The organism is Ruegeria sp. CRTD044 (assembly GCF_059613485.1).
Genome location: NZ_JBXWSP010000016.1, coordinates 54,531 through 112,044, shown reverse-complemented (window position 1 = coordinate 112,044; position 57,514 = coordinate 54,531). Strand labels below are relative to the sequence as shown.

48 protein-coding genes (1 of these 48 running past the window's edge) are annotated in these 57,514 nt (G+C 62.2%); 26 read left to right on the top strand and 22 right to left on the bottom strand.

The features are described 5' to 3' along the window. Positions 1-210: 210 nt before the first annotated feature. From ftsZ to AC2FNL_RS12845, 6 genes are all read left to right on the top strand, one after another. Positions 211-1,842, top strand: a complete 1,632-nt coding sequence (gene ftsZ, locus AC2FNL_RS12870) for a cell division protein FtsZ (RefSeq protein WP_496833887.1) — start codon at positions 211-213, stop codon at positions 1,840-1,842. A gap of 213 nt (positions 1,843-2,055) precedes the next feature. Further along, the gene (gene lpxC, locus AC2FNL_RS12865) at positions 2,056-2,976 is read left to right on the top strand and encodes a UDP-3-O-acyl-N-acetylglucosamine deacetylase (protein WP_093964852.1); all 921 of its coding nucleotides are present in this window, start codon (positions 2,056-2,058) and stop codon (positions 2,974-2,976) included. 125 nt (positions 2,977-3,101) lie between these two features. After that, on the top strand, positions 3,102-3,965 hold the full coding sequence (locus AC2FNL_RS12860) for an outer membrane protein assembly factor BamD (protein ID WP_496833886.1): 864 nt from the start codon (positions 3,102-3,104) through the stop codon (positions 3,963-3,965). Between the two features lie 36 nt (positions 3,966-4,001). Continuing rightward, positions 4,002-5,651 carry a DNA repair protein RecN gene (recN, locus tag AC2FNL_RS12855; protein WP_496833885.1) on the top strand — a complete coding sequence of 550 codons (1,650 nt, stop codon included), beginning with the start codon at positions 4,002-4,004 and terminating at the stop codon, positions 5,649-5,651. Between the two features lie 101 nt (positions 5,652-5,752). Continuing rightward, a complete protein-coding gene (locus AC2FNL_RS12850) occupies positions 5,753-7,438 on the top strand; it encodes a chloride channel protein (RefSeq protein WP_093964854.1) in 1,686 nt (561 codons plus the stop codon). A gap of 145 nt (positions 7,439-7,583) precedes the next feature. Further along, positions 7,584-8,228, top strand: coding sequence for an outer membrane protein (locus tag AC2FNL_RS12845; protein WP_496833884.1), 645 nt, complete (start codon positions 7,584-7,586; stop codon positions 8,226-8,228). A 33-nt stretch (positions 8,229-8,261) separates the two neighbouring features. On the opposite strand, the gene AC2FNL_RS12840 is transcribed toward AC2FNL_RS12845, so the two are convergent. The 4 genes from AC2FNL_RS12840 to cobS form a co-directional block, all read right to left on the bottom strand. After that, positions 8,262-8,606 carry a DUF427 domain-containing protein gene (locus tag AC2FNL_RS12840; RefSeq protein WP_170340310.1) on the bottom strand — a complete coding sequence of 115 codons (345 nt, stop codon included), beginning with the start codon at positions 8,604-8,606 and terminating at the stop codon, positions 8,262-8,264. A gap of 78 nt (positions 8,607-8,684) precedes the next feature. Continuing rightward, positions 8,685-10,475 (bottom strand): aminopeptidase P family protein, encoded by a 1,791-nt coding sequence (locus AC2FNL_RS12835; protein WP_496833883.1) that lies wholly within the window; start codon positions 10,473-10,475, stop codon positions 8,685-8,687. A gap of 84 nt (positions 10,476-10,559) precedes the next feature. Beyond that, a complete protein-coding gene (gene cobT / locus AC2FNL_RS12830; protein ID WP_496833882.1) occupies positions 10,560-12,437 on the bottom strand; it encodes a cobaltochelatase subunit CobT in 1,878 nt (625 codons plus the stop codon). Positions 12,438-12,562: 125 nt separating this feature from the next. Next, a complete protein-coding gene (gene cobS / locus AC2FNL_RS12825; protein WP_093964859.1) occupies positions 12,563-13,549 on the bottom strand; it encodes a cobaltochelatase subunit CobS in 987 nt (328 codons plus the stop codon). A 605-nt stretch (positions 13,550-14,154) separates the two neighbouring features. Between cobS and AC2FNL_RS12820 the strand changes: the two genes are divergently transcribed. Beyond that, positions 14,155-15,057, top strand: coding sequence for a Hint domain-containing protein (locus AC2FNL_RS12820; RefSeq protein WP_496833881.1), 903 nt, complete (start codon positions 14,155-14,157; stop codon positions 15,055-15,057). A gap of 5 nt (positions 15,058-15,062) precedes the next feature. Here the strand turns inward: AC2FNL_RS12820 and AC2FNL_RS12815 are convergent, their stop codons facing one another. Next, the gene (locus AC2FNL_RS12815) at positions 15,063-15,683 is read right to left on the bottom strand and encodes a J domain-containing protein (RefSeq protein WP_093964862.1); all 621 of its coding nucleotides are present in this window, start codon (positions 15,681-15,683) and stop codon (positions 15,063-15,065) included. A 107-nt stretch (positions 15,684-15,790) separates the two neighbouring features. Here AC2FNL_RS12815 and AC2FNL_RS12810 point away from each other — a divergent pair, with 107 nt between their 5' ends. Both AC2FNL_RS12810 and AC2FNL_RS12805 read left to right on the top strand, forming a co-directional pair. Continuing rightward, a complete protein-coding gene (locus tag AC2FNL_RS12810) occupies positions 15,791-16,045 on the top strand; it encodes a BolA family protein (protein WP_093964863.1) in 255 nt (84 codons plus the stop codon). 81 nt (positions 16,046-16,126) lie between these two features. After that, positions 16,127-16,516 carry a DUF805 domain-containing protein gene (locus AC2FNL_RS12805; RefSeq protein WP_475143242.1) on the top strand — a complete coding sequence of 130 codons (390 nt, stop codon included), beginning with the start codon at positions 16,127-16,129 and terminating at the stop codon, positions 16,514-16,516. 12 nt (positions 16,517-16,528) lie between these two features. On the opposite strand, the gene AC2FNL_RS12800 is transcribed toward AC2FNL_RS12805, so the two are convergent. From AC2FNL_RS12800 to pepN, 6 genes are all read right to left on the bottom strand, one after another. After that, positions 16,529-16,996, bottom strand: coding sequence for a DUF4177 domain-containing protein (locus AC2FNL_RS12800; protein ID WP_496833880.1), 468 nt, complete (start codon positions 16,994-16,996; stop codon positions 16,529-16,531). 83 nt (positions 16,997-17,079) lie between these two features. Next, complete coding sequence (gene pepT, locus AC2FNL_RS12795; protein ID WP_496833879.1) at positions 17,080-18,336, bottom strand: peptidase T; 1,257 nt, start codon at positions 18,334-18,336, stop codon at positions 17,080-17,082. Between the two features lie 148 nt (positions 18,337-18,484). Further along, entirely contained in the window at positions 18,485-19,996 is a 1,512-nt protein-coding gene (gene gatB, locus AC2FNL_RS12790; protein ID WP_093964867.1) for an Asp-tRNA(Asn)/Glu-tRNA(Gln) amidotransferase subunit GatB, read from the bottom strand. A gap of 90 nt (positions 19,997-20,086) precedes the next feature. After that, the gene (locus AC2FNL_RS12785; protein WP_496833878.1) at positions 20,087-21,280 is read right to left on the bottom strand and encodes a hypothetical protein; all 1,194 of its coding nucleotides are present in this window, start codon (positions 21,278-21,280) and stop codon (positions 20,087-20,089) included. 196 nt (positions 21,281-21,476) lie between these two features. Next, complete coding sequence (locus AC2FNL_RS12780; RefSeq protein WP_093964868.1) at positions 21,477-21,920, bottom strand: hypothetical protein; 444 nt, start codon at positions 21,918-21,920, stop codon at positions 21,477-21,479. Continuing rightward, positions 21,917-24,469, bottom strand: coding sequence for an aminopeptidase N (gene pepN, locus AC2FNL_RS12775; RefSeq protein WP_496833877.1), 2,553 nt, complete (start codon positions 24,467-24,469; stop codon positions 21,917-21,919). The genes AC2FNL_RS12780 and pepN overlap by 4 nt, the downstream gene beginning before the upstream one ends. Positions 24,470-24,684: 215 nt before the next feature. On the opposite strand from pepN, the gene AC2FNL_RS12770 reads away from it, so the two are divergent. The 3 genes from AC2FNL_RS12770 (at position 24,685) to AC2FNL_RS12760 (ending at position 28,250) form a co-directional block, all read left to right on the top strand. Next, positions 24,685-26,820, top strand: a complete 2,136-nt coding sequence (locus tag AC2FNL_RS12770) for a malate synthase G (RefSeq protein ID WP_496833876.1) — start codon at positions 24,685-24,687, stop codon at positions 26,818-26,820. Between the two features lie 36 nt (positions 26,821-26,856). Further along, on the top strand, positions 26,857-27,282 hold the full coding sequence (locus AC2FNL_RS12765; protein WP_496736514.1) for a GlcG/HbpS family heme-binding protein: 426 nt from the start codon (positions 26,857-26,859) through the stop codon (positions 27,280-27,282). Positions 27,283-27,470: 188 nt separating this feature from the next. After that, positions 27,471-28,250: a gamma-glutamyl-gamma-aminobutyrate hydrolase family protein gene (locus AC2FNL_RS12760; RefSeq protein WP_496833875.1), complete on the top strand. Its 780-nt coding sequence runs from the start codon at positions 27,471-27,473 to the stop codon at positions 28,248-28,250. Between the two features lie 63 nt (positions 28,251-28,313). Here the strand turns inward: AC2FNL_RS12760 and AC2FNL_RS12755 are convergent, their stop codons facing one another. Continuing rightward, a complete protein-coding gene (locus AC2FNL_RS12755) occupies positions 28,314-30,554 on the bottom strand; it encodes a xanthine dehydrogenase family protein molybdopterin-binding subunit (protein WP_496833874.1) in 2,241 nt (746 codons plus the stop codon). A 3-nt stretch (positions 30,555-30,557) separates the two neighbouring features. Beyond that, the gene (locus AC2FNL_RS12750) at positions 30,558-31,022 is read right to left on the bottom strand and encodes a (2Fe-2S)-binding protein (RefSeq protein WP_093965067.1); all 465 of its coding nucleotides are present in this window, start codon (positions 31,020-31,022) and stop codon (positions 30,558-30,560) included. 99 nt (positions 31,023-31,121) lie between these two features. Here AC2FNL_RS12750 and AC2FNL_RS12745 point away from each other — a divergent pair, with 99 nt between their 5' ends. Beyond that, positions 31,122-31,700 carry a TetR/AcrR family transcriptional regulator gene (locus AC2FNL_RS12745; protein ID WP_496833873.1) on the top strand — a complete coding sequence of 193 codons (579 nt, stop codon included), beginning with the start codon at positions 31,122-31,124 and terminating at the stop codon, positions 31,698-31,700. Here the strand turns inward: AC2FNL_RS12745 and kynU are convergent. Then, positions 31,693-32,886, bottom strand: coding sequence for a kynureninase (gene kynU / locus AC2FNL_RS12740; protein WP_496833872.1), 1,194 nt, complete (start codon positions 32,884-32,886; stop codon positions 31,693-31,695). The genes AC2FNL_RS12745 and kynU overlap by 8 nt on opposite strands. Before the next feature lie 198 nt (positions 32,887-33,084). Between kynU and AC2FNL_RS12735 the strand changes: the two genes are divergently transcribed. From AC2FNL_RS12735 to AC2FNL_RS12710, 6 genes are all read left to right on the top strand, one after another. Beyond that, positions 33,085-33,534 carry a methyltransferase family protein gene (locus AC2FNL_RS12735; protein WP_093964875.1) on the top strand — a complete coding sequence of 150 codons (450 nt, stop codon included), beginning with the start codon at positions 33,085-33,087 and terminating at the stop codon, positions 33,532-33,534. 130 nt (positions 33,535-33,664) lie between these two features. Continuing rightward, positions 33,665-35,236: a Re/Si-specific NAD(P)(+) transhydrogenase subunit alpha gene (locus AC2FNL_RS12730; RefSeq protein ID WP_170340345.1), complete on the top strand. Its 1,572-nt coding sequence runs from the start codon at positions 33,665-33,667 to the stop codon at positions 35,234-35,236. 13 nt (positions 35,237-35,249) lie between these two features. Further along, entirely contained in the window at positions 35,250-36,704 is a 1,455-nt protein-coding gene (locus tag AC2FNL_RS12725) for an NAD(P)(+) transhydrogenase (Re/Si-specific) subunit beta (RefSeq protein WP_496833871.1), read from the top strand. A gap of 98 nt (positions 36,705-36,802) precedes the next feature. After that, complete coding sequence (locus AC2FNL_RS12720; protein ID WP_149776878.1) at positions 36,803-37,159, top strand: VOC family protein; 357 nt, start codon at positions 36,803-36,805, stop codon at positions 37,157-37,159. Positions 37,160-37,265: 106 nt separating this feature from the next. Further along, complete coding sequence (locus AC2FNL_RS12715) at positions 37,266-38,543, top strand: DUF3422 family protein (RefSeq protein ID WP_170527968.1); 1,278 nt, start codon at positions 37,266-37,268, stop codon at positions 38,541-38,543. Between the two features lie 69 nt (positions 38,544-38,612). Further along, on the top strand, positions 38,613-39,749 hold the full coding sequence (locus tag AC2FNL_RS12710; RefSeq protein ID WP_496833870.1) for an MFS transporter: 1,137 nt from the start codon (positions 38,613-38,615) through the stop codon (positions 39,747-39,749). A gap of 7 nt (positions 39,750-39,756) precedes the next feature. On the opposite strand, the gene AC2FNL_RS12705 is transcribed toward AC2FNL_RS12710, so the two are convergent. The 3 genes from AC2FNL_RS12705 to AC2FNL_RS12695 all read right to left on the bottom strand — a co-directional run bounded on the left by AC2FNL_RS12705 (position 39,757) and on the right by AC2FNL_RS12695 (position 43,538). Next, positions 39,757-40,737: an ABC transporter permease gene (locus AC2FNL_RS12705; RefSeq protein ID WP_496833869.1), complete on the bottom strand. Its 981-nt coding sequence runs from the start codon at positions 40,735-40,737 to the stop codon at positions 39,757-39,759. After that, positions 40,730-41,737 (bottom strand): ABC transporter permease, encoded by a 1,008-nt coding sequence (locus AC2FNL_RS12700; protein ID WP_170340351.1) that lies wholly within the window; start codon positions 41,735-41,737, stop codon positions 40,730-40,732. Before AC2FNL_RS12700 ends, AC2FNL_RS12705 begins: the two co-directional genes overlap by 8 nt. Positions 41,738-41,831: 94 nt before the next feature. After that, on the bottom strand, positions 41,832-43,538 hold the full coding sequence (locus AC2FNL_RS12695) for a peptide ABC transporter substrate-binding protein (RefSeq protein ID WP_093965071.1): 1,707 nt from the start codon (positions 43,536-43,538) through the stop codon (positions 41,832-41,834). 282 nt (positions 43,539-43,820) lie between these two features. Here AC2FNL_RS12695 and AC2FNL_RS12690 point away from each other — a divergent pair, with 282 nt between their 5' ends. The 5 genes from AC2FNL_RS12690 to AC2FNL_RS12670 are packed head-to-tail and all read left to right on the top strand — an operon-like array spanning position 43,821 to position 50,403. Next, a complete protein-coding gene (locus AC2FNL_RS12690; protein ID WP_170598430.1) occupies positions 43,821-45,641 on the top strand; it encodes an ABC transporter ATP-binding protein in 1,821 nt (606 codons plus the stop codon). 5 nt (positions 45,642-45,646) lie between these two features. Then, positions 45,647-46,813 carry an acetylornithine deacetylase gene (argE, locus tag AC2FNL_RS12685; RefSeq protein WP_496833868.1) on the top strand — a complete coding sequence of 389 codons (1,167 nt, stop codon included), beginning with the start codon at positions 45,647-45,649 and terminating at the stop codon, positions 46,811-46,813. A gap of 55 nt (positions 46,814-46,868) precedes the next feature. Further along, positions 46,869-48,035: a M20 aminoacylase family protein gene (locus AC2FNL_RS12680; protein WP_093964885.1), complete on the top strand. Its 1,167-nt coding sequence runs from the start codon at positions 46,869-46,871 to the stop codon at positions 48,033-48,035. 16 nt (positions 48,036-48,051) lie between these two features. Beyond that, positions 48,052-49,215: a M20 aminoacylase family protein gene (locus tag AC2FNL_RS12675; protein WP_170581416.1), complete on the top strand. Its 1,164-nt coding sequence runs from the start codon at positions 48,052-48,054 to the stop codon at positions 49,213-49,215. A 24-nt stretch (positions 49,216-49,239) separates the two neighbouring features. Then, complete coding sequence (locus AC2FNL_RS12670; protein WP_496833867.1) at positions 49,240-50,403, top strand: M20 aminoacylase family protein; 1,164 nt, start codon at positions 49,240-49,242, stop codon at positions 50,401-50,403. Positions 50,404-50,442: 39 nt separating this feature from the next. On the opposite strand, the gene AC2FNL_RS12665 is transcribed toward AC2FNL_RS12670, so the two are convergent. Together AC2FNL_RS12665 and moaA are read right to left on the bottom strand one after the other, a co-directional pair. Next, positions 50,443-51,753, bottom strand: a complete 1,311-nt coding sequence (locus AC2FNL_RS12665; RefSeq protein WP_496833866.1) for a 3-deoxy-D-manno-octulosonic acid transferase — start codon at positions 51,751-51,753, stop codon at positions 50,443-50,445. 1 nt (position 51,754) lies between these two features. Beyond that, complete coding sequence (moaA, locus tag AC2FNL_RS12660; RefSeq protein ID WP_496833865.1) at positions 51,755-52,762, bottom strand: GTP 3',8-cyclase MoaA; 1,008 nt, start codon at positions 52,760-52,762, stop codon at positions 51,755-51,757. Between the two features lie 91 nt (positions 52,763-52,853). On the opposite strand from moaA, the gene AC2FNL_RS12655 reads away from it, so the two are divergent. Further along, a complete protein-coding gene (locus tag AC2FNL_RS12655) occupies positions 52,854-53,258 on the top strand; it encodes a hypothetical protein (protein ID WP_496833864.1) in 405 nt (134 codons plus the stop codon). On the opposite strand, the gene AC2FNL_RS12650 is transcribed toward AC2FNL_RS12655, so the two are convergent. From AC2FNL_RS12650 to glmU, 3 genes are read right to left on the bottom strand one after another with little or no spacing between them, the layout of a single operon-like run. Next, positions 53,246-53,932, bottom strand: a complete 687-nt coding sequence (locus tag AC2FNL_RS12650; RefSeq protein ID WP_496833863.1) for a DNA alkylation repair protein — start codon at positions 53,930-53,932, stop codon at positions 53,246-53,248. The two genes, AC2FNL_RS12655 and AC2FNL_RS12650, sit on opposite strands and share 13 nt — an antisense overlap. Positions 53,933-53,938: 6 nt before the next feature. After that, complete coding sequence (glmS, locus tag AC2FNL_RS12645) at positions 53,939-55,762, bottom strand: glutamine--fructose-6-phosphate transaminase (isomerizing) (RefSeq protein ID WP_496833862.1); 1,824 nt, start codon at positions 55,760-55,762, stop codon at positions 53,939-53,941. A gap of 4 nt (positions 55,763-55,766) precedes the next feature. Next, on the bottom strand, positions 55,767-57,119 hold the full coding sequence (gene glmU / locus AC2FNL_RS12640; RefSeq protein ID WP_496833861.1) for a bifunctional UDP-N-acetylglucosamine diphosphorylase/glucosamine-1-phosphate N-acetyltransferase GlmU: 1,353 nt from the start codon (positions 57,117-57,119) through the stop codon (positions 55,767-55,769). A 133-nt stretch (positions 57,120-57,252) separates the two neighbouring features. On the opposite strand from glmU, the gene AC2FNL_RS12635 reads away from it, so the two are divergent. Then, a protein-coding gene (locus AC2FNL_RS12635; protein WP_093965072.1) for an HAD-IA family hydrolase crosses the window boundary here: on the top strand, positions 57,253-57,514 show its start. Its footprint extends 410 nt past the window's final position; only the first 262 of its 672 coding nucleotides appear in the window; it begins with the start codon at positions 57,253-57,255; the stop codon falls past the right edge of the window.

The following is a 57,514-nucleotide window of genomic DNA, read 5'->3' as shown; positions in this document are numbered from 1 at the left end:
GGGTTTTCGCGTGTGTGGTGGTCTGTCCGCCCTGAACCGCTAGATTTGCGCAGTCGGGCGAAATGCCGCGAAAAACCGCCTTATTTCTTCCATATTTTGTGGATTCACGCGATTTTTGGCGTGACGTTTGACGTTTGGAAAGGTAGAATCACAAGCGGATAGGCAAGAAAAACACCGCTTTGCGGGATCATAAATACAGGCGGACAGAGCATGACATTGAATCTTTCGATGCCCGGGCACGACGAACTCAAGCCTCGGATTACGGTATTTGGCGTAGGCGGTGCAGGTGGAAACGCCGTCAACAACATGATTGAAAAACAACTCGACGGCGTTGACTTCGTGGTGGCCAACACGGATGCGCAGGCACTGCAGCAAAGCCGCTCTTCGGCGCGGGTGCAACTGGGCATCAAGGTGACCGAGGGTCTGGGTGCGGGCGCCCGCGCATCGGTCGGTGCCGCCGCCGCCGAAGAGAGCATCGAACAGATCGTCGATCACCTGGCAGGCGCGCATATGTGCTTCATCACCGCCGGCATGGGCGGGGGCACCGGTACCGGCGCCGCTCCGATCATCGCGCAGGCTGCGCGTGAGCTGGGTGTGCTGACCGTGGGCGTGGTGACCAAGCCGTTCCAGTTCGAGGGCGCCAAGCGCATGCGCCAGGCCGAAGATGGCGTCGAGGCGCTGCAGAAGGTCGTCGACACGCTGATCATCATCCCCAACCAGAACCTGTTCCGTCTGGCCAACGAAAAGACCACGTTCACCGAGGCCTTCTCGATGGCCGATGATGTGCTGTACCAGGGCGTCAAGGGCGTGACTGATCTGATGGTGCGTCCGGGCCTGATCAACCTCGACTTCGCCGACGTCCGCGCGGTGATGGACGAGATGGGCAAGGCCATGATGGGCACGGGCGAGGCCGAGGGCGAAGATCGCGCCATCCAGGCTGCGGAAAAGGCTATCGCCAACCCGCTTCTGGACGAAATCAGCCTCAAGGGTGCCAAGGGCGTGTTGATCAACATCACCGGCAGCCATGACCTGACTCTGTTCGAACTGGACGAAGCCGCCAACCGCATCCGCGAGGAAGTGGACCCCGAGGCCAACATCATTGTCGGCTCCACTCTGGACCCCGAGATGGAAGGCAAGATGCGCGTATCGGTCGTGGCAACCGGCATCGACGCCAGCGAAAGCGGCTCAGAGGCACCGGCTCCGCGTCGGTCCATGTCGGCACCTCTGACCCGTACCGTATCGGCGGAAGAAGAGGCAGCACAGCCGGCTCCGGTCGCGGCGGAAGTCGCTGAACCGGCGCCGCAGCCCGAAGCTCCGCGCGAACCGTCTCTGTTTGAAGCGGCCGAAGAGCCTTCGCACACGACTTTGCAATTCGGTCAGGGCGCCGATGAGGCTGTCGAGGACGATGACGACGGGTTGCCTCCTCCGGCCTATCAGCCACGCAGTGCCGAGTTCGATCCGCAGCCCGAGCCGGTCGAACGCCCGGCGGAAAGCTATCAGCCGCATCAGGTGCCGCATACCCCTGGAACGCCTTCGCCGGCCGCGCTGGAACGGCTGCAGGCAGCTGTTCAGAACGTACCGACTTCGGCCCAGCGTCTGACCGCGTCGCGACCGCAGGAACCGGCGCCGCAGCGCCAGCCCGCCGCCGAGGATCGGCCGCGTTTCGGGTTCAACCGTTTGATCGACCGGATGACTGGGCACGCGCCGGATACCCCCGCTCAACCGGCCCGGCAACAGCCTGCGATGCGCCAGACTGACGCCACGGCACCCTCGCATGAAGAGGTCGATCCCGAGCAGGAGCGGATCGAAATTCCGGCTTTCCTGCGCCGTCAGGCCAACTGATCGCGGTAACAATATCCACTCACGGGGCTGCCGAAAGGCGGCCCTTTTTCCTTTAGATGCAAATGTTTAAGTGTCGGTAAGCAGGGTTTTGCCGATCTGTTGCAGAACTGTTTCATTCAGTTGCAAAGAGTGAGTTGAGCCTTGACCCGCGCTTCCTTAACTGAGGGTGCAACACAGCCGGAAAAGGCTGGACACCGCTCACTGAGGTTCAATTTGCAACAGACGCTCAAATCTTCGATCACGTTCAAAGGCGTGGGTCTGCACAGCGGCAAGCCCGCGACGATGGTTCTTAAACCGGCGGCTGCCGGTCACGGGATCTGGTTCAAGCGGACCGATATCGAACTGGGCAATGCGTTGATCCCGGCCATCTACGATGTGGTCGAAAGAACCCAACTGTGTACGCGCCTGGTCAATGACGCTGGTGTTTCGGTGTCGACCGTCGAGCATATCATGGCCGCGCTGGCAGGGTGCGGGATCCACAACGCATTGATCGAGATTGATGGACCCGAAGTTCCGATCATGGACGGTTCGTCGATCGACTTCGTGCGCGGTATCATCGCCAAGGGTGTTCGCCGTCAGGCCAGCCCGGTTCTGGCGTATGAGGTCCTCAAGCCGGTCGTGGCCGAGCGGGAAGGTGCCCGTGCGTCGATCCGGCCGGCAGACGGTTTGATCATCGAGTTCCACATTGATTTCGAAGACACTGCGATCGGCAGCCAGTCGAAGATCCTGGATATGCGCAACGGGTCGTTTGCTCGGGAACTGTCCGACTGCCGGACCTTCTGCCGCCGAACCGATGTTGAGGCGATGCGCGAAAACGGTCTGGCCTTGGGCGGCACACTGGAGAATGCGGTTGTTGTTCAAGGGGCCGAAGTGCTGACACCGGGTGGGTTCCGTCACCAGGATGAAGCCGTGCGCCACAAAATGCTGGACGCGTTGGGAGACCTGTATCTGGCCGGCGGCCCGATCTTTGGTCACTTCGTCGGTGAGAAATCCGGCCATGCCATGACCAACACATTGCTGCGCAAGCTGTTCGAAACGCCTGGCGCCGTGCGCCCGGTGCTGTGTACGCCTGAGCAAGCCGCACAACTGCCCGGGCAGGGGTTGGTCTGGGACGAAATCCCCGAAGTTGCCTGATCCGGCACGGCCCGGCGACAAATCGGTCGCGGGGCCGATAAGGCGTTTTGCACCGGAATTTTATGTGCTAGACCAAAGCTCAATCCGGGGTTACCCAAAGAGACAAGACGACTAGGATGGGCGGTATGGTTGGCACCAAAGCGGCAGTCAGGCTTGCGGGCGCGATTCTTCTGGCAGCTACTTTGACGGCCTGCGGCGACGCGGGCGGCCTGTTTGGCAACAAGGGCGCGGACAAATCCCAGAACCTTGAAGGCTTTACGCCCGAGCAGATCTATACCCGTGGCGAATACGAGCTTGCTCAGAATCGTCCCGCAGATGCGGCTTGGTACTTTTCCGAAGTCGAACGGCTTTATCCCTATTCCGACTGGGCCAAGCGGTCACTGATCATGCAGGCTTTCGCGTTCCACTCGGACAAGGAGTATGAGGAAAGCCGCGCAGCCGCGCAGCGGTATATAGACTTCTACCCAACCGACGAAGACGCAGCTTATGCGCAATACCTTCTGGCGCTCAGCTATTATGACCAGATCGATGAGGTCGGCCGCGACCAGGGCCTGACCTTCCAGGCGTTGCAGGCGCTGCGCACGGTGATCGAGGTCTATCCCGACAGCGAATACGCCACCTCGGCGGTGCTGAAATTCGATCTGGCCTTCGACCATCTGGCAGGCAAGGAAATGGAGATTGGGCGCTACTATCTGCGTCAGGATCACTATACCGCGGCCATCAACCGTTTCCGTGTCGTGGTCGAGGATTTCCAGACCACCAGCCACACAGCCGAGGCGCTGTACCGCTTGGTCGAGGCTTATCTGGCCTTGGGTCTGGTCGACGAGGCTCAATCGGCCGGCGCGATCCTGGGTTACAACTACCAGTCGTCTGAATGGTATGATGCGGCCTACAAGCTGCTGACCTCGCGCGGGCTTGAACTCAAGAGCCGCGGCAACAACTGGCTCAGCACGATCTACCGCCAGACCATCAAGGGCCAGTGGTTGTAATCGCCATGGTCACAGGCTTGGGACGCTGACGACCCGATGCTGCGCGCCCTTGATATCCGCGATATGCTGATCATCGACCGGCTGGAATTGACCTTTCAGTCGGGCCTGAACGCGCTGACCGGCGAAACGGGCGCGGGCAAGTCGATCCTGCTCGACTCGCTGGGCTTCGTGCTAGGCTGGCGCGGACGGGCCGAACTGGTCCGGCAGGGGGCTACGCAGGGCGAGGTCGTGGCCGAGTTCGAACTGCCCGAGGGCCATCCCGCCCATGCGATCCTGGCCGAGGCTGGTTTACCCGGCGGGTCGGAACTGATCCTGCGCCGCGTCAACACTGCCGAGGGGCGCAAAACCGCTTGGGTCAACGACCGCCGATGCTCGGGCGAGGTGCTGCGCGCGTTGTCGGAAACCTTGGTCGAACTGCACGGCCAGCATGATGACCGCGGCCTGCTGAACCCGCGCGGCCATCGCGCCATGCTGGACGTCTATGCTGGGACCGAGCCGCAACTGGCCGCCGTACGCGCTGCCTGGGCCGAGATGGCACGCGCCCGCAAGGCCCTGGCCGAGACCGAGGCCGCTGTGGCCGCCGTGCGCAGCGAAGAGGAATTTCTGCGGCACTCCGTGGGTGAACTCGACACGCTCGATCCGCAACCCGGAGAGGATGCCGAGCTCGACTCCCGCCGCCGGATGATGCAGGGGGCCGAGCGCATCCGCGACGACGTGGCCCGCGCCTTTGCCCTGCTGGGCGGTGACGGGGCCGAAGGGGCGATGGCGGATGCCGTGCGCTGGTTGGAAGGTGTCGCCGACCGGGCCGAGGGCCAGCTGGACGAGCCGATCGCCGCCTTGGGGCGCGCCCTGATCGAACTGGGCGAGGCGCAGGACGGCGTGACCGCCTGCCTTGAGGCGCTGGACTTCAACCCTGTCGAGTTGGAGCAGACCGAGGAACGTCTGTTTGCCATCCGCGCACTGGCCCGCAAACATGACGTGGCGCCCGATGACCTGAGCGGTTTCGCCGACACGCTGCGCGCCCGTCTGGGCCAGCTTGAGGCCGGAGACGCTGACCTGGCCGACCGCCGTGCCGCGGTTCAGGCCGCGCAGGCCACCTATGATGCTGCCGCCGAGGCGCTCAGCGCCCTGCGGCGAGAGGCTGCCGATCAGCTGGACGGGGCGGTAATGGCCGAGCTTGCGCCGCTGAAGATGGAGCGTGCGGTGTTCCAAACCCAGATCACGCCCGCCGAGCCCGGACCCGAGGGGCAGGACGCTGTGGCCTTTACCGTGGCCACCAACCCGGGCGCCCCGTCGGGGCCGCTGAACAAGATCGCCTCGGGCGGAGAGCTCAGCCGCTTTCTGCTGGCGCTCAAGGTGTGCCTGTCGGGCGATGACAGCACCCGGACCATGATTTTTGACGAGATCGACCGCGGGGTGGGCGGCGCCACGGCCGATGCCGTGGGCCGCAGGCTTGCGGCGCTAGCGCAGGGCGGGCAGGTGCTGGTGGTAACCCATTCGCCGCAGGTCGCGGCCCGCGCGGCGCATCACTGGCGGGTTCAGAAGCACGTGACCGACGGGCAGACCCTGTCCACTGTCCTGCCGCTGTCCGAACCGGACCGGATCGACGAGATCGCGCGCATGGTTTCGGGCGACGTCATCACGGATGAAGCCCGCGCGGCCGCCCGTTCGTTGTTGCAAGCCTGATGCAGCCGGGCGGCGACACTTGCCTTCAATATCTTGTCAGCCGACTTTTCTAAGCGCCCGGCGTGGCTTAGTAAGGGATACCTGTTTATCCACAAAGCCCTATGACACAATCAACCCGAACCGTCCTGCGCACTCAGCTCAACCAGGCCCTGGCCGCGCTCAAGGACGCGTGGCGGGTGCTGCGGCACCGCGGGCCAAGCCAGATCCAGTTCTGGTTTATTGCGCTGGTGATCGGGATCACGGCAGGTTTCATGGCCTTGGGATTTCGCAAGGGGATCGCGGCTCTGCAAGCGCTGGTCTATCAGACCGATGACATCCTGTTTCTGCACAGCTTTGCGGAGAAACTGCACTGGACCTGGATTTTGGCGATCCCCACGGTTGGAGGGCTGGTCGTCGGTATCATCCTGCACCGTTTTACCGATGACGGGAGAGTTCGGTCTGTCGCCGATGTGATCGAAGGATCCGCGATCAGCGATGGCCGGGTCGAAACCAAGGCCGGGGTCGCGTCGTTTTTCGCCTCGCTGATCACACTCAGCACGGGCGGGTCGACGGGCCGGGAAGGACCTGTCGTGCACATGGCCGGCGTGATTTCGACCTGGGTGTGCCAGCGCATCAATGCGGATGGAATAACCGGCCGCGACCTGCTGGGTTGCGCGGTGGCTGCCGCTGTATCGGCCAGTTTCAACGCCCCGATCGCCGGAGCGCTGTTCGCGTTGGAAGTCGTGTTGCGTCATTTTGCAGTCCACGCATTCGCACCGATCGTGATCGCGTCGGTGGCTGGCACCGTCATCAACCGGCTGGCATATGGCGATGTGACAGAGTTTGTCCTGGATACGCCCGGATCCCTGCAATTCTACGTCGAACTTCCGGCCTTTTTGATCCTTGGGCTGATCTGTGGGCTGGTCTCGCTGTTGCTGATGCGGTCGATCTTTTTTGCCGAAGATTTCGGCAATCACGTGCAGGCGCGCCTGTCGCTGCCGCGCTGGCTGCGACCCGCCGTGTCCGGCGCGATGCTGGGCGTGCTGGCGGTGTGGTTCCCGCATATCATCGGCGTCGGATACGAGACGACCATCCGTGCCCTGACCGGAGATCTGGTGCTGACCACGGCCATCCTGTTTGCCGTGATGAAAACCGTGGCAGTGGCCATAACCATGGGTGGCCGTATGGGCGGCGGGGTGTTTTCTCCGTCGTTGATGATCGGCGCGCTGACCGGCCTTGCCTTTGGCCTGATCGCCACAGGCCTTCTGCCAAGCGTTTCGGGCACGCATACGCTTTATGCCTTTGCCGGCATGGGTGCTGTCGCGGCGGCGGTTCTGGGCGCTCCGATTTCGACCACGTTGATTGTGTTCGAATTGACCGGAGACTGGCAGATCGGGCTTGCCGTGATGGTCTCGGTGTCCATGTCCACGGCGTTGGCCTCGCGCCTTGTGGACCGGTCCTTCTTCCTGACCCAGCTGGAGCGCCGCGGGGTGCATTTGGCCGCCGGGCCACAGGCTTATTTGCTGGCGATGCTGCGCGCCGGGGCCGTGATGCGACCGCTGGGAGATCCGAATACGGCAAGCAGGGAAGAGGTGCAGGAGATGATCGAGCAGGGCCTCTGCGTCCGGGCCAGCGCAACCCTCGAGGCGGCAATGCCGTATTTCGATCGAGACGGAATCACCTGGCTCCCGGTGGTTGTTCGGGATGATGACGGGGTCGAGAACCCGGTCGGAGCCTTGTACCACGTGGACGCATTGAAGGCGTACAACCGTGCACTGGCCGCAACAGCTGCCGAGGAACACTCATGACGCAGCAGTGGCTGGCGAGCCGCTGCGGGTTATCCAACAACTTGTCCGCTGTATCCATCAATGCGGCGACGCCTGGTTTGAATGACGAAATTCTCCGGAAAGCCGCTTTGATTGTCGCTTGAACGTTCGTTTCTAGCGATTTCCTATGCGGACTGTCGTGGTTGCGGTTTCGATGATTGGTGCTGTCCCCGCGCGGGCGCAGGAGGCTCCGTATGTGACCGGCTTTCTCGGTACCACCGATATGGGCGACTATGATTTTGATTTTTTCCAGACAATTCCTTCGGTCGTGGTTGGCCAAGGCACCATCACAACCGACAACGGCGTAACCTACGGTCTGGCCGTCGGACTACGTGTCGCGTCAAATTTCCGGGCCGAGTTCGAACTTTCATATGCTTCGAATGATACCAAGGAAATCGGTCGCCCGTTTACTCAGTATGACGGAAGCTTTGATGCGACGTTCGGGATGGCAAACCTTTGGTATGACGTCCCGGTACAGGGCAGGTTCAAGCCCTATGTTGGTGGCGGGCTCGGGTTTGCGCGCGTGTCCCACGACGGTCAGTCCGGTGCTGGCGTCACATTGGTCGATGACAGTGACACCGCCATTGCGGGGCAATTGGGGTTTGGCGGACGCTTTCAGGTAGGGGAACGCGGGAACATTGACATCGGGTACCGCTACAAGACGACCGGCGATCTTGATTTCACCACGACCCAAGTGTTCATCCCGACAGATCTCACGAATGGCCGCTACTCTTCGCACTCGCTCATTCTCGGATACAGCTACAGTTTCTGACAGACGTAGTTGAGGGCCAGGTTTGTCCGGACCTCAAATCTGTTCGACCTTCACCGACTCCAGCGGGTAGAACGCAAGGTAGCCCTTGATTTCGGCAACGGCGGGAATTGGATCTTCATAGCTCCACACCGCATTCTGCGTCACACTCGACTTGTTGACGATCGAGTAATGCGTGGCATCGCCTTTGTGCGGGCAATGGGTCAACTTGTCGGTCTTGTCCAGAAAGGCCATCGCGATGTCTGCGCGCGGAAAGTAGATGACGGGGGCCAGATCGCCTTCCAACAATTCCAGGGCGTTGGACGTTTCGCCCAGAATCGCGCCACCGGACCTGACGCACCACTTGCCAGGTGCTTTGCGGATCTTGATGTAATCTGTCATGTTTGCTCCTTCCCTCGTCGTCGCGGCCTCGTTGTGTTCAGGCCTTCGCCTATGCCCACACTATGTGACAAACGGGTGTCACAAGGGCGCGGTTGCGGCATCCAACCACAGTTGCGCGGCATGTGACAGTCTTGGCCGGACTTTTTCCGCCACGTCCCGGTGATACGCGTTCAGCCAATCACGCTCGGCACTGGTCAGCATGTCGACGACGATCAGGCGTCGATCGATGGGGACATATGTCAGTGTCCGCCAGCACAGCATCGCGCGCTCGGGATCTGCGCCGGGCAGGGCGGGGGCCTCCTCAACAACCAGCAGGTTTTCAATCCGAATGCCGAAGGCACCTTCGCGGTAGTAACCCGGTTCATTCGACAGGATCATCCCGGGCTCGAGCGGAACGTGGCTGACCCGCGCCAGGCGCTGTGGCCCTTCGTGAACGCTCAGGTATGCGCCGACACCATGGCCGACGCCGTGATTGAAATCCTGGCCCGCGGCCCACAAAGGTGCCCGGGCGATGCACTCGATGTCTCGACCGGCCAGGCCAACGGGCCAGCGCAGTTGCGACATCGCGATCATTCCCTTCAGAACCCGGGTAAAGCAGGTCTTTTCCTCGTCTCCCACCGTGCCGATGGGGATCGTCCGGGTGATGTCCGTGGTGCCATCCAGATACTGTCCGCCGCTGTCCAGAACCAGAATATGACCGTCCTCAAGCCGGCTGTCAGTTTCCTCGGTCACTCTGTAGTGCATAATGGCGCCGTTTGGCCCGGTGCCGGCAATGGTGTCGAACGAGATATCCTGCAACGCATTGTCGCGCCGCCGGTTCTCCTCTAGCCGTGTGACCACTTGCGTTTCGGTCAGGCTGCCGGGTGGTTGGGCATCCAGCCAGCACAGTGTTTCGATCACTGCGGCGGCGTCACGAAGATGCGCGGCGGCGCTGCCGGCAATTTCGGCTTCGTTCTTGCAGGCCTTGGGCCGGGCGCAGGGGTCGCCGCCGTCCACAGCCCGGTCGCCAAGCACATCGGCAACGGCCTGCGGCAGAGTTCCCATGTCCACTTGCACCGCGCCCTCAAGCGCCGCAATAGCGTTCAGGAACGCGTCGGGCTCGTGGATCGAAACCCGCGGCCCCAGATGCTCGTCCATCCCATTCAGCTTTTTTGCGGCCATGAACAGGTCCACGTGCCCGTCGGCCTGCAAAATCGCAAACCCATGCGCAACCGGGTTGTACGGAATGTCTGACCCGCGGATGTTGAGCAGCCACATGATCGAATCCGGTAGCGTGATGACGGCAGCCGACCGTCCGTTTCGAGCAAGCGCCGAAGCCAGCCGCGAGACCTTGCTTTCGGCGCTTTCGCCTGCAAATTCCAGCGGGTGCACCTTGACCGGGTTCATTGGCGGTGGTGGCTGGTCGGACCAGATGCGGTCCACAAGATTGTCCGACGGAACCAACTCGATCCCGCAATTCTGCAGCTCGGCCCGGGTTGCTGTGATCTGTCCGGCGGAATGCAGCCAGGGATCGAACGCCACCTTCCCTCCATCGGGCAACTGCTGCTTCAACCACGCCGAAAGGCTTACGTCGGGCCACGGTACCGGCGTGAAATCGGACGCCACCTGCGCCTTGACCTGAGTGCGATACCGTCCGTCCACAAATACGCCGGCCACGTTTCGCAGCGCAACGCAGAACCCGGCAGAACCAGTGAACCCGGTCAGCCATGCCAGCCGCCCGTCGCGGGCGGCTACATATTCGCCCTGATGCGCGTCGGCACGCGGGACGATGAAGCCATCCAGTCGTTCGTGCTCCAATTCTGTGCGCAACGCCGCCAATCGTGGCGGCCCCTGTTCGGGCCGCGCCGTGACTTCGAAAGACTGGAACATCTGCTTCTCCTTCGGCTCACTACAGGTCTTGATCGCCTGCCTTCACCTTTCTTTGAAATACTCCCGCTGGAGGCAAGACCGGCCTCAGCCGGCCTTTTTCATGCCCATCACGCGGGCCCGCGCGCGCGGGTCGCTGTCGAACAGCGCGGCCAATTGCTCGGTCATCGCTCCTGCCAGCTGTTCGACATCGGTGATCGTAACCGCACGATCATAATAACGGGTGACATCGTGGCCGATGCCGATGGCCAGCAACTCGACCATCTTGCGCTTTTCGACCATGGCGATGACATCACGCAAATGCTTCTCAAGGTAGTTGGCCGGGTTCACGCTGAGTGTTGAATCATCGACCGGAGCCCCATCCGAGATCACCATCAGGATCTTGCGCTGTTCGCGGCGCGCCAGCATCCGGCGGTGGGCCCATTCCAGCGCCTCGCCGTCAATGTTTTCCTTCAGAAGGCCTTCTTTCATCATCAGGCCAAGATTGGGCCGTGCGCGGCGCCAAGGCGCGTCGGCGCCCTTGTAGACGATGTGGCGCAGGTCGTTCAGGCGGCCGGGTTGCTGCGGCCTGCCGTCGTTCAGCCACGCCTCACGCGCTTGTCCACCCTTCCATGCCCGCGTCGTGAAGCCCAGGATCTCGACCTTCACGTTGCACCGTTCCAGCGTGCGGGCCAGAACATCGGCACAGATTGCTGCGATGGAAATCGGCCGTCCACGCATCGAGCCCGAATTGTCCAGCAACAGTGTCACCACGGTGTCGCGGAACTCGGTATCCTTCTCGACCTTGAAGCTGAGCGGCGTCGTGGGGTTGGCCACCACCCGCGCCAGCCGGCCGGCATCCAGAATGCCCTCTTCGCGGTCAAACTCCCAGCTGCGGTTCTGCTGTGCCTGAAGGCGGCGCTGCAGCTTGTTGGCCAAGCGGCTGACGGCGCCCTTCAGCGGCTCGAGCTGCTGATCAAGATAGGCGCGCAGCCGTTCCAGTTCGGCGGGCTCGGCAAGGTCCTCGGCCGCAATCTCTTCGTCATGCGTGCTCAGGTAGACCATGTAGTCCGGATCGGCCTCGGATGCGGGCGGAGGGGCAGGCGGCTCCAAAGGCGCTTCGCCCTCGGGCATCTCGGCTTCTTCACCCATCTCGTCCTCGGCCATCTCGTCCATCGAGACCTGTGCCTGAGACTGATCCTGTTGCTCTTCCTGAGTTTGCTCGGGCGTCGCGTCGGCGTCCTGTTCGTCTTGGTCGTCCTGGCCAGTGCTGTCCGGATCGGGCTGTTCTTCGGCGTCTTCCTCGGCCTGATCTTCCTGATCTTCGTCCAGTTCGTCCGGGTCGTCACCCAACTGGTCGCCATAGCCCAGATCCTTGATCATCTGGCGCGCGAATTTGGCGAATTCGGCCTGATCCGAGAGCACCTCGTCGAGATTCTCCAACACACCGCCGGCCTGTTCCTCGATGAACCCGCGCCACAGGTTCATGACGTTCTCGGCTGCAGCGGGCAATTCACGCCCCGTGGCCAGATGACGGATCAGATAACCCGCCGCCACCGCAAGCGGTGCCTCGGAGGGTTGCTTGCACTGGTCATAGCCGCGCCGCAACGCCTCGTGGCCGATCTTGACGTCAATGTTCGAAGCCGTGCCGGGCATGTCCCGGGCGCCCATCGCTTCGCACCGGGCGGTTTCCATCGCTTCATAGAGGTCGCGCGCCATATCTCCGGGAGGCGCATAGCGCGCATGCGTCGCATCGTCATGGTAGCGCCGGTTCAGCGCGAGGGCATCTGCGGTGCCCCGCGCCAAAAGAACCTCTTCGCGTGTCATTCGACGTGACACCTGCGGCAGGCGCATCGAGTCTCCGGACAGGCCCGACGGGTCGACGGAATAGCTTACCGACAACTCGGGATCATCGGCCATGACCTTGGTCGCCTCGGCCAGAGCCTTCTTGAACGGATCAGCAGGGTTGTCGTTCTTCTGCGCCATATCTATCAGCCCTCACTCACGCCCTTAGGCCCGACGCCCGGTCGAAGTGACCGGACCCCGTCTTCATCTGGCCCCCGATGTCCCCGCCGGGGGCGTTGCGCCCGAACCGGGCGCAGCCGATGCCATCAACCCAGGCTCACGCTGGCCGCGCTTTCCGGCAGTTCTTCATCAAAACAACGCTGATAGAACTCGGCAACGGTCTGCCGTTCCAGCTCGTCGCATTTGTTCAGGAAAGACAGGCGGAAGGCGTAGCCCACGTCGCGGAAGATTTCGGCGTTCTGTGCCCAGTTGATAACCGTACGCGGGCTCATCACGGTCGACAGATCGCCGTTCATGAACGCCGTGCGGGTCAGGTCGGCAACGGTGACCATCTGGCTGACGGTCTTGCGGCCTTTTTCGGTGTTGTAATGCGGCGCCTTGGACAGAACGATCATGACCTCGGCGTCGTGGCTGAGATAGTTCAGCGTCGCCACCAGCGACCAGCGGTCCATCTGGGCCTGGTTGATCTGCTGAACGCCATGATACAGGCCGGTGGTGTCACCCAGGCCCACGGTGTTGGCAGTGGCGAACAGGCGGAAATAGGGGTTGGGCGTAATGATCTCGTTTTGGTCCAGCAAGGTCAGCTTGCCGTCATGCTCCAGAACCCGCTGGATCACGAACATCACGTCGGCGCGGCCTGCATCGTATTCGTCGAACACGATGGCCACAGGGTTGCGCAGCGCCCAGGGCAGGATGCCTTCGTGGAATTCAGTCACCTGTTTGCCATCACGCAGCTTGATCGCATCCTTGCCGATCAGGTCGATCCGGCTGATGTGGCTGTCCAGATTGACGCGCACGGCAGGCCAGTTCAGTCGCGCAGCGACCTGCTCGATATGGGTCGATTTGCCGGTGCCGTGATAGCCCTGGATCATCACCCGGCGGTTGTGGGTGAACCCGGCCAGAATTGCCAGCGTGGTTTCGGGATCAAACTTGTAGGTAGGGTCGATTGCCGGCACGCGGTCGCTGCTTTCGGCGAACCCTTTGACGGACATATTGCTGTCGATCCCGAACACGTCACGGACCGAGATCTCTTCGGTGGGTTTTGCGTTGATATCGGTCGATCCGTCAGCCATTCGCCTTGTCCTTATCCTTTGGCCCGTTTTGCCGGGTTTGAACCCGTGTGTGGTGCAACATATTGCAGATAAGGGCAAGGGAAAGCGGCCCCCTTGGAAAGGTGAGCAGGTTTTTCTTTCAAACTGGCCCTATTGACGCGCGGGCGATCCTTGGTCGCGACGCGTACCAGGTGCAGGTCAAGCCGCGTTTGTCAACAAAGGCACTGCGGCCTGTTCGGACGCACATGCCGATCCATGTGTCGGAAATGCTGTATGCAGGTAAGTACTCAATAACCCAAGTGTTGAAAATGACCTTATCAGACATATGAAAAATGGTCTCATGGGGCTTTTTGCAAGTTGCTCAAGTACACAGCAGATTTCTTTGCTAGTCGCGAGCCAGAACTGTCAGGTGGCAATACCAGACGTCGAGATGGCAGTTTCTGGATTCAGCGTCATCCTAAGGACGTGTAGAAACTAGGCAGGGCAACACTTTCGGCGAACGGGAAAGTGACCTCGGGCAAATGCCACAAGAAATCGTCACAACTTGTGGCTCGTCACGTGCAGATATTGAAATGTGTTGTGGAGGTGGTATACTATTTCGGACTTAGTTTAAGTAAAAGGTTGCCATGGCTTTAGTAATTTCCGGTCCAACGACGATTTTCTTTCCTCCGAACACGGACACATTTTCTGTGGACTACAACTCCAGCAAGCCAGCGTCTTGGTTTGTATCTGTAACAGATGACGGACTTCTTTCCCCTTCAGATTACTCGGTTACGATTTCCAGTGCTGGTTTACTAACAGTGGACCTGCAGCCGGGGGTTATTGTTCCCCCAAATACAACTCTGAGTTTGATCGTCAGAGCCTCCAGCGGGTCTGGAAATGGCAACAATGCCTCGATTGGGGTAACCGTTAGGTTGCCCGCTGGAACGGTGCCGTGTTTCGTGAAAGGGACATTGATTGAAACTGAAAGTGGCTGTCGCGCTGTTGAGGAACTCGCTGTTGGTGACAAAGTGCGTGCTTCCAGTGGTGAACTGCTACGCATCGAGTGGATCGGAGAGAAGACCCTGCAGGCAGAAGCTTTGAAGCGAAACCCCCAGTTACGTCCGGTTTGCATTCAGAAAGGTGCATTCGGAAAAGGACTGCCTGACCGAGATTTGTACGTTTCTCCACAACATAGGATTGTCGTGGAGGGTTGGCGCGCAGAGTTGCTGTTTGGAGAGCCAAAAGTTTTCGCCGCGGCAGTTCATCTTGTTAACGATCATACAATTCGCCAAGTAAATACTTATGATCCCGTTACATACTACCATATTGCTTGCTATCGCCACGCGATACTGTTGTCGAATGGTTTGCCAACTGAAAGTTTGTTTTTAGGTGAAATGGCGGTGATGTCCTTCGATCGGGAAGATGCCGAGGAACTCCGTGTGCTATTTCCCGAACTGCGAAACGCGGCATCCGCTTTTGAGCAAACGCGCGTACGTTGCCTAAAACGCCCCGAAGCTGCTGCGTTACGCGATACGTTCGCGCACTAAAACCGCTATTTGAAGTTCCTGCTGTCCTTGATCTGATCCCAGGCCCAGACGACTTCCTGCAGCTGTTCTTCCTGGCTGCGGTCGCCGCCGTTCATGTCCGGGTGCAGCACCTTGATCAGCTTTTTGTAGGCTTTGCGAACCTCGGCCTTGGTCCAAGTGTCCTTGGCTTCGAGGATTTCGATCGCACGACGCTCAGTAGGCGGCAGGCGACGGCCTGTTGCGGCCCGACCAGGGTTCTTGGTCGCGTTTTCGCCCAGAACCTGATGCGGATCTTCAATGCCAAGCCGGGCCCAGGCCCGCGCCTCGGGGTCGCCCATGGGCTTGGTTTCGCGTTCCCACACTTTGTCTTTCGACCGTTGGGCGTTCAACTCGGCCTCGGTGGTGCCGTCGAAGAAATTCCACTTCTGATTATATTCGCGCACGTGCTGCTGGCAGAACCAGAAAAAGTCGTCTAGCACATCCGGTGCCTTGGGCGCGCGGAACTTGCCGGCTTCCTGGCATCCTTCGTGGTCACAGACCCGGGTCGAGGTCTCGGACGCGCCCGACATGCCCCGACGCCCGCGCGGGTTTTTCTTCTTGGCGCTGGACACCGACATGTCGAATCCGAAGGGATCTGATTTCACCATATGCTCATCCTCATGAACGCGTCTTTTCGACTCGGAGGCAGCAGTTTAATCTAAGTGATCGAAAGTAGAAGAGGGGCGCGGCAAAATAATTGCCGCTGAGCGCAAAAATGACCGTGACCGACGAAATCCGCCAGCGACTTCAGGCCGAGTTCAACCCGCGTGAGCTGGAAGTTGTGGATGACAGTGAACGCCATCGCGGCCACGCAGGGTTTCAGGAAGGCGGCGAAAGCCACTTCAACGTCCGAATCCGCGCAGCCGCCTTCCAGGGGCAGTCCCGCGTTGCGCGTCACCGGGCCGTTCACAAGGCCCTGGGCGACATCGTTCCGCGCATCCACGCCCTGGCTTTGGACATCGGTGACTGAAGCCTTTCGCCTGACTTTTCGATTATTGTCGGTTTTTTCCAACAATCTGCTATGTTTCCCGTGATTTGCGCGGAGGAAACTATGGAACAGATGAGCCACGCCGTTCGTACGGTGCTGTCAAAATACGCAACCTTTCAGGGGCGCGCGCCGCGGTCCGAGTTCTGGTGGTGGGTGCTGGCGATCTTTCTGGTGCTGATTGTCACACGTCTGATCGACGGGGCGTTGGTGGCCCCTCTGCTGGGGTTCAGCGCATTCGCGCCCGAAGCCGGTCAGCCGTTGTCATTTCTTGTGGCGCTTGGCGTGATCGTGCCGAACATCGCGGTGGGCGTGCGGCGTCTGCATGACACCGGGCGCTCCGGTTGGTGGATCCTGATCGGTTTGATTCCGCTGATCGGTACGCTGATCCTTCTGTATTTCTACATTCAACCCAGCGAGCAGGCCGAAAACGCCTATGGTGCCGCGCCGGCCTGACGAGGCCTTCGCTTAGCTGTCGGGCTTTTCTTTCTCTTCCTCGGCATCCGCTTTGGGGGCATCTTCTGACTTGGCCGGCTTCAGCGTCAACGGCGGGTCGTCATGATCCTGCGCGATGCGGGCCGGAGCCTCGACTTGACCGGCCGCAGCCGCATCGTCCGGGCCAGGAACCGGCCGTGCCAGAGGAGTGTCATCCTCTTCTGGCGGGGTCAGGAGTGCGGCGATGTCGTCGTTGGCGACTTCGGTTTCGACCGCACGGCGAAACACCAGAACATTGCGCCAGTTTTCTGCGGTTCCGGTCAGGCCGACCCGCTCCTCGCTGGGCAGCAGCTCGGCGCGCTGGTACTCCCAGCCTTTCGCACCCAACTCGTTCAACAAATGCTCGATAGTGACGGCAAACCGGCCCTCGGGCGTTTTGACCCCTTTGGCTTTGGTGCCTTTCTTGGGGGCCGGGACGACCTTGTATTCGTAACGCTGCATCAATGGTTCCTGAACTGGTGTTGGCGGGCAATGTATCGTTCCGTCAGGGACGGGGAACAGAAAACTTCGCGCCCCGGCGAATTTCAGCCTCGACTGTGGCTTTCCCCCTGCGTCGCCTTCGAGGCGATCTTCAGGCACAGCTCGGTTGCCACCGCCATGTCCTGGACCGAGATCCACTCCAGTGGCCCGTGGATGCATTGCATGCCGGTAAAGATGTTGGGGCAGGGGGTGCCGAACTCGGTTAGGCGCGACCCGTCGGTGCCGCCGCGGATCGGAACCGAGACCGGATCGATCCCCATTTCGCGGCAGGCCTCGCGCGCCAAGTCCACCGGTGTCATGTCCTTTTCCAGCCAGTAGCGCATGTTGCGGTATTGGTGGCTGATCTCGACGCTGATCTTGGCGCGCGGTTCGCTGGCCTGTACTGCATCACAGACCTTGCGCACCAGCTCGCCCTTGGCTTCCAGCCCGTCCATCTCGAAATCGCGCAGGATCAGCTTGATCTCCATCTCGGACGAGCCGCCCTTCAGATCGGTCACATGGATGAACCCTTCGCGCCCGTCGGTGACTTCGGGGGTCATGGTGGCCTGAGGCAGCGTCTGCACGATCTTGGCCGCCAGGTGGGTCGCGTTCACCATCTTGTCTTTGGCCAGACCCGGGTGAATGGAAACGCCCTCGATCCTGATCACTGCCCGGTCGGCCGAGAAGCTTTCATATTCGATCTCGCCCAGTTGCTGACCATCCAGCGTATAGGCGAAGTCGGCGCCCAGATCCTTGGGAAGCGCTTCGGTCACACCCCGACCGATTTCCTCGTCGGGGGTAAAGGCGATGCGGATCGGTCCGTGCGCGATCGTCCGATCGGCCAGCAGGTGCCGGGCCATCGTCATGATAATCGACACGCCCGCCTTGTCGTCGCCGCCCAGCAGCGTGGAGCCCGAGGCGGTGATCAGGTCGTCGCCGACCTTACTGGCCAGATAAGGGTGATCGGCCGGGGACAGCACCAGTGACGGATCGTCGGGAAAGGTGATGTCGCCGCCATTGTAGCCTTTGATGACCCGCGGTTTGACCCCGGTCGCGTTGAACTGCGGCGCGGTGTCCACATGGGCCAGAAAGCCGATGGTCGGCCCTGGCGCGGTGCCCGGAATGGTGGCCAGAACGACGCCATAGTCCGTCATGGTCACATCCTGCGCGCCCATCTCTGCCAGCTCCTGCTGCAGCAGGTTCAGCATGTCGTATTGGATTTCCGTGCTGGGGGTGGTGGGCGAGTTTTCGTCGCTCTGGCTGTCGATGGCCGCATATCGAACCAGCCGGTCCACCAGCTCCTGGTCAAATCTGTTCTGCATGGCACCTCACCTCTCTGGCCAAGACAAAGGCCGCAACCGGTCGCCCGAGTCAAGCGCTGCCTCGGGCCCTGAAAGCGTCAACAACTCCGGGCAAAATCTGTACAAACCGGACAAACCCAGTTGCCCGGCCTGTACAAACCGAAAGACCTTATTGGCCCAGCTTCTGCGCAACCAACTGGTTGACCGCCTTGGGGTTGGCCTTGCCGCCGGTGGCCTTCATCACCTGTCCGACGAACCAGCCGGCCAGTTTCGGGTTCACCTTGGCCTTCTCGACCTGGGCCGGGTTGGCAGCGATGATCTCGTCCAAAGCAGCCTCGATGGCACCGGTGTCGGTCACCTGCTTCATGCCGCGCTCTTCGACGATCTGCGCCGGGTCGCCGCCTTCGGTATAGACGATCTCGAACAGGTCCTTGGCGATCTTGCCCGAGATGGCGTCCGAGGCGATCAGGTCGATGATCCCGCCCAGCTGCGCGGGTGAAACCGGCGAGTCGGTGATGTCGCGGTCGTCTTTCTTCAGGCGGCCGAACAGCTCGTTGATGACCCAGTTCGCGGCCAGCTTGCCGTTGCGGCCCTTGGCGACCTCTTCGAAGTACACGGCCGATTCAACCTCGGCGGTCAGCACCGATGCGTCATAGTCGGTCAGGCCGAAATCATTGATGAAACGGGCTTTTTTCTCGTCCGGCAGCTCGGGCAGCTTGGCGGCGATGTCATCGACCCAGGCCTGCTCGATTTCCAGCGGCAGCAGGTCGGGGTCGGGAAAATAGCGATAGTCATGCGCCTCTTCCTTGGACCGCATCGAGCGCGTCTCGCCCTTGTCGGGGTCATACAGACGGGTTTCCTGCTCGACCTTGCCGCCGGCCTCGACGATGGCAATCTGGCGGCGCGCCTCGACCTCGATGGCCTGCTGGATGAACCGCATCGAGTTCATGTTCTTGATCTCGCAACGCGTGCCCAGGTGCGAAAAGTCCTGCGTTTCCATGTATTTCTCATAGTCGCCCGGACGGCAGATCGACACGTTCACGTCGGCCCGCAGGTTGCCGTTCTGCATGTTGCCGTCGCAGGTGCCCAGATAACGCATGATCTGGCGCAGCTTGGCGATATAGGCGGCGGCCTCTTCCGGGCCGCGGATGTCGGGGCGGCTTACGATCTCCATCAGGCAGACCCCGGTGCGGTTTAGGTCGACGAAGGACATGTTCGGATCCATGTCATGGATCGATTTGCCCGCGTCCTGCTCCATGTGGATGCGCTCGATGCGCACCATGCGCGCGGTGCCGTCGCCCAGTTCCACCAGAACTTCGCCTTCGCCCACGATCGGGTGATACAGCTGGCTGATCTGATAGCCCTGCGGCAGGTCGGGATAGAAATAGTTCTTGCGGTCAAAGGCCGATTTCAGGTTGATGTCGGCTTTCAGACCCAGACCGGTGCGCACGGCCTGTTCCACACAGAATTCGTTGATCACCGGCAGCATGCCCGGCATGGCCGCATCCACAAAGGCCACATTCGAGTTCGGTTCGGCTCCGAATTTGGTCGATGCGCCAGAAAACAGCTTGGCATTGGACGAGACCTGCGCGTGCACCTCCATCCCGATCACCAGTTCCCAGTCGTGCTTGGCACCGGCGATGGTCTTTGGTTTGGGCAGTTCATAGGTCAAGTCGAGCATGGCGCGCCTCATTTCCGCAGAAGTTCAGGCATGGGTATTATGCCTGGCAAGGCCAAGGGGCAAGGGGCAAAGGGCGCCGAGACGCAATTCTCAGTGGCTGGTCAGTTGCAGACCTGAAGGCGTGAAGGTCACGTCGGTCCCGTTGCGCAATTCCTCGCGGAACAGATCACCGATGGCGCGCAAGGCGTCACGCTGTCCACGTGCCGCGAACCGCTCGGGTGAGTTGACGCGGACCGAGTTGTTGAACCCGTTGGCCGCGTGGGCCCAGATCAGCGGGTGCAGTTCGGTCAAATGATCGCGGATCAGCCATTGAGCGGCCTCCCGGATCTGGGAGCGGACCAGATCGGCCTTGTCGTCCAGACCGAACCCGTTCTGCACCGTGATCGCGCAATACGAGGCCAGCAGGTTGATCGTTTGCTGGTCCGGCATCCGTTGCACGATGTCGCGTAGACCTTCCAGAAAATACTCGACGTCCAGCCGCGCGCAGGCTTGTTCATCCAATGCAATTGCGTCGAACTGAACCCATGTGTATCCGCCCGCGCCCCACGTGTCGCGCGTGTTCGCGGCATTGCGCAGGGCTTGTACCTCAAGCTCTTCATAGCTGCCGAACCATCGCGGCAGCAAGTGGCTGCCCATCGCGCGCATGTGTCGATGGTTTCGCGGATCCAGCGAAATAAGGCGTTCGTACTGATCCGCCACCCGGGCCCGCTTGGTGCGCTGACCAGCCAGCAGGGCACAGTCGGCCGCGGCGACCACAGGGCTGTCCGGCAGCGCCTTTCGGCACTGGGGCAGGATGGCTGCAGCCCGGTCAAAATGTGCAGCACAGCGTGAACGATGCAGCGGCGGCAGCGCCGCGTCCAGAGCCGTGCCACGCCACGCCCATGCCAGATCGATGTGGGCCAGAGCGACGATGAGAGCAATCATCGGATCATCGGGATGATCCTGTTTCACACCCTCAAGCTCGGAAATACCGCCTAGCAGGTCGTACTCGGCGATCGCACCGCCGTCGGACAGCGCGTGTTCGGCGGCCAAGACAACATCCGATCGCGCGCCAAACGCCAGAAGATCGGCGATGGGCAGCCCGTCCGGGGCTGTTGTCCGGGCTTGGTCCGCGGCCAGGATCTCGGCTGACAGTTCGGCCCAACGATCCTGCCGAGCAAGATGGCGCCCGCGTTCGATCATGTCCCGCCCGATCAGGTCAGCCGCACCCAGTTCCGCAACGGGAATATTGAGACGCCCGACATCTTCCAGACAGCGGGAACCCGCGTCCGAAACCGGAGCCACGTGACTTGATATGGGATTGATACGGGCAAGACCTGCCCAGAACGACCGGAACATCGAAAACACTCGAAACTGTACAAACTTGTTAACTAACGATGAATTCTGAACCGGAATTGTGACCAGTTCAAGGATTCTAACATTAAACTTTCTGCTTCAATGGATCAGACAGGATCAATCGACGCGGATTCCGTGAATCGTTTCAGAATACCGTGAAATGGTGTCGGTCAACCCGAAACCCAGCCTGTTGCAGCGCCTGTTCCAGCTGCTTGTGCGGCGGCAGGGCTTCGTCGGGCAGGCGCAGGCGTTTGCCGTTGGTCAGGATGATCGACACGCGCACCGAGAAGTCCCAGCGCGTGTCGAAGCGGAAGAAGTCGATCTCGGTCACGTCGATCTCGCCCTGCCGAGCGCCCGAATGCCAGCGCAGTTTTGCCGAGTCCAGGTTCAGCCCGGCATCGGTGTCGCGCAGCACGTCCCACAACGCGGGCAGGGTGCCCAGAGCCAGCAACCCGATCAACCACCATGCCGCGTCGAATACCAGCACCAGCGCCAGCAGCCCCGCATAGACAGCGGCCAGAATGGCGATGCTGCGGGGCGACCGGTTGTGGCGGGTAAAGCGGAACCCGGAGCCCTCGGGCGCCGTCATGCCCCGAGGATGCGCGAGATCATCTCGGTCGTGTCGCGCGACAGGTTCGGGGTTTCGGCGATGCGGCTCAGCTGCGTGCGGATCAGGTCCTGACGGTCGGCGTCATAGCGTTTCCAGGTCTGAAAGGCGGTGCACATGCGCGCGGTGGTCTGCGGGTTGACCGGGTCCAGCCGGATCAGCCAGTCGGCCAGCAAGGCGTAGGACGCGCCGCCGGCATGGTGGAACCCGGCGTGGTTCATCGCCAGCCCACCTATCAGTGCACGGAACCGGTTGGGGTTCTTCCAGTTGAAATCGGGATGCTCGGACAAGGTGCGGGCGATCCGCGGTGCATCATCCGGTGCGGCAAGCGAGGCCTGAAGCCCAAACCATTTGTCCAGAACCAGCCGGTCGTCGTGCCACTGGTCGTAGAATGCCGCCAGTTCCGACTGACCTTTGCCGGCACGCAGCAGGCAGGACAGGGCGCTGAGCTGCAGGGTCATGTTGTCGGCCTTGGCATAGACCTCGGCCGCCATGGCCCCGCCGTCCAGCCGGGTGGTCAGCGCCAGCGCGGCGCTGCCCAGGGCGCGCTTGCCCGCCTGTTCGGCATCGGGCGAATAGGGGCTGTCCACCAGCGCCTCGGAGTGCAGGCGGGGCAGCAGGTCCTGCATGTGCTGGGCGGTGGCCTGGCGCAGGGTCTCGACCGCGCGCCAGATCGCCATAGGGTCGGGCGTTTCGCCCTGTTCGTGCAGCGCGGCGGCCAGTTCCGATTGGGTCGGCAGGCCCAGCATCAGCGCGCGATAGGCCGGGTCCAGATCGGCGTCGCGCAGAACGGCCAGCAAGCCATCCAGATATTCGGCATCGGGTGCCGCGTCCTGGGTGATCATGCGCAGCAGGGTATCCTGCGCTAGCGTCCGTCCGGCCTCCCACCGGTTGAACGGATCGGTGTCATGGGCCAGCAAAAACGCGCGTTCGGCGTTCGGGCGGTCGTGTTCAAGGATCACCGGCGCCGAGAACCCTCGCAGGATCGAGGCGACGGGCCGCGCGGCCAGCCCCTCGAACGTGAAGCTCTGGCGCGCTTCGGTCAGTTCCAGCACCTCGGTCCCGCGCACCTCGTCGCCATTGGGGCCCAGCAGGCCCACGGCCACGGGGATCACCTGTGGCAGCTTCTCGGGCTGGCCGGGTGTGGGTGGGGTGCTTTGGGACAGGGTCAGGGTAAAGGTGCCGTCGGCCCAATCCTCCTCGACCTTTACCCGGGGCGTGCCAGACTGGCTGTACCAACGCTTGAACTGGGCCAGGTCGCGGCCAGTCGTGTCCTCGAATACTTTCAGCCAGTCCTCAATCGTGCAGGCTTGCCCGTCATGGCGTTCGAAATACAAGTCCAGCGCCTTGGAATAGGCGTCGTCCCCCACCAGCGTTTTCAGCATGCCGATCACCTCGGCGCCTTTTTCATAGACGGTCGCGGTGTAGAAGTTGTTGATCTCTTGAAAGCTTTCGGGGCGCACGGGGTGTGACAGCGGGCCGTTGTCCTCGGGGAACTGGCGCGCGCGTAGGTCGATCACGTCATGGATGCGCTTGACCGGGGCCGAGCGCATGTCCGAGGTGAACTGCGCGTCGCGGAACACGGTCAGCCCCTCTTTCAGGCACAGTTGGAACCAGTCGCGGCAGGTGATGCGGTTGCCGGTCCAGTTGTGGAAATATTCATGCGCGATGATCGCCTCGATCCGTTCGAAATTGGCATCGGTCGAGGTTTCAGGGCTGGCCAGCACCGCCGACGAGTTGAAGATGTTCAGCCCCTTGTTCTCCATCGCGCCCATGTTGAAATCATCGACGGCGACGATGTTGAACACGTCCAGATCGTATTCGCGGCCATAGACATCCTCGTCCCATTTCATCGACCGCTTCAGGGCCTCCATGCCAAAGGCGCATTTGCCCTCGTCTCCGGGCCGGACCCACAGGTTCAGATCGACGTGCCGGCCCGAGCGGGTGGTGAAGCTGTCGGAATGGGCAACCAGCTCTCCGGCGACCAGCGCGAACAGATAGGCGGGCTTGGGCCAGGGGTCGGTCCATTCGGCCCAGCCTTCGCCCTTGCCCGTCGGGTTGCCGTTCGACAGCAGCACCGGCAGGTCGCCGTTGACGCGCACGGTGAAGGTGGACATCACGTCGGGCCGGTCGGGATAGAAGGTGATCTTGCGGAACCCCTCGGCCTCGCACTGGGTGCAATACATGCCGTTCGACATGTACAGCCCTTCCAGCGCGGTGTTGTTGCCGGGGTCGATCTCGACCTCGGCCTCCCAGACGAAGGGGGCATCGGGGACTCTGGCGGTCAGGGTCTTTTCGGTGACCTCGGGGGTGATCGGGGTGCCGTCGATGCTGGCGCGGATCAGCTTCAGCTCTTCGCCATGCAGGAAGAACGTGCGGTCGGTGGCCTGCGGGTTGGGGCGGAACGCGATGCGCGATGTCACGCGCGTTGCGTTCGGGGCCAGATCGAAGGTCAGGTGAACGCTGTCGACCAGAAAACCGAAGGGCGAATAGTCGGACAGGTAGATCGTGGTGGGGGCGGCGTCGCGCATCTGGGGCCTCGTGTCGGTATGTTCCCGCGCGACGTTAGGAGGATCGCCGTGTCGCTGCAAGCAGGCGGGTCGGGGCGGCATTACCTTGCACGGTTTGAAGCTGTTTCAGGCGGAATTGAAAGGCGGATTGATGCAGCGGCAAGTTGCCTATCGGAAACAATGCCCCTAATTGATGACTGCATACAACGGCACACGAAGGGCAGGAGATTCGAGTCATGAGCGGCAGAGCTATCCGGAGCGGATTGGACGTAGATCAGGTTCTGATCGATTTCATCGAGGAACGCGCGCTTCCCGGAACGGGCGTTGAGCCCGACGCATTCTGGGCCGGTCTTTCGCGGATGGTGTCCGAGTTTGGCCCGAAAAACCGCGACCTGCTGCAACAACGCTCGGATATCCAGGGCAGTGTCGACGCGTGGCACCTTGCGCGTAAGGGGCAGCCCATCGACATGGCCGAGTATCAGGCGTTCCTGCGCGAGATCGGCTATCTGCTGGATGAAGGCCCCGATTTCCAAATCGACACGGCGAATGTCGACCCCGAGATCGCCGCGACGCCCGGCCCGCAACTGGTGGTGCCGATCACCAATGCGCGTTTTGCCCTGAACGCGGCCAATGCCCGCTGGGGCAGCCTGTATGACGCGCTCTATGGCACCGACGCGATGGGCGACCTGCCGCAGGGGGGCGGCTATGACGCGGCCCGCGGCGCGCGGGTGATCGCGTGGGCTAAGGCGTTTCTGGACGAGGCCGTGCCGCTGGCCCAAGGCAGCTGGGCCGATGTGTCCGGTCTGAAGGTCGAAGGCGGCGCATTGGTCCCGGCGCTGGCCGATCCCGGGAAATTCGTGGGCTTCGGCGGTGCGGCCGAGGGTCCGGACTTCGTGCTGCTGAAGAACAACGGCCTGCACATCCAGATCATGATCGACCCGTCCAGCACCATCGGCGCCTCGGACCCGGCAGGCATTTCCGACGTGCGCCTGGAATCGGCCCTGTCCACCATCATGGACTGCGAAGATTCGGTGGCCTGTGTCGATGCCGAGGACAAGGTCGTGGCCTATGGCAATTGGCTGGGCCTGATGAAGGGCGACCTGACCGAGGAGGTTACCAAGGGCGGCCGGACATTTACCCGCAAACTGTCCGAGGACATCGCCTTTATCCGGCCCGACGGATCGGCCGGCAGCCTCAAGGGCCGGTCGCTGATGCTGGTGCGCAATGTGGGGCACCTGATGACCAACCCCGCCGTGTTGGACGCCGAAGGCAACGAGATCGGCGAGGGGCTGATGGATGCACTCTGCACCACGCTGATCGCCATGCATGACTTGCAGCGTGATGGCGGCAACTCGGTCCACGGTTCGGTCTACGTGGTCAAGCCCAAGATGCACGGCCCAGAAGAGGTCGCATTCTCGGTCGAGATTTTCGACATGGTCGAAGACATTCTGGGCCTGCCGCGCAACACCGTGAAACTGGGCATCATGGATGAGGAACGCCGGACTTCGGTGAACCTCAAGGAATGCATCCGCGCCGCGAAATCGCGGGTGGCCTTCATCAATACTGGGTTCCTCGATCGGACGGGGGATGAGATCCACACCTCGATGGAGGCCGGGCCGATGCTGCCCAAGGGCGACATGAAGAATACGCCCTGGATCCAGTCCTACGAGGATCGCAATGTCGATATCGGGCTGGCCTGCGGGCTGAAGGGCCGGGCGCAGATCGGCAAGGGCATGTGGGCCATGCCCGACCGGATGGGTGAGATGCTCGAGGCCAAGATCGGCCACCCGATGGCCGGTGCGACCTGTGCCTGGGTGCCGTCTCCCACCGCAGCGACCCTGCACGCGACCCATTACCATAAGGTAGACGTTCTGGCCCGTCAGGACGAGATCGCTACCGGAGGTCCGCGCGGCACGCTGGACGATCTGCTGACCATCCCGCTGCTGAGCGGCCGCAACCTCAGCGACGATGAAATCACTCGCGAGATCGAGAACAACGCGCAGGGCATCCTGGGCTATGTCGTGCGCTGGGTCGATCAGGGTGTCGGCTGCTCGAAGGTGCCCGATATCAACGACGTGGGTCTGATGGAGGATCGCGCCACCTGCCGGATTTCGAGCCAGGCGCTGGCCAACTGGCTGCATCACGACGTGATCCGCGCCGATCAGGTGATGGCCGCGATGAAGAAGATGGCCGCCGTGGTCGACCGCCAGAACGCGGACGACCCGGCCTATCGGCCCATGGCGCCGGGGTTCGACGGCATCGCCTTCCAGGCCGCCTGCGATCTGGTGTTCAAGGGGCGGGTGCAGCCCTCGGGCTATACCGAGCCGGTCCTGCATGCGCGGCGGCTGGAACTGAAGGCTCGTCAAGGCTAGAACCGGGACAGACCACCGCAGACAGAGGACAAGATCATGTCGGTTTCACTCAGAAAGGCCCGCACCATCATTCGCAAAACCCTTGAGAAAGGGCGCGAGATGGACCTGAAACCCCTGTCGGTGGTGGTTCTGGACGCCGGCGGCCATGTCATCGCCTTCGAGCGCGAGGACGGCGCGGCCCCGGGCCGGTTCGCGATTGCCCATGGCAAGGCCTATGGCTCGGTCATGCTGGGCATGGCAGGCACCGCCCAGATGCAGCGGGCCGAGGCGCAGGCCTATTTCATGGCCGCGGTGAACGGGGTCTATGGCGGGCAGGTCGTTCCGGTTCCGGGCGGCGTGCTTTTGCGCGACCGCAAGGGTGCCGTGATCGGGGCTGTCGGGGTAACCGGCGACACCTCGGACAACGATGCCGCTGCCGCCATGGCAGGGATCGAGGCCTCCGGGCTGACTGGCGAGACCTGATCTGAAGAAGCGCCGTTCCGCCGAGGCCGCCTCTTTCGGGAAATCGATCCAGCGCTCTGCGGAAATCGGGAACAATATGTGCGTATCTGAACACGTCCTTGCGCCATGGTGCAGGGCGTGTTTTCTTGCACGTTACTGAAGGGGCGGATAATTTCCGACCAGCTCAAGTAAAACAGCAAGGTAGCACAATGTCCCGACCCGTCGTTGGCATCATCGGCAATTCGTATCTGATGAACGACCAGTACCCCACCCATGCCGGGGGCACGATGAATTCGGACGCGGTCGCGAATGTTTCGAACTGTCTGCCGCTGCTGATCCCGGCCGACCCGCGTTATGTCGATGTGGCCGAACTGCTTGAGGTTTGCGACGGGTTCCTTCTGACCGGAGGCCGCCCCAACGTTCACCCCGAGGAATACGGCGAGTCGGCAACTGACGCGCATGGTGAATTCGACCGGGCGCGCGATGCGATCACCCTGCCGCTGGTGCGGGCCTGCGTCGAGCGCGGCCAGCCCTTTCTGGGCATCTGCCGGGGCTTCCAGGAGGTCAACGTGGCCATGGGCGGCACTCTGTACCCGGAAATCCGCGATCTGCCCGGCCGGATGAACCACCGCATGCCGCCCGATGGCACGCTGGAAGAGAAATTCGCCCTGCGCCACGTGGTCAATCTGACCGAGGGCGGGGTATTCCACCGACTGTTCGGCGCCAGTGAGGTGATGACCAATACGCTGCATGGGCAGGGCATCAAGACGGTGGGCAAGGGCGTGGTGATCGACGGCCATGCGCCGGATGGTACGCCCGAGGCGATCTATATCCAGGATGCGCCCGGGTTCACCCTGTCGGTTCAGTGGCACCCGGAATGGGATGCGGCGAATGACCCGGTGTCGCGGCCCCTGTTTCAGGCTTTTGGCGACGCGGTGCGGGCTTGGTCGGCAGGCGCCATGCCGACGCCGGTGCGGCAATCGGCCTGACAATCGGCTCTCAGATTCCTTCGAAAGACCGACGCGGCCACCACCGCGCCGGTCTTTTTCTTTTCACACCAGCAGGTTGAACTGCTTGTTGAGCGGCAGGGTCCGCGCGCGTTGCCCGGTCAGGTCAAACAGCGCGTTGCCCAGCGCCGGCATCGAGGGCGGCGTGCCGGGTTCACCCGCGCCACCCATGAAGCGGTTGGTTTCCAGCACCTGAACCTCAACCTGCGGCGCAGTGTGCATGCGCAGCGCGTCATAGTCGGGGAAGTTGTACTGTTCGACCTCGCCATCGGCAAAGGTGATCTCGCCGTAACAAGCCGCCGACAGGCCATACATCATGCCGCCGAACATCTGCGCCTTGACGTTTTCGGGGTCAAGGGCCAGCCCCATGTCACAGGCGATCCAGGCCTTGCTGATGCGGATGGTGCCGTCTTCGTCGACCACCTCGATCACCTGCGCGACGGGGGTGCCGAAGCTGTAGGTCAGGGCCACGCCGCGGCCCACACCATCGGGGGTCTTGCCCGTCCAGCCGGACATGTCGCGCACCGCCTCAAGACACCCGGCTGAGGGCGCATGTTCGCCGCCCGCCAGTTCCAGCCGGAAGTCCAGCGGGTCGCGGCCGGCCGCGTAAGCCATCTCATCCATGAAGGTTTCGTGGAAGAACCCGTTGTGGCTGTTGCCGACCGAGCGCCAGAAGCCCACCGGGATCTTCAGATCGGCGATATGGCCGCTCATGCGATAACTGGGCACCGCGTAGGGCTGGTTGAAGAACCCTTCGACCAGAACCTTGTCCGGGCCAGCGCCGGGCAATCCGGTATAGCGCTCGACGGCTTGCTGCGTGCAGGATTGCGCTGCGACTGCACCATCGATGAGCACTGCCTTACCATCCTGAACCGCACCGCGCATCCGCGCCATCGCACCGGGGCGGTAGTAGTCGTGGCGCATATCCTCTTCGCGGCTCCAGGTGGTCTGGACCGGAGTGCCGGGCACGGCCATGGCCACCTTGGTGGCTATGTCGCCGAAATCCAGCTCTCCGCGGCGACCAAACCCGCCGCCCAGATAGGTGGTGTGGATTTGGACGGCTTCGGTGTCCAGACCCGCCGTGTTGGCAACGCGGAACTGAATCAGCGTGGGGGCCTGGTTGCCGCACCACAATTCCAAGGCGTCGCCGGTGAACAGCGCGGTGGCGTTCATCGGTTCCATCGTGGCGTGGGCCAGGTAGGGGACGGTGTATTCAGCCTCGATCACGATTGCGCCTTCGGGAACGGTGCTGACGTCGCCGTCATCGCGCATGGTCGAGTTCGGGTCCGTGTCGAAAGCCTTGGCGATCTCGGCAAAGATGGCGTCGGTTTCAGGGGGATAGGGGGCCTCGCCCCAATCAACGTCGATGGCCTCGACCGCCTGGTTGGCCAGCCAGGTGTTGGTGGCGATCACCGCGACACCATTGCCCAGATCGACGATCTCTTCGACGCCCGGCATTGCCTTGGCGGCGCTGTCGTCGAAGCCGTTCATCTGGCCGCCCAGCTTGGGGTTCATCCGGACGCTGGCGAATTTCATGCCGGGCAGGCGCACGTCAACGCCGAACTGGGCGGTGCCGGTGGCCTTTTCCACCATGTCCAGACGTGGCAGGGTCCGGCCCAGATAGCGCCACTCGGACGGGTCGCGTAGTTCTGCGTCGATGGGCTCCATCTGCGCCACGTCGGCAGCCAGGTCGGTATAGGCGATCTTGCTGTCATCAGGCGCGATGACATGGCCCGAAGCGGTCTTCAACTGAGCCCGATCCACCCCCAGTCGGCCGGCGGCGGCCTGTTTCAGCGTCTCGCGGGCCGAGGCACCAGCCGCGCGCATGCGTTCGAACCCGTCCTTCATCGAGGTCGAGCCGCCGGTGACCTGCAGGCTGAGCGCCTTGCCGATCACGCCCAGGGCCTCGCCCAGATTGTGCTGGAAGTTCGAGACGTCATAGCCCTTGTTGGGCAGGCTCTCGCCGATCAGGGCCGAGTTGTAATAGGCCGCCGCCGCAGGTCCGTGCAAAACGGTGACCTGATCCAGATCCACGTCCAGTTCCTCGGCGATCAGGGCGGCCCATGTGGTTTTGACGCCCTGGCCCATCTCGGCGCGCGGTGCAAACAAGGTCACGCCGTTCTGGTCGATCAGGATGAACGGATTCAGGGCCGCTTCACCGTCCCCCGGTTTCAGCGGGTTCTTGGCAGGGCGATTGACATAATAGACCCCGAAAGCCACGCCGCCGACGATGGCGGCGGACCCGATCAGGAAGGTGCGGCGCAGGATTTTTCCGATGCTGGCCATGGATCAGGCCTCCTTCAGCTTGGCGGCGGCGTCGTGGATCGCGGCGCGGATGCGCGGATAGGTGCCGCAGCGGCACAGGTTGCCCTGCATCGCCTCGTCGATTTCTTCGTCAGAGGGGGCGGGATTTTCGGCCAGCAGCGCGGCGGCCTGCATGATCTGGCCCGACTGACAATAGCCGCATTGCGCGACCTGATGGTCGACCCAGGCCTGCTGGATCGTGGCCAGGTTGTCGGGCGTTCCCAACCCTTCGATCGTGGTGACCTCGCCCCAGACATCGGACAGGGTGACCTGGCACGAGCGGACGGCCTCGCCGTCGATCTGCACCGTGCAGGCTCCGCAGGCGGCCACCCCGCAGCCGAACTTGGTTCCGGTCAGGCCCACCTCGTCGCGCAGCACCCACAGAAGGGGGACATCGTCGGGCAGATCGACCTGATGTGGCTTTCCGTTGATCGTCAGCGTGGTCGCCATGGCGCACCTCTTTTGGCTGTGGCTGGTTTCTGACATAATTGATGAAAAATGTCAGTGCGTCAATTGACAATTTCGCGGGAAACTGTCAGAGATCAATTCATGGCGGAAAAACTGGATGATACACGGGCAAAGGCGATCCTGACTTCGGCGTTTCAGGCCTTTTCCGCCTATGGGTTCCGCAAGACCTCGATGGATGACATAGCGCGTGGCGCGGGTATGTCCCGTCCGGCGGTCTATCTGCATTACAAGAACAAAGAGGCCATCGTTCGCAGCTTGACGCAGGCGCATTACGCCGAAAAGATCGCGGCGGTGGCGCAGGCGCTGCAGGGCGACGGAACGGTGCCCGAGATCCTTGCGCGGGCGATTGACGCGCAGATCGCCGGGATGGCGGCCATACTGGCCTCGCCGCATGGGCTTGAGATGCTGGATACCAGCAAGTCCACCGCCGCCGACATCGTGGCCGAGGGTGAGGCGGCGCTGGCGGACCTCTACGCCGTATGGCTGGAGCGTGAACTGGCGGCGGGTCGCGTGCTCCTGCCGGACGGACCGGCCGAGACCGCGCGGACCATCACCGCCGCGCTGAAGGGGATCAAGATGACCGCCTCGAACGCCGAGGAGTTCGAGCAGCGCATCGCCCAGCTGACCGCGCTGATCGGCGCGGGGCTTGAGGTCAGGTAACCCGCTGCCGGATCTTGTATTCCGGCTTGTCCCACAAACGGTTCTGCATGATGTCCGTCAGGACCTCGACGGCGCGCGTCACGTCGCCTTCGTCGATATACAGCGGCGTGAAGCCGAACCGCATGATGTCGGGCGCGCGGAAATCCCCGATCACACCGCGGGCGATCAGGGCCTGCATCGCCGCGTAACCGTCGGCAAACCGGAACGAGACCTGGCTGCCGCGCATCGCGGGGTCGCGGGGGCTGGCCAGCTCCAGATCGGGGCAGGTGGCCTCGACCTGCTGGACGAACTGTTCGGTCAGGGCAATGGACTTGGCGCGTACATCATCCATGTCGGCCATGTCCCAGATATCCATCGCCGCGGCCAGCGCGGTCATCTGGATCACCGGGGGCGTGCCGACGCGCATGCGCTCGATGCCTGCGCCGGGGCGATAGTCGAGGTCGAAGGCAAACGGCGCCTCGTGCCCCAACCAGCCCGACAGGGCCGGGCGCGCGGTGTCGGCCCATTTCGGAGCGACATAGATGAAGGCCGGAGCGCCCGGGCCGCCGTTGAGGTATTTGTAGGTGCACCCCGCCGCGAAATCGGCGTTGCACCCGGCCAGGTCGACCGGGATGGCCCCGGCAGAGTGGGCAAGATCCCACACCGTGATGACGCCCCGAGCATGTGCCAGATCGGTCAGCGCCTTCATGTCATGCCTGCGGCCGGTGCGATAGTCGACCTCGGTCAGCATCAGCACGGCGACGTCGTCGGTGATGTGCTCGGCCACGGCCTCGGGGTCCACGACCCGAAGCTCGTACCCCTCGCCCAGCGAGCGCAGCAGCCCGTCAGCCATGTAGAGATCGGAGGGGAAGTTGCCGTTGTCCGACAGGACCACCTTGCGCCCCGGGTTCAGCTCCAATGCCGAGGCAACCGCCTGATAGACCTTGATCGACAGCGTGTCGCCTACCACGACCGTGCCGGGTGCGGCGCCGATCAGGCGGCCGATCCGATCGCCCAGGTCGGTCGGCATGCTCATCCATCCGGCCTTGTTCCACCCGGTGATCAGCATCTGGCCCCATTCCTCGGTCAGCATCTTCTGCACTTTCGCGGCCGCCGCCTTGGGCAGAGGGCCCAGCGAGTTGCCGTCCAGATACAGCACTCCTTCCGGCAGGTGGAACATGGCTTTGGTGGCGGCGAAATCGGTCATGATCAATCCCGGTGTTTTCTTGTGTCCGAACCGGGGTATCGGATCGGTGCCGGGCTGTCTACGCCCGCCTGTTTGTGGCCTGGGTGCACAATATTCGGCCGCAGGGCCAAGATGCTTTGCCATCGGGGTCTGAAAGCGGTAGGACTTGGCCCGGAAGCGACATGTGTCGGTGCATGTCGTCATTCAAAAGGGATGCTCATGCGCCGTATCGACGTACCGCCACTGTGGCTTTTGGGCTTCGCGGTGTTGGCCTGGTTGCAGGGCCGTTATCTGTCGCTCGGCCTGTCGCTGGAAGGCGGGTTGACCGACCTGCTGAGCGGTCTGCTGATTGGTGGGGGGATCCTGTTGGCGGTTCTGGCAATCGTAGAATTCCGCCGCCACCGTACGACGGTCATTCCGCATGAAACACCTACCGCAATGGTGCAATCGGGCATCTACAAACGCAGCCGCAACCCAATCTATCTGGGCGATGTCCTGATCCTTGCCGGGCTGATCCTGCGTTTCGATGCCGTGCTGTCGCTTGTTTTGGTTCCGGTTTTCGTCTGGGTACTGGAACGGCGGTTCATCCTGCCCGAAGAGGACCGCCTGCGCCGCACCTTCCGTGCGGATTTCGCGCGTTACGAACGCAAAACCCGTCGGTGGATCTGAAATGCGCCGACCCGTGACACAACGTAATGAATGCTGCGCTTGCGAAATAATGTTGCGCAGGATAGATCTTTGCTTAACAAACAATACCGACCACCCGCTCGGTCAGAGTGAAAATTAGGGGGACTTGCCGGTGAAAATAGGCACGCCAAAGGAAATACTGAAAGGCGAGAACCGGGTCGCGATGACTCCGGAGTCAGCCGTGCAGCTGCAGAAATTGGGCTACGAATGCGCCATCGAGAAGGGGGCCGGTGCTGCCGCCGGTTTCTCGGACGAGGCTTACGAGGCCGTCGGGGTGGAAATCGTCAAGACAGCCGCCTCTTTGTGGAAATCGTCGGACATCATCGCCAAGGTGCGCGTGCCCACCGAGACCGAAATGAAGCGCCTGACCAAGGGCAAGACGCTGATCTCGTTCTTCAACCCGGCAGGGAACGAAGAAGGGATGGAATTGGCGAAAGCCAAGGGCGCCAATGTCATCGCGATGGAAATGGTGCCCCGCATCAGCCGCGCGCAGAAGATGGACGCTTTGTCTTCGATGGCCAACATCGCCGGGTACCGTGCGGTGATCGAAGCGGGCAACAACTTTGGCCGTTTCTTCACCGGCCAGGTGACGGCCGCGGGCAAGGTGCCGCCGGCCAAGGTTTTGATCGTTGGTGCTGGCGTGGCAGGTCTGGCCGCCATCGGGACGTCGACGTCGCTTGGCGCGATCACCTATGCGTTCGATGTGCGCCCCGAGGTCGCCGAACAGGTCGAGTCGATGGGCGCCGAATTCGTCTATCTGGACTTTGAGGAAGAACAGCAGGATGGCTCGGCCACCGGAGGGTATGCTTCGGTTCAGTCCGAGGAGTTCCGCAACGCGCAGCTGGCCAAGTTCCGCGAGCTGGCGCCCGAGATGGACATCGTCATCACTACGGCCTTGATCCCCAACCGCCCGGCCCCCAAGCTGTGGCTTGAGGATATGGTCAAGGCGATGAAGCCCGGCTCGGTCATTGTAGACCTTGCGGCCGAGCGTGGAGGCAATGTCGAAGGCACCGTGCCGGATGAAAAGGTCGTGACCGACAATGGCGTGACCATCATCGGCTATACCGACTTCCCCAGCCGGATGGCGGCTCAGTCTTCGTCGCTTTATGCGACCAACATCCGTCACATGATGACTGACCTGACCCCCGACAAGGACGGTCAGATCAACCACAACATGGAAGATGACGTGATCCGTGGCGCGACCGTCACCTACGAAGGTGAGATCACATTCCCGCCACCACCGCCCAAGGTGCAGGCCATAGCGGCCAAACCCAAGGCCGAGGTCAAGGAACTGACGCCCGAAGAAAAGCGCGCGCAAGAGATCGCGGCCTTCAAGGCGCAGACCAAGCAGCAGGTCACCCTGCTGGGCGTGGGCGGTGCGCTGATGCTGTTGGTGGGGCTGGTGGCTCCGGCCAGCTTCATGCAGCATTTCATCGTCTTCGTGCTGGCCGTTTTTGTGGGCTTCCAGGTGATCTGGAACGTCAGCCACAGTCTGCACACACCGTTGATGGCGATCACCAACGCGATTTCCTCGATCATCATCGTGGGCGCGTTGATGCAGATCGGGTCGGGGTCTTTCCTAGTCATTCTGCTGGCGGCGCTGTCGATTTTCATGGCCGGGATCAACATCTTCGGCGGTTTCCTCGTAACCCGGCGCATGCTCGCCATGTTCCAGAAATCTTAAGGAGGCCGGGCACATGGAATTTGGCTTCACCACTGCCGCCTATGTCGTTGCGGCTGTTCTGTTCATCCTTTCGCTCGGCGGCCTGTCGAACCAGGAAAGCGCCAAGCGCGCGGTTTGGTACGGCATCGTCGGTATGGCCTTGGCGGTGTTCGCCACGCTGGTCGGCCCCGGATCGGGCCTGTGGCTGCTGTCGCTGCTGCTGATCATCGGCGGTGGTCTGATTGGTCAATACGTGGCGCAGCGCGTCCAGATGACCGAGATGCCGCAGCTTGTGGCCGCCATGCACTCGCTGGTGGGTCTGGCGGCTGTTTTCGTCGGGTACAACGCCCATTTCGAGATCAAGAACGTCGCCGAAGTCCTTGCGATCGTTGACGCGGCCAAGGATGCCGACCTGTCGGATCTGGGCGCCTTCGCGAAACTGATCGCCAAGAAAACCCCGGCCGAGCTGGCCATTCTGCATGTCGAGCTGTTCCTGGGCATCTTCATCGGTGCGATCACTTTTACCGGTTCGGTCGTGGCCTATGGCAAGCTGGCCGGCAAGGTGACGTCTGCGGCAACCAAGCTGCCGGGCGGCCATGCGCTGAACGCGGCGGCGGCAGGTCTCTCGTTGATCTGTCTGATCTGGTACACCGCTTCAGGCGGCTTCTTCCCGCTGTTCCTGATGACGCTGGCGGCGCTGTTCATCGGCTATCACCTGATCATGGGTATCGGCGGTGCCGACATGCCGGTGGTTGTGTCGATGCTGAACAGCTACTCGGGCTGGGCGGCAGCGGCGATCGGCTTCAGCCTCGGCAACGACCTGCTGATCGTGGTTGGTGCGCTTGTGGGCTCGTCGGGTGCGATCCTGTCCTACATCATGTGTAAGGCGATGAACCGTCACTTTGTCAGCGTGATCCTGGGCGGCTTTGGTGGCCCACAGGGTGAACAGATGGCGGTTGAGGGCGAGCAGGTGGCGATCGACGCTGACGGTGTTGCAGCGGCGCTGAACGATGCCGACAGCGTCATCATCATCCCCGGCTACGGAATGGCGGTGGCGCAGGCGCAGCAATCGGTCAGCGAACTGGTCCGCAAGCTGCGCGCCAAGGGCAAGAATGTGCGCTTTGCCATCCACCCTGTCGCGGGCCGTCTTCCGGGCCACATGAACGTGCTGCTGGCCGAGGCCAAGGTGCCCTATGACATCGTGCTGGAAATGGACGAGATCAACGACGACTTCCCGGAAACGGATGTGGCGATCGTCATCGGCTCGAACGACATCGTGAACCCTGCGGCGCAGGAAGACCCGAACAGCCCCATTGCCGGAATGCCGGTTCTGGAATGCTGGAAGGCCAAGCAGGTGATCGTCTCGAAACGCGGGCAGGGAACTGGGTATTCGGGCATCGAAAACCCGCTGTTCTACAAGGAAAATACCCGCATGTTCTATGGCGACGCCAAGCAGTCGCTGGACAAGCTGCTGCCAATGATCGACTGATCTGTGGCTGATATCCGTGGAAAAGGCGCCCCTCGCGGGCGCCTTTTTTCGTTTCAGGGTATGATGCCGTATCAACCCCAATCGGCAGGAGGTGTTCCGTGCAGAAGGTAAACGGCATTGGCGGGGTGTTCTTTCGCGCCCGCGATCCGAAGGCTCTGTCGCAATGGTACGAGACCCATCTGGGCGTCAATCACTATGACCCGGTCCCGTGGAAGCAGCGCGAAGGCTACACGGTGTTTGCCCCATTCGCGGCGGATACGGACTATTTCGGCGATGCGGCGCAACAATGGATGATCAATTTCCGAGTCGACGATCTGGCGGCCATGGTCGACCAACTGCGTGCGGCTGGAATCGAGGTGGAGACCCGTGACGAATGGAACAGCGAGATCGGAAAATTCGCCCGCTTGCACGACCCCGAGGGCAATCCCATTGAGCTCTGGCAGCCAAATCAATGAGATAGCCGGCTTGTATACCGCGGTATCCACGTAAGTATATGAAATAAAAAGAGAATTGATGAAATCCTCCGGTGTCGTATAGTGCCCGGAACACAAGGAGCCGTTCATGACGCCAATCGAGGATCATCCGCTGCGCTATGCGTTGGCCAATGAATTGCACGCGCGGCCGTTCCCCGTGGCGCAGGCGCCGTGCACGGTTGTCTTCCTTGCGATCAAAAAGCCGGTCGCCGCGGTGGCGCGCGACCGGGCCGAAGATATGGCCCACCTGATCGACCTGTTGGACCGCCACGGGGCGCAGCATCCGCAGCCCGATGCCACCCACTATGCCGGCCAGATCGGGCGGCATTGGTTGAAGTGGGAACACCACACGGAATTCGTGACCTACACGGCCATTACTCAGAATGTCAGCGAGCGTGCCTTCAACCCCGCCGATTTCGAGGTATTTCCCCCCGACTGGCTGATGGCCAGTCCGGGCCAGCGCGTGACCTCGATCATGCTGCGGGTGGTGCCGCGCCCGGATGACGGGGCCACGCAAGCCGCGCTGGCGGACTGGTTCGAGCCGGAAAGCCTGGCGGTGTCGCGGGTGCTGGACGACTCGGCGATTTGCGCCAGCGATTTTCGCATCGACCCAGCGGGTCACATGCGGTTTGCTCTGTTCGTGTCCGAGGGCACCGGGCGCAGGCGCACCGGCCGGATCATCCAGCGCCTGTGCGAGATCGAGACCTACAAGGCGATGTCCATGTTGGGCTTTGCCCGGGTCAAGGCCCTGATGCCCCAGATCGGCGAGTTGGACCGGCAACTGACCCAGCTGATGGGCGAAATGACCAAGGACACGACCCATCCAGACGATCTGCTGCCGCAATTGCTGGCCACCTCGACCGAACTCGAGACTCTGTCGGCGCGATCGGCCTTTCGCTTTGCCGCGACTGGGGCCTACGAGGCCATCGTGCACCAGCGGATCGAGGCGCTGCGCGAGGATCGCTTTCATGGGCGTCAGACATTCGCCGATTTCATGATGCGCCGCTATGACCCGGCCATGCGCACGGTCAAAGCGACCGAACGTCGGCTGCAGGCGCTTTCGGACCGGGCCATTCGGGCCGGTGATCTGCTGCGAACTCGGGTCGATGTCGAGCGCAGCGCGCAGAACCAGGCCTTGCTGGAGAGCATGGACCGCCGGGCGGATCTGGCGCTGCGATTGCAGCACACGGTCGAAGGCCTGTCGGTGGTCGCCATCAGCTATTACGCCGTGTCGCTGGTCAGTTACCTGCTGTACCCGTTGACCAATGCCGGGATCAGCAAGGGGATGCTGACCGCAGGCGTGACGCTGCCTGTTGTGGCGCTTGTCTGGCTGGCCGTTCGCCGCATCCGCCGCAAGCTGGAATAGCGCGGCTTGCCAACCGGCGCGCCGCCTGTATTGCTGCAAGGCAGATATTTCGCAGGCAGGGCAGGTTTCATGATCGGATTGGTTTCAGCCTGGCGGGCCGTGGCCGCCATGTTCATCCTGAACGGCGCCCTGTTCGGCATCTGGGCCTCGCGCATTCCGGCCGTCCGTGACCGTCTGGGGCTGAGCCACGAGGAGCTTGGTTATGGCCTGTTGTTCATGGCAGCCGGCGCGGTGTGTTCCTTTCCAGTCACCGGACGCCTGACCGACAGATTCGGCGCGGTGACGGTGACGCGGGTGATCGCGGTTCTGTACACAGCATCACTGATCCTTCTTGCGGCCGCCGACAGCTTCGGCATGCTGGCCGCCTTCCTGTTCATCTTCGGGGCCTTCCACGGCTCGATGGATGTGGCCATGAACGCCTGGGCCGCCGAGGTCGAGCAGGCCTATGCCAAACCGGTCATGTCCTCGTTCCACGCGATGTGGAGCCTCGGCGCCGGGCTAGGGGCGCTCAGCGGCTATGGCGCGGTTCAGATGCAACTTGCCGTGTTGCCGCATTTCCTGCTGGCTGGCGGGGCAACCGTCGCGCTCGCGCTTGCCCTGTCCTGGGTCCGATGGACGTCGCGGCGGGTGCAGTCCGACGGCGCCACGATCTTTGCCTTGCCCAGCGGCGTTCTGGTTCTGGTCGGGCTGACCGCGATGTGCGGCGCGTTGGGCGAGGGTGCAGTGGCTGACTGGAGCGCCATCTTGCTGCGGGATGTCACGGGTGTGGCTGAAAGCGTTGCGGCCTTGGGCTATGCCGTCTTTTCGGTGTCCATGGTTGCCGTGCGGCTGCTGGGCGGCCTCGTGATCGCCCGGTTCGGCCCGGTGCCGGTGGCCCGGGTCAGCGGAGCCTGCGCCGCCGTCGGCGTGTTCCTGGTGGTATCGGCTGGGGGCGCGGTCGGGGCGCTGGCTGGATTCGCGATGATGGGCGTGGGCTATGCGGTGATCATGCCGCTGGCTTTCAGCCGGGCCGCGAACGACCCGCATGTCCCGCCGGGGCAGGCCATCGCCAGTGTGGCCACTTTGGGGTACGGAGGTTTGCTGATCGGTCCGCCGCTGATCGGGCTTCTGGCGGGGATCCTGTCACTGCGGCTGGCCTTTGCCGTCCTGCTGCCGCTGGCAGTGGTGATCGTGGTGTTGGCCGGCGCGCTCAGGCGCGCCGACTGACTTTGGTTCAGCGTCCGCGGATCCGCGGATCGAGCGCATCGCGCAGGCCGTCGCCCAGATAGTTCACGCTGAGAACGGTCAGCGAGATCGCCAGGCCGGGCCAGAACACACGCTCGGGGTATTGCTGCAGATAGTCGACACCATCGAACAGCAGCCGGCCCCAGGTGGGGAAGTCAGGCGGGAAGCCCAGCCCCAGGAAGGACAGCGCGCTTTCGGTGATGATCGCCGTGGCGATGCCCAGCGTGGCCGACACCATGATCGGCGACAGCACGTTGGGCAGGATGTGCCGGGTGATGATCTGCGTGTTGCTGGTACCGATCGAGCGGGCGGCCAGAACAAACTCGCGTTCCTTGATGGCCAGCACGTCGCCGCGCACGATCCGCGCCGTAGGCATCCACGAGGTGATGCCGATGGCGCAGACGATCAGGATGAAGATCCCGCGCTCGAGCCCGAACGCAGCGGACAGAGGCTCGCGGAACAGCAGCATCATCACCAGCAGCAGCGGTAGCAGCGGCAGGGCCAGAAACAGGTCGGTCAGGCGCATCAGCGGCCCGTCCAACCGTTTGAAGAACCCGGCAACCACGCCGATGAACGACCCCAGGAACAGCGCCAGCAGCATCGCAGTGATGCCGACCGAGACCGAAGTCTGCCCCCCCGACATCATTCGCGCCATGATGTCCCGGCCCAGCTGATCGGTGCCGAACGGGTGGGCCCAGCTGGGCCCCTGGTTGCGGGCACGGATGTCGATCTGGGTCGGGTCGATGGTCCACAGGAACGGGCCAAGGTAGACGGCCGCGACGATGAAGACGAACAGCATCGCGCCGATCATAGCGCCCTTGTGGGTCTTGAACTGGTCCCACACGTCGCGCCACTGGCTGCGGGGCGGGGTGGTCAGTTCTTCCATTACATCGGCAGTCGGCAAGGCCGTCGAGGCCGGCGCAAGGCCCTCATCAGGGACCAGCGTGTCTGATTGATTGTGATCAGTCATAGCGGATCCTCGGGTCCAGAATGCCGTAGAGAACGTCTGCGATCAGGTTGAACAGGACGATCAACACGGCAAAGATGAAGGTCAGCGTCTGCACCATCGGGAGGTCATTGGCCTGAATTGCGCCGATCAGCAGCTGGCCGATGCCGTTCACCTTGAACACCTGCTCGGTGATGATCGCGCCACCAAATATCGCCGGAATACCCAGAGCGATCACGGTGACCACCGGGATCATCGAGTTGCGCAGGACATGCACCATGACGACGGTGTACTCGCTCAGCCCCTTGGCGCGCGCAGTACGGACGTAGTCCTGGTTCAGGTTGTCCAGCATCGAGGCGCGCATGAACCGGCTGAGCTGCGCCGTGATCTGCAACGCCAGCACCATCACGGGCATGATCATCTGTTTCAGCTGAACGACGAAGCTGTCCCAGTCATTGACCACATGCGTCGTGTCATAGATCGACGGGAACCAGCCCAACTGGACCGAGAAGATCACGATCACCAGCACCCCCGAGAAGAACGGCGGAACCGAGAAACCGACCATCGACACGAAAGTACCCATTTGGTCGAACCACGAATACTGGCGATAGGCCGAATAGATGCCGATGGGCAGGGCGATCAGGATGGCGACCACATAGGCGGTGCCTACAACCCACAGGGTCTGCGGGATACGCTGAACGACGATGTCCATGACGGGCGAGCGGGTCTGCCACGAAATCACACGCAGGTCACCTTCGGAAAAGGTGGTGCCAAAGATGTGGTCAACCAGAACCTGCGGTTCGATCCAGAAGAACTGCACGATCCATTTCCAGAACCGGACATGCATCGGCTGGCCGAGGCCAAGCGCCTCGCGCATCTTCTCTTTGACTTCGGGCGGAACGGTAAGCGGAACCTGTGCCATCGGGTCGCCGGGGGCGAGCTCGAGCAGCAGGAAGATGACGAGGCTGATGAACAAGAGCGTCGGAACGGCCAGGATCAGTCGTCGAATGGTGAAGTTGAGCATTAAGAGGCGCCTTTATATGCGTCTTCTTGTTGGTGGAACTTGCGAAAGACCGCGCCCCGATACAGATCGGGACGCGGCTGTGCAAGGCTAGCGCTTAGGAACCGGTCTTGCGGTACCAGTCAGCGATGTTCCACAGTTCGCTGTCCCACACGTTCAGGACGACACCGCCCAGAGTGTTGGCGTGGGCCGACAGACGACCACGGTGGACCAGCGGGATCATGCCGCCGTTCTGAACCATGATGTCGTTCAGCTGCTTCGCGATTTCGGCGCGCTGCTCCAGACCGGCGGTCTGCGCCAGTTGGGCGTGCAGCTTGTCGAACTCTTCGTTGCAGAAGCGGCTGATGTTCTCACCCTGCCACTGGGTCTCGGGACGCGGTGCCTTGTCGCACAGGCCGTTGCCCAGATAGCTTTGCGGGTCGGTGCCGTTGAAGGTGTTGGCGTACATCTCGACGTCAGCATAGAACTTCTGGAACGTGTCGGGCGAGCCCGGGTCACCACCGAAGAAGACCGAAGCGTTGATGTTGCGCAGTTCGGTTTCGATGCCGATCTGACTCCACCATTCCTTGATCAGCGCCTGGAAGTCCTGACGGACGGCGTTGGTCGAGGTCTGATAGACAATCTTCAGCGGAACGCCATCCTTCTCGCGGACGCCGTCGCCGTCGGTGTCGACGATGCCGGCATCATCCAGAAGTTTCTTGGCGCCTTCGATATCCTGCGTGTCGCAGGTCATCGAGGTCGAGTTGAACGCAGCCGGAGCCGGTACCCAGTTGCAGGTCACTTTACCCGCCTGGCCATAGCCGATCTCAACCAGCAGCGGGCGGTCGATTGCCATCGACATAGCCTTGTAGACCGCCGGATCCTGCAGGAACGGGTGCGGGTGCTTGGCCGTCGAACGCTCGCCTTCCGGCAGTTCGGGCGACGGGTTGGTCTGGTTCAGCATGATGCGCTCGACCAGCGGGCCAAAGCCTGCCACCGGAGTGCCTTTGCCGCCTTCCTGCATCTGCGCGATCACTTCGGGCGCCAGCTGCAGGTTCCAGGCATAGTCGAACTCGCCGGTTTCCATCACGGCGCGACCGGCCGCGGTCGCATCGCCGCCGCCCTTGAAGGTCACGGTTGCGAAGGCCGGTTTCGCCGGGTCACGATAGTTGTCGTTGGCCTTGAAGGTGATCACGTCGTTCGGCTTGAACTCGGTGACGACAAACGGGCCGGTGCCGATCGGGTTGAAGTTCTGCTCGGTGCACTCCGGAGCTTTCGCGCCCATGCAGTCCGCGAACTGAGCTGCCTGGATGATCGGGCTTTCGCCGCCGACGAACGGACCGTAGGGGAACGGGGTCGGCTTGTCGAAAGTGACCTTGACGGTCAGATCATCCACAGCTTCGACGCTGGTGACGCCTTCGAACTTGGTCACCTGCGCACAGCCACCTTCGGGGTCCATGCAGTAATCGGCGGTGAATTTCACGTCGGCCGAGGTGAACGGCGTGCCATCCGACCAGGTGATCCCCGGAGCGATCTTCCACGTGATCGAGGTGAGATCCTCGCTCACACCGCCGTTTTCGACGGTCGGGATTTCGGCTGCCAGATAGGGCACCATGTTGCCGTCTTGGTCGTAGCGTGCCAGGGGTTCGATCACCAGCGAGGCCGCTTCGACGTCTTTGGTGCCGCCCGACAGGAACGGGTTCAGGATCGAGGGTGCTTGCCAATAGATGATGCTGACGTTGCCGTCCGATCCGCGCTCGGCCATGGCCATCGGGGCCATCGCCGTGCTTGCAATCGCACCAAGCAAAAGGGTTTTGATTTTCATCATACACTCCTTGTTGGACACATTCGTGTCTCGATTTTCTCCGCAAGGCCTGCGGATTTGGCGTTGCCGTGCCGGGCTCAAGCCACTGAAACAAAAGGCAATTGCGCAAATGTCTGCGCACTACGCCCAAATTCTCGGCACGGTTACGCGGGTTATCGAAACAGAGTTTGCAGAAATTGCAAGCCTTGCCGCAGCGAAACTGGCAATGCGTTTGACTTTTCCTGTCAGCCCGCCTTAGCGTTTGGCAACCAAAACACTCATGCAGCCAAGGGGAGCGCTCGCGTGCTGGATCAGCCTATCGCCCAGATCAGGGAACTTCGGGTCGAATTCCAAACCAAGGATGGGCCCGTCGTCGGGGTCGAGGACGTCTCGTTCGAGGTCCGTCCGGGCGAAACCGTCTGCATCGTGGGCGAATCGGGATCGGGCAAGTCCGTGTCTTCGCTGTCGTTGATGCGCCTTGTTGAATTTGGCGGGGGTGAGATCGCCGGCGGACAGCTGATTTTCGACCGTACCGACGGAACCGAGCTGGATTTAGCCAAGACCGATCAGGACCTTATGAAGCAGATTCGCGGCAACGAAATCGGGATGATCTTTCAGGAGCCGATGACGGCGCTGAACCCCGTTTTCACGGTTGGGCGACAGCTGACCGAAGGGTTGCGGATTCACAAGGATATGTCCAAGTCCCAGGCCGAAGCACGGGCCTTGGAACTGCTGAAACAGGTCCGTATCCCCGAACCCGAGCGGCGGCTCAAGCAGTATCCGCACGAATTGTCTGGCGGGATGCGCCAGCGGGTTGTGATCGCCATGGCCATGGCCTGCGAGCCGCGGTTGCTGATCGCCGATGAACCCACCACGGCGCTGGACGTGACGATCCAGGCCGAGATCCTCGCTCTGATGGATCGGCTGAAGCGTGAAACCGGCACGGCGGTCATGTTCATCACCCATGACATGGCCGTGGTCGCACAGATGGCTGACAGGGTTGTCGTCATGTACCGCGGCAACAAGGTCGAAGAGGGTACCGTCACCGAGATTTTCGAGAATCCCCAGCATGACTACACCAAGGCTCTGCTGGCCGCGGTGCCCAAGCTGGGTGAGATGCGCGGAAAGTCCGCCCCCGAGCCGATGAAGTTGTTGGGTGTCGAAGGACAGAAGATCGCCCCGATTCCCGGAACCGAGGAAGTTTTGCTGTCAGTCCGGAACCTGACCACGCGGTTCCCGGTCAAAGGCGGGATCCTGCGCCGCACCATTTCGAATGTGCATGCGGTTGAAGATGTCTCATTCACCCTGAACAGAGGGCAGACGTTGAGCCTTGTTGGGGAGTCGGGTTGTGGAAAATCCTCGGCCGGCCGCTCGATCCTGCGGTTGATAGAGCCGATGGCCGGCGAAATCAGTCTTGATGGTGTGGACATCATGAAGCTGGAACAGAAGGGCCTGCGCAAGGCCCGTCTGGATATGCAGATGATTTTTCAGGACCCATTCGCATCGCTGAACCCGCAGATGCAGTTGGTTGATCAGGTGGCCGAGCCGATGCGCAATTATGGCGTGGCATCGGGGTCGGAACTGCAGGACCGGGTCGCACAGCTGTTCGACAAGGTGCACCTGCCACGAAGCTTCATGCGCCGGTTCCCGCACGAAATGTCGGGTGGGCAGCGGCAGAGAATTGCGATTGCCCGGGCGCTGGCCCTGAACCCGAAATTGATCATTGCGGACGAAGCGGTTTCCGCGCTGGACGTTTCCGTTCAGGCGCAGGTTCTGAACCTGATGATGGAATTGCAGTCCGAACTTGGGCTGAGCTATCTGTTCATCAGCCACGACATGGCCGTGGTTGAACGGGTCAGCCACCACGTGGGTGTGATGTATCTGGGCCGGATCGTCGAACTGGGCCCACGGGCGCGTGTATTTGAAAACCCGCAGCACCCCTATACGCAGGCATTGATGAAGGCGGTTCCGATCGCCGATCCCAATCAGCGCAAAACGGAAAAAGATCTGAATTTCAAACCGATCCCGTCTCCAATTCACCCAATCGGCTATGAGCCTGCGCCTTCGGAATACCGAGAGGTAGAGCCGGGTCACTTCATTCTGACGACCGACAGCGGCTACTGACCCACATGCCACAGCGCCTGACTCCGCTTGAGATCATGACCAAGCTGATCTCGTTTCCCACCGTCAGCCGCGACAGCAACCTGCCGCTGGTCGACTGGGTCGAAGACTACCTGAACGGCCACGGTATCCGTGCCCACCGATGGCCGGATCCGGATCAGCCGCACAAGGCGGCCCTGTTTGCCCATGTCGGCCCCTGGGAGGAAGGCGCGGTCGTGCTTTCCGGTCACACGGATGTGGTGCCGGTGGACGGACAACCCTGGGACAGCGACCCGTTTGTCGTGACCGAACGGGACGGCAAGTATTTCGGACGTGGCACATGTGACATGAAGGGCTTTGACGCCCTCGCCATCTGGGCGCTGGTCGAGGCGCAGTACGCCGACGTCAAACGCCCGCTGCAATTGGCGCTGAGCTTTGACGAGGAGGTCGGCTGCACCGGTGCGCCGCCCATGATCGTCGCCATGCAGGAGGTTCTGCCCAAGGGCTCGGCCGTGGTGGTGGGCGAGCCATCGATGATGCAAGCCGTCACCGGCCACAAGGGCAGTTTCGGCTATGATACCCATGTGGTGGGATACGAGGTGCACAGTTCGATCATGCATACCGGTGTCAATGCGATCATGTATGCCGCGCCGCTGATCGACTGGGCAAATGCCCAGAACGACATCAACATGGCGGCAGACCCCAGCGACATCGCGGCAGTCTTTGATCCTCCTTGGACAACCTGCCACGTGGGCATGATCAAGGGCGGCACTGCGCACAACATCACGGCCAAGGATTGCCGTTTCATGATGGATTTCCGGGTCGTCCCCGGCGAGCAGGCATCGGCTTGGAAAGAAGCCTATCTGGAACAGGTAAAAGTGGCGGAAAGGAAGATGCAGCAAGTGCATCCGGACGCCCATATCGAGGTGAAGGCCAGCTTTGCCGTTCCGGCGTTGGTCCCGGAAACCGATGGCGAAGCCGAGACGCTGGTGCGTGCCCTTACGGGCGACAACGCAACCCATGTCGTCAGCTATGGCACCGAAGCCGGTCAGTTCCAGGAAGCCGGTTACTCGGCCGTGATCTGTGGACCCGGAGATATCGCCCAGGCGCACCAGCCGAACGAATACATCACGATCGCTCAGTTCAACGCCGGCCATGACTTCATGCAGCGTCTGGTCTACAAACTGGCGGCGTGACCCAAAATAGGCACTGGAAACTCAGGATTTCAGTCAGAAGCTCGGAGAGTTGAACATGCCGGTCAAAAACAGACTTGCCGAAATGCACGCCGAGATCACCAAGTGGCGGCGGCACCTGCATGCGCATCCCGAGTTGATGTACGACGTGCAAGAAACCGCCGGCTTCGTTGTCGACCGGCTCAAGGCGTTCGGTGTCGATGAAATCACGCCGGGTATAGGTAAAACCGGTGTCGTGGCCGTGATCCGAGGGCGAACGGACACGCAGGGCCGCGTGATCGGGTTGCGGGCCGACATGGATGCCTTGCCGATCAACGAGGCGACCGGAGTGGACTATGCCTCGACCGTGCCGGGCAAGATGCATGCCTGCGGGCATGACGGGCATACGTCGATCTTGCTCGGCGCTGCGCAATACCTTGCGGAGACGCGAAATTTCGACGGAGCGGTGGTTCTGATCTTTCAACCGGCCGAAGAGGGCGGGGCCGGCGGTCTGGCCATGTGCCGCGATGGGCTTATGGATCGCTGGGGCATTCAGGAAGTCTACGGCTTGCACAACATGCCCGGCCTGCCTGTCGGAGAGTTCGCAATCCGGCCCGGCGCGCTGCTGGCGTCGTCGGACGAGTTCGAGATCGTCGTGACCGGCAAGGGTGGCCATGCCGCCGCGCCGCATGAAGCCATCGACACAACCTTGGTGGCATCGCACATCGTGGTTGCGCTGCAATCGGTGGTGTCACGCACCGTTGATCCGATCCGGCGGGTAGTGCTGACGGTGGGGACGTTTGAAACTGACAGCGTTGCCTCGAACGTGATTGCGCACACAGTCCGGCTGCAGGGCACGGTTCGCACACTGGACCCGGAATACCGCAGCATCGCCGAGGAGCGCATACGTCGGATCGCCGAAGACACAGCCTCGGCTTTTGGCGCCAAAGCCCGCGTGACCTGGACGCCCGGATACCCGGTGACGGTGAACTCCGAGGCGGAAACGGCCTTCGCCGCCGAAGCCGCCGAGGCGGTGGCCGGCAAGGTCAATGACGCAACGGATCCGATCATGCCGTCGGAAGACTTCGCCTACATGCTTGAAGAACGGCCCGGAGCCTACATCTTCTTGGGGAACGGCGACACGGCCATGTGCCACCATCCCGAATACAATTTCGACGACCAGGCCATTCCGGCCGGATGCAGCTGGTTCGCCGAGCTTGTCGAACGACGAATGCCCATCGCCTGAAACAGGAAAGACAGTCATGCCGATCAAGAACCGTTTTGCCGAAATGCACCCCGAAATCACCGGTTGGCGGCGCGACATACATCAACACCCCGAAATTCTCTACGATACCCATCGGACCAGCGCATTGGTTGCGGAAAAACTGAAAGAGTTCGGTTGCGACGATGTCGTGACCGGGATTGGCCGGACCGGGGTGGTCGGCGTGATCAAGGGCAGGACCGACACCCAAGGCCGCGTGATCGGCCTGCGGGCCGATATGGATGCGCTGCCAATGCAGGAGCAGACGGGAGCGGAATATGCCTCCAAGACTGCGGGCGCCATGCATGCCTGCGGCCATGATGGTCACACTGCGATGGTTCTGGGCGCCGCCAAATATCTGGCCGAGACCCGAAACTTCGATGGGACCGCGATCGTGATCTTTCAACCGGCCGAAGAAGGCGGCAACGGTGCTGAAGCCATGTGCCAGGACGGTTTGATGGACCGCTTCGGCATCCAGGAAGTCTATGCGATGCACAACGTGCCGGGCCTGCCGACCGGGCAGTTTGCCATTCGCTCCGGGCCGCTGCTGGCGGCGGCGGACGAGTTCGACATCCATCTTGAAGGCCGCGGCGGTCATGCCGCCAAGCCGCAGGAAACCGTGGATACTACGGTCATGCTGTCGCAACTGATCGTGGCCCTGCAGACCATCGTTTCGCGCAACGCCGACCCGATCTTGCAGGCCGTTCTGTCGGTCACCGCGGTCGAGACCTCGTCGAATGCGTTCAACGTGATCCCGCAATCGGCCCGGCTGCGCGGCACCGTCCGCACCCATTCGAACGAGATGCGCGACCTGATCGAACAGCGGCTGAAAGAAGTTGTGCAAGGTGTCGCGGCGACCATGGGTGGCACCGCCACGGTGACCTACTCGCGCGGCGTTCCGGTCACGATCAACGCGGAAGAGCAGACTGGATATGCAGAATCCGCGGCAATTGCCGTCGGTGGCAGTTGTGCCGAGGCACCGATGGTGATGGGGGGCGAAGACTTCTCGTTCATGTTGCAGGAACGTCCCGGGGCCTTCATAGTCCTGGGAAATGGCGACAGCGCCGGGCTTCACCACCCCGAATACGATTTCAATGACGAGATCATTCCGATCGGATGCTCGTGGTTTGCAGAAATGGTCGAACGCCGGATGCCGGTGGCCTGAGATTTTTAAGGAGAGAAGACGAAAATGCCAGTGAAGAACCGCTTTGCCGAATTGCAGGATGAAATCACCGCCTGGCGGCGTGATATTCACGAGAATCCTGAAATTCTGTTCGATACGCATCGCACCAGTGCGCTGGTTGCGGAAAAGCTGAGAGAATTCGGCTGCGACGAGGTGGTCACGGGGATTGGCCGCACCGGAGTTGTCGGGGTGATCAAGGGCAAGGCCGACACCAAGGGGAAGGTGATCGGATTGCGGGCGGATATGGACGCTTTGCCGATCCACGAGGCGACGGGGTTGGACTATTCTTCGAAAACGCCGGGTGCGATGCATGCCTGCGGCCATGACGGCCACACCGCCATGCTGCTGGGGGCGGCCAAATACCTGTCCGAAACGCGCAATTTCGACGGAACCGTCGTTGTTATCTTCCAGCCCGCCGAGGAGGGTGGCGGCGGCGGCCGCGAAATGTGCGAAGACAACCTGATGGAGCGTTGGGGCATTCAGGAAGTCTACGGAATGCACAATTGGCCCGGTAAGCCTGTGGGCAGCTTCTCGATCCGGCCGGGGGCGTTCTTCGCGGCGACTGACCAGTTCGATATCACGTTCGAAGGTCGTGGTGGTCATGCCGCCAAACCGCATGAAACCGTGGACACCACTGTCATGACTGCGCAGGCGGTTCTGGCGTTGCAGACCATCGCGTCGCGCAATGCCGATCCGATCGATCAGGTCGTTGTTTCGGTCACCTCGTTCGAGACCTCGTCGAAGGCGTTCAACGTGATCCCGCAGAAAGTGCAGATCAAGGGCACCGTGCGTACCATGAGCAAAGAGATGCGCGACCTTGCTGAACAGCGCATCAACGAAATCTGCTCGGGCGTCGCGGCGACATTCGGCGGTGCTGCCGATGTTAACTATATCCGGGGCTATCCGGTCATGATCAACAGCGACGAACAGACCGAGTTCGCCGCCGAGGTCGCCCGCTCGGTTTCGGGGGCCTGCGAGGAGGCGCCTTTGGTCATGGGCGGCGAGGATTTCGCCTACATGCTGGAAGAGCGCCCCGGCGCCTATATCCTGGTCGGCAATGGCGACACGGCGATGGTTCACCACCCGGAATACAATTTCAACGACGAGGCGATCCCTGCCGGGTGCAGCTGGTGGGCCGAGATCGTCGAACAGCGGATGCCCGCAGCCTGATACCGTGGCGGGGGCGCAGGCCCCCGCTGCTGCTTGCGGTCAGCGGCCTGCGTCCTCCAGACCCAGTTTGTCGCATAGCGTATCTACAACCGCATCCAGCGCCGATTTCTGGGTGTTCACGCAGGATTGCGCCGCCGCTTGCGCTGCGGCCAGCGCCGATCTGTCCGACAGCCAAAGCTCGACCGCTTTGGCCAACTCTGGCGCCGACGCGACTTCGACCGCGCCGCCGCTGTCCACCAGTGGGGCAAAGGTCTCGGCGAAATTGTAGTAACCCGGCCCGGTGATCACCGCGGCGCTAGCCTGCGCTGGTTCGAACGGGTTGTGGCCGCCGATCTCTTTCAGCGACCCGCCCAGAAACACGATCGGGCACAAAGCGTACCACGTTCCGGTTTCGCCCAGCGTATCGGCCACATAGACCTGCGTCTCGTCGGTGATCTGCTGCCCGGCGCTGCGTAGAGCATGGCTTTGACCTGCGGCATCAATCAGGGCGCAGACCTCGTCCCGCCGTTCCGGGTGGCGGGGGATCAGCAGCAGCAGCAGGTCGGGCCAGCGGTTCAGCAATTCGGCATGGGCGGCCAGAACGGTCTCCTCCTCGCCCACATGGGTCGAGCTGGCGATCCAGACCGGCCGCGCGCCAATCTGGGTGCGGATTTGCGTCAACGTGTCTTGATCCACCGGCAGCGGATCGGACATGGCCTTGAGGTTGGTTCCGGGTTGCACCAGATCGGCGGGCGCGCCCATGGCGATCAGGTTTGCGGCGGTGCGGTCGTTTTGCGTCAGGAACAGGCGGAACTGGCTCAGAACATAGCGGGCGGTGTCGGGGCGCTTCTTCCACCCGGCCACCGATTTCTCGGACAGGCGCGCGTTCAGCAGGGCCAGTGGTGTCCCACGCTGGGCGGTCTCGACGATCAGTCGTGGCCAGATCTCGCTTTCGACAAAGACGCCGGCATCGGGCCGCCAGTGATCCAGGAACCGCGCCACCGGGCCGGCGCTGTCCAGAGGGGGGTATTGGTGGCGGGTGCGCGGCGGCAGACGTTTTTCCACCAACGCCGCCGAGGTCGGGGTGCCAGAGGTGATCAGGAACTGCGCATCCTCGATCCGTTCGCTCATGCGCCTGATAAGGCTCAGAACCGACAGGCTTTCGCCCACGCTGGCCGCATGGAACCAGATCAGCCGACCGTCAGTGCGGGGCAGACTCGCATGGCCCAGCCGCTCGCGCTGACGTATTTCGGAAACACCCGCCGATTGCAGCTTGGCGCGAACGGTGCGCCAGGCCAACGGCATGGCGATGGACGTCAACGCGCAGTACACACGGTACAGCGCCGTGGGTCGCCCCGACAAGTCTGACATGTCAGCCGCCCGTATGGCTCATGTGACGGCTCATCTGGCCGTCGATCTTCTGGCGAGAATAGTCAAAATCATGGCCCTTGGGCTTGAGGGTAATCGCAGCGCGGATCGCCTGTTCCAACGGCTCTTCGCTGTTGGTGTGGTCGCGCAGGGGCGCGCGCAGGTCGGCCATGTCCTCTTGCCCCAGGCACATGTACAACTCGCCCGTGCAGGTCAGGCGTACGCGGTTGCAGCTTTCGCAGAAATTATGGCTGAGCGGTGTGATGAAACCTATCTTTTGCCCGGTTTCCTCGAGCCGGACATAGCGCGCCGGGCCGCCGGTGCGCTCGGCCAGACCAGTGACGGTATAGAGGTTTTCGTACTCGGCCCGCACGTCTTTCAGTGACCAGTACTGGTCCAGCCGATCCTCGTTGCCGATGTCACCCATGGGCATGACCTCGATCCAAGTCAGGTCCATGTCGCGTTCGGCGCACCAGCGGGTGATCTTGGGCAGCTCTTCCTCGTTGAACCCTTTCAGGGCCACCGCGTTGATCTTGACGCGTAACCCGGCCTTCTGTGCGGCATCGATCCCGCCCAAGACCTGTTTCAAGCGACCCCAACGGGTGATCTTGGCGAACTTGTCCTCGTCCAGCGTGTCGAGCGAGACATTCACCCGCCGCACCCCGGCGGCATACAGGTCGTCGGCGAACCGGGCCAGTTGCGAGCCATTGGTGGTCAGCGTCAGCTCTTTCAGTGCGCCGCTGTCCAGATGCCGGGTCATCGAGTCGAAGAAGCCCATGATCCCACGGCGCACCAGCGGCTCGCCGCCGGTGATCCGCAGCTTTTCCACGCCCAGCCGGATGAAGGTCGAGCACATCCGGTCCAGTTCTTCCAGCGTCAGCAGCTCTTTCTTCGGCAGAAAGGTCATGTTCTCCGACATGCAGTAGACACAGCGGAAATCGCAGCGGTCCGTGACGGAGACGCGGAGATAGGTGATTGCGCGGGCAAACGGGTCGATCAGCGGAGCAGTCATGCTCAATAGGTAAAGCGCACGGTGCCTTGCGACAAGTCAGAACTGCGCTTGAGGGGTGGAACGCGGGCGCGGGCAGGGGTAGGCTGGTCGCATGCGATACCTGTTTGTTCTTTTTCCTGCGTTTCTGACCGGCTGTGATGCGGTGCGGCAAGGCCTTGATCGCGCGCCGGATGCAGAGCCTGCGCAGGCGACAGAAACCGCCGCTGCGACCGCAGAGGTGGAAGCAACGCCTGTTGCGGCTGTGAACACCGGATGGGCCGGCGCCAAGACAACGATTGCCGGACTGGGCGATCCGAACAAGCCCGGACGCTGGCTTGAAACGCCGTTGGTCGAAACTGAGATCAATGGCCGGGTGGTCGTACCCAAGACGGGCGCGCAGGCGTATATCACACTTGTGCCGGCGTCCTCAGGCGGCAGCCGCCTATCGGTTGAGGCGATGCGTGCGCTGCTGGTGCCGTTTGACGAACTGGTCGAACTGGACGTTTATTCCAATTGATCTTTCAGGTACTTGCCAGCCTCTTTGCGGGCAAAGGGCTTCATCGCGTCACCGTACGTGGCCAGAAACGCCCGGACCCGATTGGGATCGTGTTTGGACAGGTCGCGCAGCCACCAGGCCACCGCCTTCTGGATGAACCAGTCGCGATCGGGGACATACTTGGCGGCCCAACCCAGGATGCGGTCGCGGCGCTGTAGGTCCTCGGGCTTGGGGTGGTTTTGCTTGGTCCAGGGCAGGGTGGCGACCAGTGCCGCGCGTCGGGTCCACATGTGATCCGAGGTCGTCCAGCCTTCGACCTGATCCAGCCGCGACGGATCGGCCCACAGGCGCTTTTGCATGGCCATGCTGGCATGGTCGGCCACCGCCCAAGCGTCGAAATCGGACAGCCAGCTTTGCAGCAGGTCCCAAACCGCCTGATCGGGGCGGATGCGCGCCTGCGTCAGCAGCTTGGCGGCGGCCAGCCGCGCCTCGTGAATGTTGGTCTGCCACAGCTGATCGGCCAGCGCGACGCGGGCGCCCACGTCCATCTGTTGCCGCCAGCTTTTGGTCAGATCATTCAGCACCGGGTTCGGTACCCCAAGATAGGGGCGGTCGACCTTGTGATAGGCCGCCATCTGGGCGGTCCGGTCCGGGTCGGCATGAGCCTTGATCTGGTCCAGGGGGCTGTCCGGCATGGCGGCTTACTCGACCGTGACGGATTTCGCCAGGTTGCGGGGCTGGTCCACATCGGTGCCCTTGGCGACCGCCGTGTGATAGGCCAGCAGTTGCGCGGGCACCGAATACAGGATCGGCGCGACCGAGGCGTGGGCATGTGGCATGCGGATCGTGCTCCAGACCCCGTCCTTGGCATCTGCGATCCCGTCGTCGTCCGAGACCAAAATGACCTTGCCCTTGCGCGCCATGACCTCTTGCATGTTCGACACGGTCTTGTCGAACACCGCATCGCGCGGGGCCATGACCACCACCGGCATGTGCTTGTCGATCAGGGCGATAGGGCCGTGCTTCAGCTCGCCCGAGGCATAGCCCTCGGCGTGTATATAGCTGATTTCCTTGAGTTTCAGCGCGCCTTCGAGGGCCAGCGGGTACATCAGGCCGCGTCCCAGGAACAGAACGTCGCGCGCCTCGGACAGGCGCTGGGCGGATTTCCGGATCGCCTCCTCCTGGTCCAGCGCGGCATTCAGCAGTGTCGGCAGGCCGCGCAGCGCGGCGGCGTGATCGGCCAGCGCATCGTCGTCCAGTGTGCCCCGGTCGGCCGCGGCCTTGAGCGCCAGCATCAGCAGAACGCTCAGCTGGCAGGTGAAGGCCTTGGTCGAGGCCACGCCGATCTCGACCCCGGCATGGATGGGCAGTGCCACGTCGCTTTCCCGCGCGATCGAGCTTTCGGGGACATTGACCACCGAAACGATCTTGTCGGCCTTGCCCTCGCAATAGCGCAGCGCGGCCAAGGTGTCGGCGGTTTCGCCCGACTGGCTGACGAACAGGGCCAACGTGCGGTCGGTGATCGGCGGTTCGCGATAGCGGAACTCGCTGGCGATATCGACCTCGACCGGCATCCGGGCCAGCTGCTCGAACCAGTACTTGGCGGTCAGACAGGCATAGAAGGCCGTGCCGCAGGCCACCATGGTCAGGCGGTCCAGCTTGGAGAAATCAAGATCAGTGTCCGGCAGAACCACCCGGTCGCCGCCGGTGGGCAGGTACGAGCGGATCGCCTCGGCCACCACCACCGGCTGTTCGGCGATTTCCTTGGCCATGAAGTGCTTGTGCCCGCCCTTGTCGGTCCGGGTCTGATCCAGCTGGATCTTGCGGATCTCGCGATTTGCGATCTCACCGGCCTCGTTGCGGATCTCGACCGAAGTGCGGGTGACGACGGCGCGGTCGCCTTCCTCCAGATAGGTGATCCGGTCGGTCAGCGGCGCCAGCGCAATGGCGTCCGAGCCGACGAACATCTCGCCATCCCCGTGCCCGATGGCCAGCGGCGAGCCTTTGCGGGCGGCGACGATCAGGTCATCTTCGCCGTCGAACAGGAAGGCCAGCGCAAAGGCGCCTTGCAGCCGGTCGATGGTCTTGAAGGCGGCCTCGACCGGGCTCAGCCCCGATTTCATGTAGAATTCCGTCATCAACGCGACGGTTTCGGTGTCGGTCTCGGTCTGGAAATCGATGCCGTTCTCAGCCAGTTCGGCCCGCAACTCGCGATAGTTTTCGACGATGCCGTTGTGGACCACGGCGACCGGCCCGGCCTGATGCGGGTGCGCGTTGCTGACAGAGGGTGCGCCGTGGGTCGCCCAACGCGTGTGCCCGATGCCGGACTTGCCAGGCAGGGGGTCATGCACCAGCAGGTCACTGAGATTGACCAGCTTGCCCACCGCGCGCCGACGGCCCAGCTTGCCGCCGTTTACGGTTGCGATGCCCGCACTGTCATAGCCGCGGTATTCCAGTCGTTTCAGTGCTTCGACCAGGATGGGCGCCGCCTCGTGCTTGCCCAATACGCCAACAATTCCACACATTTACTCAGGCTCCCTTGTCCCGGCGTGCCTTTTTCGCCTTCAGCATCTCGAACAGCTTGCGGGCATAGCCCGGCTTGTTTTCCTGTTTGGCGCGGCCCACCGCCAGGGCGTCGGGTTCGACGTCGCGGGTCACGATGGTGCCGGTGGCCGTCATCGCGCCGCTGCCCACGGTGACCGGGGCCACCAGCATGGTATTCGAGCCGACAAAGACATTCTCGCCGATCACCGTGCGGTGCTTCATCACGCCATCATAGTTGCAGGTGATGGTGCCCGCGCCGATATTCGTGCCCGCGCCCACCGACGCATCCCCGACATAGCTGAGGTGATTGACCTTTGCGCCCTCGGCAATCTCGGCATTCTTGATCTCGACGAAATTGCCGATGCGGGTGTTTTCGGCCAGTTCCGCCCCAGGGCGCAGCCGGGCATAGGGGCCGACCACGGCGCCGCGGCTGACATGGCAGCCTTCCAGGTGCGAAAACGCCCGGATCGTCGCGCCGCTTTCGACCGTGACACCGGGGCCGAAGACCACGTTGGGTTCGATCACCGTGTCGCGGCCGATCACCGTGTCGGCGGCCAGATAGACCGTCTCGGGGGCCATCAAGGTGACGCCCAGATCCAGCAGCTCGGCCCGGGCGCGGGCCTGGAACACGGCGTCGGCAGCGGCCTGATCGGCGCGGGAGTTCACGCCCAGCGTCTGCGCCTCGTCGCACGAAACGGCGGTGACCTTCAGGCCGCGGTCGCGCGCGATCTCGACCACGTCGGTCAGGTAGTATTCGCCCGAGGCGTTGTCGTTTCCGACCGCGTCGATCAGGTCGAACAGAGTGCCCGCGTCACACGCCAGAAGGCCCGAGTTGCAGAAGGTTATGGCGCGGTCTTCATCTGAAGCGTCCTTGAACTCGACGATCCGCTCCAAGGCGTCGCCGTTCATCACCAAGCGGCCATACCGGGCTGGGTCGGCGGCCTCGAAGCCCAGGATCACCAGATCGTTGTCAGCCCGCGCGGCGATCATGCGCTCCAACGTGTCGGGCTGCAGAAACGGGGTGTCGCCGTACAGAACGACCACGTCGCCGGTGAATCTGTCCAAAGCCGCGCGCGCCTGGGCGACGGCATGGGCGGTGCCCAACTGTTGGTCCTGCACGACGATGCGGGCGTCTTCATCCTCGGCCTGCGCGACCTTGGCCACCGCTTCAGCGCCGTGGCCGGTGACGATGACCGTGCGTTCGGGTGCCAGAACCGACCCGGCGCGCATGGCGTGCACCAGCATCGGAACCTGGGCGATCGGGTGCAGAACCTTTGGGATATCCGAATTCATCCGGGTGCCTTTTCCGGCGGCAAGGATGACAAGGGCAGTGCTCATGAATGCGTTTTCTCTTTTGTTTTGTCGCGGTCCGTTTTATCCGCTGGGGGCAGGGGCGCAAGCCGTTCGGCCATCAAACAAGATTGCCGTTTGCAACACGACATGGCGGAAAACTGCCGAGCAAGGAGACAGAATGCGCACGGTCATCTTCGATCTGGACGGGACTTTGGCCGATACGTCGGGGGATCTGCTGGTGGCGGCGAACCATTGTTTCCGGCAGATGGGGCATGGCGATGTGCTGGTGCACGGGCAGGATGCGGCGGTGGCTTTGCGCGGGGGGCGGATGATGCTGACCCACGGTCTGAAACGTCTGGGCGCCTATGACGAAGAGACCGTGAATGCCTATTACCCGGTCCTTCTGGATGCTTACGCCCAGGCGATCGACACCCACACCA

Excerpts from the sequence above, each read along its gene's own strand:
- ftsZ (WP_496833887.1), top strand. The coding sequence starts at position 211 with ATGACATTGAATCTTTCGATGCCCGGGCACGACGAACTCAAGCCTCGG.
- AC2FNL_RS12860 (WP_496833886.1), top strand. The coding sequence starts at position 3,102 with ATGGTTGGCACCAAAGCGGCAGTCAGGCTTGCGGGCGCGATTCTTCTG.
- recN (WP_496833885.1), top strand. The coding sequence starts at position 4,002 with ATGCTGCGCGCCCTTGATATCCGCGATATGCTGATCATCGACCGGCTG.
- AC2FNL_RS12850 (WP_093964854.1), top strand. The coding sequence starts at position 5,753 with ATGACACAATCAACCCGAACCGTCCTGCGCACTCAGCTCAACCAGGCC.
- AC2FNL_RS12845 (WP_496833884.1), top strand. The coding sequence starts at position 7,584 with ATGCGGACTGTCGTGGTTGCGGTTTCGATGATTGGTGCTGTCCCCGCG.
- AC2FNL_RS12840 (WP_170340310.1), bottom strand. The coding sequence starts at position 8,606 with ATGACAGATTACATCAAGATCCGCAAAGCACCTGGCAAGTGGTGCGTC.
- AC2FNL_RS12835 (WP_496833883.1), bottom strand. The coding sequence starts at position 10,475 with ATGTTCCAGTCTTTCGAAGTCACGGCGCGGCCCGAACAGGGGCCGCCA.
- cobT (WP_496833882.1), bottom strand. The coding sequence starts at position 12,437 with ATGGCGCAGAAGAACGACAACCCTGCTGATCCGTTCAAGAAGGCTCTG.
- cobS (WP_093964859.1), bottom strand. The coding sequence starts at position 13,549 with ATGGCTGACGGATCGACCGATATCAACGCAAAACCCACCGAAGAGATC.
- AC2FNL_RS12820 (WP_496833881.1), top strand. The coding sequence starts at position 14,155 with ATGGCTTTAGTAATTTCCGGTCCAACGACGATTTTCTTTCCTCCGAAC.
- AC2FNL_RS12815 (WP_093964862.1), bottom strand. The coding sequence starts at position 15,683 with ATGGTGAAATCAGATCCCTTCGGATTCGACATGTCGGTGTCCAGCGCC.
- AC2FNL_RS12810 (WP_093964863.1), top strand. The coding sequence starts at position 15,791 with ATGACCGTGACCGACGAAATCCGCCAGCGACTTCAGGCCGAGTTCAAC.
- AC2FNL_RS12805 (WP_475143242.1), top strand. The coding sequence starts at position 16,127 with ATGGAACAGATGAGCCACGCCGTTCGTACGGTGCTGTCAAAATACGCA.
- AC2FNL_RS12800 (WP_496833880.1), bottom strand. The coding sequence starts at position 16,996 with ATGCAGCGTTACGAATACAAGGTCGTCCCGGCCCCCAAGAAAGGCACC.
- pepT (WP_496833879.1), bottom strand. The coding sequence starts at position 18,336 with ATGCAGAACAGATTTGACCAGGAGCTGGTGGACCGGCTGGTTCGATAT.
- gatB (WP_093964867.1), bottom strand. The coding sequence starts at position 19,996 with ATGCTCGACTTGACCTATGAACTGCCCAAACCAAAGACCATCGCCGGT.
- AC2FNL_RS12780 (WP_093964868.1), bottom strand. The coding sequence starts at position 21,920 with ATGACGGCGCCCGAGGGCTCCGGGTTCCGCTTTACCCGCCACAACCGG.
- pepN (WP_496833877.1), bottom strand. The coding sequence starts at position 24,469 with ATGCGCGACGCCGCCCCCACCACGATCTACCTGTCCGACTATTCGCCC.
- AC2FNL_RS12770 (WP_496833876.1), top strand. The coding sequence starts at position 24,685 with ATGAGCGGCAGAGCTATCCGGAGCGGATTGGACGTAGATCAGGTTCTG.
- AC2FNL_RS12765 (WP_496736514.1), top strand. The coding sequence starts at position 26,857 with ATGTCGGTTTCACTCAGAAAGGCCCGCACCATCATTCGCAAAACCCTT.
- AC2FNL_RS12760 (WP_496833875.1), top strand. The coding sequence starts at position 27,471 with ATGTCCCGACCCGTCGTTGGCATCATCGGCAATTCGTATCTGATGAAC.
- AC2FNL_RS12755 (WP_496833874.1), bottom strand. The coding sequence starts at position 30,554 with ATGGCCAGCATCGGAAAAATCCTGCGCCGCACCTTCCTGATCGGGTCC.
- AC2FNL_RS12750 (WP_093965067.1), bottom strand. The coding sequence starts at position 31,022 with ATGGCGACCACGCTGACGATCAACGGAAAGCCACATCAGGTCGATCTG.
- AC2FNL_RS12745 (WP_496833873.1), top strand. The coding sequence starts at position 31,122 with ATGGCGGAAAAACTGGATGATACACGGGCAAAGGCGATCCTGACTTCG.
- kynU (WP_496833872.1), bottom strand. The coding sequence starts at position 32,886 with ATGACCGATTTCGCCGCCACCAAAGCCATGTTCCACCTGCCGGAAGGA.
- AC2FNL_RS12735 (WP_093964875.1), top strand. The coding sequence starts at position 33,085 with ATGCGCCGTATCGACGTACCGCCACTGTGGCTTTTGGGCTTCGCGGTG.
- AC2FNL_RS12725 (WP_496833871.1), top strand. The coding sequence starts at position 35,250 with ATGGAATTTGGCTTCACCACTGCCGCCTATGTCGTTGCGGCTGTTCTG.
- AC2FNL_RS12715 (WP_170527968.1), top strand. The coding sequence starts at position 37,266 with ATGACGCCAATCGAGGATCATCCGCTGCGCTATGCGTTGGCCAATGAA.
- AC2FNL_RS12710 (WP_496833870.1), top strand. The coding sequence starts at position 38,613 with ATGATCGGATTGGTTTCAGCCTGGCGGGCCGTGGCCGCCATGTTCATC.
- AC2FNL_RS12705 (WP_496833869.1), bottom strand. The coding sequence starts at position 40,737 with ATGACTGATCACAATCAATCAGACACGCTGGTCCCTGATGAGGGCCTT.
- AC2FNL_RS12700 (WP_170340351.1), bottom strand. The coding sequence starts at position 41,737 with ATGCTCAACTTCACCATTCGACGACTGATCCTGGCCGTTCCGACGCTC.
- AC2FNL_RS12695 (WP_093965071.1), bottom strand. The coding sequence starts at position 43,538 with ATGAAAATCAAAACCCTTTTGCTTGGTGCGATTGCAAGCACGGCGATG.
- argE (WP_496833868.1), top strand. The coding sequence starts at position 45,647 with ATGCCACAGCGCCTGACTCCGCTTGAGATCATGACCAAGCTGATCTCG.
- AC2FNL_RS12680 (WP_093964885.1), top strand. The coding sequence starts at position 46,869 with ATGCCGGTCAAAAACAGACTTGCCGAAATGCACGCCGAGATCACCAAG.
- AC2FNL_RS12675 (WP_170581416.1), top strand. The coding sequence starts at position 48,052 with ATGCCGATCAAGAACCGTTTTGCCGAAATGCACCCCGAAATCACCGGT.
- AC2FNL_RS12670 (WP_496833867.1), top strand. The coding sequence starts at position 49,240 with ATGCCAGTGAAGAACCGCTTTGCCGAATTGCAGGATGAAATCACCGCC.
- AC2FNL_RS12665 (WP_496833866.1), bottom strand. The coding sequence starts at position 51,753 with ATGTCAGACTTGTCGGGGCGACCCACGGCGCTGTACCGTGTGTACTGC.
- moaA (WP_496833865.1), bottom strand. The coding sequence starts at position 52,762 with ATGACTGCTCCGCTGATCGACCCGTTTGCCCGCGCAATCACCTATCTC.
- AC2FNL_RS12655 (WP_496833864.1), top strand. The coding sequence starts at position 52,854 with ATGCGATACCTGTTTGTTCTTTTTCCTGCGTTTCTGACCGGCTGTGAT.
- AC2FNL_RS12650 (WP_496833863.1), bottom strand. The coding sequence starts at position 53,932 with ATGCCGGACAGCCCCCTGGACCAGATCAAGGCTCATGCCGACCCGGAC.
- glmS (WP_496833862.1), bottom strand. The coding sequence starts at position 55,762 with ATGTGTGGAATTGTTGGCGTATTGGGCAAGCACGAGGCGGCGCCCATC.
- glmU (WP_496833861.1), bottom strand. The coding sequence starts at position 57,119 with ATGAGCACTGCCCTTGTCATCCTTGCCGCCGGAAAAGGCACCCGGATG.